This window comes from Streptomyces sp. NPDC029151 (genome assembly GCF_055564315.1).
Genome location: NZ_JBVHWQ010000003.1, coordinates 1 through 55,946, shown reverse-complemented (window position 1 = coordinate 55,946; position 55,946 = coordinate 1). Strand labels below are relative to the sequence as shown.

52 protein-coding genes (1 of these 52 running past the window's edge) are annotated in these 55,946 nt (G+C 73.8%); 19 read left to right on the top strand and 33 right to left on the bottom strand.

The features are described from left to right. The 5 genes from ACZ4VF_RS13195 to ACZ4VF_RS13175 all read left to right on the top strand — a co-directional run. Positions 1-443 carry the 3' portion of an FAD-dependent monooxygenase gene (locus tag ACZ4VF_RS13195; protein WP_467925741.1) on the top strand. 760 nt of this gene lie to the left of the window's left edge, so only the last 443 of its 1,203 coding nucleotides appear in the window; the start codon falls outside the window, past its left edge; its stop codon occupies positions 441-443. 107 nt (positions 444-550) lie between these two features. Next, positions 551-2,023: an MFS transporter gene (locus ACZ4VF_RS13190; RefSeq protein WP_467925740.1), complete on the top strand. Its 1,473-nt coding sequence runs from the start codon at positions 551-553 to the stop codon at positions 2,021-2,023. Then, positions 2,020-2,673, top strand: coding sequence for a TetR/AcrR family transcriptional regulator (locus ACZ4VF_RS13185; RefSeq protein WP_467925739.1), 654 nt, complete (start codon positions 2,020-2,022; stop codon positions 2,671-2,673). Before ACZ4VF_RS13190 ends, ACZ4VF_RS13185 begins: the two co-directional genes overlap by 4 nt. Before the next feature lie 4 nt (positions 2,674-2,677). Beyond that, on the top strand, positions 2,678-3,661 hold the full coding sequence (locus ACZ4VF_RS13180) for an aldo/keto reductase (protein ID WP_467925738.1): 984 nt from the start codon (positions 2,678-2,680) through the stop codon (positions 3,659-3,661). Positions 3,662-3,715: 54 nt separating this feature from the next. Continuing rightward, entirely contained in the window at positions 3,716-4,246 is a 531-nt protein-coding gene (locus ACZ4VF_RS13175; protein ID WP_467925736.1) for a DUF6328 family protein, read from the top strand. On the opposite strand, the gene ACZ4VF_RS13170 is transcribed toward ACZ4VF_RS13175, so the two are convergent. The 11 genes from ACZ4VF_RS13170 to ACZ4VF_RS13120 form a co-directional block, all read right to left on the bottom strand. Then, positions 4,243-4,656, bottom strand: a complete 414-nt coding sequence (locus tag ACZ4VF_RS13170) for a VOC family protein (RefSeq protein WP_467925735.1) — start codon at positions 4,654-4,656, stop codon at positions 4,243-4,245. The two genes, ACZ4VF_RS13175 and ACZ4VF_RS13170, sit on opposite strands and share 4 nt — an antisense overlap. A gap of 173 nt (positions 4,657-4,829) precedes the next feature. After that, positions 4,830-5,486, bottom strand: coding sequence for a DUF2238 domain-containing protein (locus ACZ4VF_RS13165; protein ID WP_467925733.1), 657 nt, complete (start codon positions 5,484-5,486; stop codon positions 4,830-4,832). 85 nt (positions 5,487-5,571) lie between these two features. After that, complete coding sequence (locus ACZ4VF_RS13160) at positions 5,572-6,000, bottom strand: SsgA family sporulation/cell division regulator (RefSeq protein ID WP_467925732.1); 429 nt, start codon at positions 5,998-6,000, stop codon at positions 5,572-5,574. 237 nt (positions 6,001-6,237) lie between these two features. Continuing rightward, entirely contained in the window at positions 6,238-7,209 is a 972-nt protein-coding gene (locus ACZ4VF_RS13155; protein ID WP_467925731.1) for an LLM class F420-dependent oxidoreductase, read from the bottom strand. A 50-nt stretch (positions 7,210-7,259) separates the two neighbouring features. Beyond that, complete coding sequence (locus ACZ4VF_RS13150; RefSeq protein ID WP_467925729.1) at positions 7,260-8,840, bottom strand: protein kinase domain-containing protein; 1,581 nt, start codon at positions 8,838-8,840, stop codon at positions 7,260-7,262. A 60-nt stretch (positions 8,841-8,900) separates the two neighbouring features. Next, positions 8,901-9,842, bottom strand: a complete 942-nt coding sequence (locus ACZ4VF_RS13145) for a threonine/serine dehydratase (protein ID WP_467926552.1) — start codon at positions 9,840-9,842, stop codon at positions 8,901-8,903. Positions 9,843-10,052: 210 nt separating this feature from the next. Beyond that, positions 10,053-11,078 carry a polyprenyl synthetase family protein gene (locus ACZ4VF_RS13140; protein ID WP_467925727.1) on the bottom strand — a complete coding sequence of 342 codons (1,026 nt, stop codon included), beginning with the start codon at positions 11,076-11,078 and terminating at the stop codon, positions 10,053-10,055. Further along, positions 11,075-12,115, bottom strand: a complete 1,041-nt coding sequence (locus tag ACZ4VF_RS13135; RefSeq protein ID WP_467925725.1) for a tetratricopeptide repeat protein — start codon at positions 12,113-12,115, stop codon at positions 11,075-11,077. The genes ACZ4VF_RS13140 and ACZ4VF_RS13135 overlap by 4 nt, the downstream gene beginning before the upstream one ends. A 163-nt stretch (positions 12,116-12,278) precedes the next feature. Next, positions 12,279-12,953: an AIM24 family protein gene (locus ACZ4VF_RS13130; protein ID WP_467925724.1), complete on the bottom strand. Its 675-nt coding sequence runs from the start codon at positions 12,951-12,953 to the stop codon at positions 12,279-12,281. 109 nt (positions 12,954-13,062) lie between these two features. Beyond that, positions 13,063-13,908 carry a dioxygenase family protein gene (locus ACZ4VF_RS13125; RefSeq protein WP_467925722.1) on the bottom strand — a complete coding sequence of 282 codons (846 nt, stop codon included), beginning with the start codon at positions 13,906-13,908 and terminating at the stop codon, positions 13,063-13,065. 36 nt (positions 13,909-13,944) lie between these two features. After that, a complete protein-coding gene (locus ACZ4VF_RS13120) occupies positions 13,945-14,883 on the bottom strand; it encodes a helix-turn-helix domain-containing protein (RefSeq protein ID WP_467925720.1) in 939 nt (312 codons plus the stop codon). A 127-nt stretch (positions 14,884-15,010) separates the two neighbouring features. Between ACZ4VF_RS13120 and ACZ4VF_RS13115 the strand changes: the two genes are divergently transcribed. After that, entirely contained in the window at positions 15,011-15,994 is a 984-nt protein-coding gene (locus ACZ4VF_RS13115; RefSeq protein ID WP_467925718.1) for a LysR family transcriptional regulator, read from the top strand. 123 nt (positions 15,995-16,117) lie between these two features. After that, complete coding sequence (locus ACZ4VF_RS13110; protein ID WP_467925717.1) at positions 16,118-17,485, top strand: carbohydrate-binding protein; 1,368 nt, start codon at positions 16,118-16,120, stop codon at positions 17,483-17,485. A gap of 108 nt (positions 17,486-17,593) precedes the next feature. Here ACZ4VF_RS13110 and ACZ4VF_RS13105 read toward each other — a convergent pair whose 3' ends face one another. Next, on the bottom strand, positions 17,594-18,823 hold the full coding sequence (locus tag ACZ4VF_RS13105; protein ID WP_467925715.1) for a serine hydrolase domain-containing protein: 1,230 nt from the start codon (positions 18,821-18,823) through the stop codon (positions 17,594-17,596). 309 nt (positions 18,824-19,132) lie between these two features. On the opposite strand from ACZ4VF_RS13105, the gene ACZ4VF_RS13100 reads away from it, so the two are divergent. Beyond that, entirely contained in the window at positions 19,133-20,917 is a 1,785-nt protein-coding gene (locus tag ACZ4VF_RS13100; protein WP_467925713.1) for a M4 family metallopeptidase, read from the top strand. 108 nt (positions 20,918-21,025) lie between these two features. Here the strand turns inward: ACZ4VF_RS13100 and ACZ4VF_RS13095 are convergent, their stop codons facing one another. From ACZ4VF_RS13095 to ACZ4VF_RS13080, 4 genes are all read right to left on the bottom strand, one after another. Then, positions 21,026-23,989, bottom strand: coding sequence for a helix-turn-helix transcriptional regulator (locus ACZ4VF_RS13095; RefSeq protein ID WP_467925712.1), 2,964 nt, complete (start codon positions 23,987-23,989; stop codon positions 21,026-21,028). An 82-nt stretch (positions 23,990-24,071) separates the two neighbouring features. Then, positions 24,072-24,422: a UBP-type zinc finger domain-containing protein gene (locus tag ACZ4VF_RS13090; protein WP_467925710.1), complete on the bottom strand. Its 351-nt coding sequence runs from the start codon at positions 24,420-24,422 to the stop codon at positions 24,072-24,074. After that, positions 24,419-25,870: an ATP-binding protein gene (locus ACZ4VF_RS13085; RefSeq protein ID WP_467925708.1), complete on the bottom strand. Its 1,452-nt coding sequence runs from the start codon at positions 25,868-25,870 to the stop codon at positions 24,419-24,421. Before ACZ4VF_RS13085 ends, ACZ4VF_RS13090 begins: the two co-directional genes overlap by 4 nt. Continuing rightward, entirely contained in the window at positions 25,867-27,543 is a 1,677-nt protein-coding gene (locus tag ACZ4VF_RS13080) for an NAD(P)/FAD-dependent oxidoreductase (RefSeq protein ID WP_467925707.1), read from the bottom strand. The genes ACZ4VF_RS13085 and ACZ4VF_RS13080 overlap by 4 nt, the downstream gene beginning before the upstream one ends. A 255-nt stretch (positions 27,544-27,798) precedes the next feature. Here ACZ4VF_RS13080 and ACZ4VF_RS13075 point away from each other — a divergent pair, with 255 nt between their 5' ends. Continuing rightward, on the top strand, positions 27,799-28,665 hold the full coding sequence (locus ACZ4VF_RS13075) for a universal stress protein (protein ID WP_467925705.1): 867 nt from the start codon (positions 27,799-27,801) through the stop codon (positions 28,663-28,665). A 1-nt stretch (position 28,666) separates the two neighbouring features. On the opposite strand, the gene ACZ4VF_RS13070 is transcribed toward ACZ4VF_RS13075, so the two are convergent. The 3 genes from ACZ4VF_RS13070 to ACZ4VF_RS13060 all read right to left on the bottom strand — a co-directional run bounded on the left by ACZ4VF_RS13070 (position 28,667) and on the right by ACZ4VF_RS13060 (position 31,426). Next, positions 28,667-29,941 carry a DUF4032 domain-containing protein gene (locus ACZ4VF_RS13070; protein WP_467925703.1) on the bottom strand — a complete coding sequence of 425 codons (1,275 nt, stop codon included), beginning with the start codon at positions 29,939-29,941 and terminating at the stop codon, positions 28,667-28,669. A gap of 30 nt (positions 29,942-29,971) precedes the next feature. Further along, the gene (locus tag ACZ4VF_RS13065) at positions 29,972-30,718 is read right to left on the bottom strand and encodes an MBL fold metallo-hydrolase (protein ID WP_467925702.1); all 747 of its coding nucleotides are present in this window, start codon (positions 30,716-30,718) and stop codon (positions 29,972-29,974) included. A 78-nt stretch (positions 30,719-30,796) separates the two neighbouring features. After that, positions 30,797-31,426: an alpha-ketoglutarate-dependent dioxygenase AlkB gene (locus ACZ4VF_RS13060; RefSeq protein WP_467925700.1), complete on the bottom strand. Its 630-nt coding sequence runs from the start codon at positions 31,424-31,426 to the stop codon at positions 30,797-30,799. 130 nt (positions 31,427-31,556) lie between these two features. Between ACZ4VF_RS13060 and ACZ4VF_RS13055 the strand changes: the two genes are divergently transcribed. Together ACZ4VF_RS13055 and ACZ4VF_RS13050 are read left to right on the top strand one after the other, a co-directional pair. Then, positions 31,557-32,174 carry a TetR/AcrR family transcriptional regulator gene (locus ACZ4VF_RS13055; protein ID WP_467925698.1) on the top strand — a complete coding sequence of 206 codons (618 nt, stop codon included), beginning with the start codon at positions 31,557-31,559 and terminating at the stop codon, positions 32,172-32,174. A gap of 47 nt (positions 32,175-32,221) precedes the next feature. Beyond that, positions 32,222-33,895 carry an FAD-binding dehydrogenase gene (locus ACZ4VF_RS13050; RefSeq protein ID WP_467925696.1) on the top strand — a complete coding sequence of 558 codons (1,674 nt, stop codon included), beginning with the start codon at positions 32,222-32,224 and terminating at the stop codon, positions 33,893-33,895. 2 nt (positions 33,896-33,897) lie between these two features. On the opposite strand, the gene ACZ4VF_RS13045 is transcribed toward ACZ4VF_RS13050, so the two are convergent. Next, positions 33,898-34,245 (bottom strand): DUF488 domain-containing protein, encoded by a 348-nt coding sequence (locus tag ACZ4VF_RS13045; RefSeq protein WP_467925695.1) that lies wholly within the window; start codon positions 34,243-34,245, stop codon positions 33,898-33,900. 184 nt (positions 34,246-34,429) lie between these two features. Here ACZ4VF_RS13045 and ACZ4VF_RS13040 point away from each other — a divergent pair, with 184 nt between their 5' ends. The 3 genes from ACZ4VF_RS13040 to ACZ4VF_RS13030 all read left to right on the top strand — a co-directional run bounded on the left by ACZ4VF_RS13040 (position 34,430) and on the right by ACZ4VF_RS13030 (position 37,222). Beyond that, positions 34,430-35,839 carry a M1 family metallopeptidase gene (locus ACZ4VF_RS13040; RefSeq protein ID WP_467925693.1) on the top strand — a complete coding sequence of 470 codons (1,410 nt, stop codon included), beginning with the start codon at positions 34,430-34,432 and terminating at the stop codon, positions 35,837-35,839. Positions 35,840-35,879: 40 nt separating this feature from the next. Next, on the top strand, positions 35,880-36,596 hold the full coding sequence (locus tag ACZ4VF_RS13035) for a L,D-transpeptidase family protein (protein ID WP_467925691.1): 717 nt from the start codon (positions 35,880-35,882) through the stop codon (positions 36,594-36,596). 176 nt (positions 36,597-36,772) lie between these two features. Continuing rightward, positions 36,773-37,222 (top strand): DUF6098 family protein, encoded by a 450-nt coding sequence (locus ACZ4VF_RS13030; protein WP_467925689.1) that lies wholly within the window; start codon positions 36,773-36,775, stop codon positions 37,220-37,222. A 93-nt stretch (positions 37,223-37,315) separates the two neighbouring features. On the opposite strand, the gene ACZ4VF_RS13025 is transcribed toward ACZ4VF_RS13030, so the two are convergent. Continuing rightward, entirely contained in the window at positions 37,316-37,567 is a 252-nt protein-coding gene (locus tag ACZ4VF_RS13025; protein WP_467925688.1) for a WhiB family transcriptional regulator, read from the bottom strand. Between the two features lie 280 nt (positions 37,568-37,847). Further along, positions 37,848-38,735: a LysR family transcriptional regulator ArgP gene (locus ACZ4VF_RS13020; RefSeq protein ID WP_467925686.1), complete on the bottom strand. Its 888-nt coding sequence runs from the start codon at positions 38,733-38,735 to the stop codon at positions 37,848-37,850. A 66-nt stretch (positions 38,736-38,801) separates the two neighbouring features. Between ACZ4VF_RS13020 and ACZ4VF_RS13015 the strand changes: the two genes are divergently transcribed. Both ACZ4VF_RS13015 and ACZ4VF_RS13010 read left to right on the top strand, forming a co-directional pair. Further along, a complete protein-coding gene (locus tag ACZ4VF_RS13015; RefSeq protein WP_467925684.1) occupies positions 38,802-39,416 on the top strand; it encodes a LysE/ArgO family amino acid transporter in 615 nt (204 codons plus the stop codon). 61 nt (positions 39,417-39,477) lie between these two features. Beyond that, positions 39,478-40,800 (top strand): MFS transporter, encoded by a 1,323-nt coding sequence (locus ACZ4VF_RS13010; protein ID WP_467925682.1) that lies wholly within the window; start codon positions 39,478-39,480, stop codon positions 40,798-40,800. A gap of 161 nt (positions 40,801-40,961) precedes the next feature. On the opposite strand, the gene ACZ4VF_RS13005 is transcribed toward ACZ4VF_RS13010, so the two are convergent. Beyond that, the gene (locus ACZ4VF_RS13005; RefSeq protein ID WP_356155824.1) at positions 40,962-41,420 is read right to left on the bottom strand and encodes a cyclic nucleotide-binding domain-containing protein; all 459 of its coding nucleotides are present in this window, start codon (positions 41,418-41,420) and stop codon (positions 40,962-40,964) included. Between the two features lie 276 nt (positions 41,421-41,696). Continuing rightward, positions 41,697-41,939, bottom strand: coding sequence for a hypothetical protein (locus tag ACZ4VF_RS13000; RefSeq protein WP_467925680.1), 243 nt, complete (start codon positions 41,937-41,939; stop codon positions 41,697-41,699). 123 nt (positions 41,940-42,062) lie between these two features. On the opposite strand from ACZ4VF_RS13000, the gene ACZ4VF_RS12995 reads away from it, so the two are divergent. Together ACZ4VF_RS12995 and ACZ4VF_RS12990 are read left to right on the top strand one after the other, a co-directional pair. Beyond that, complete coding sequence (locus ACZ4VF_RS12995) at positions 42,063-42,494, top strand: ATP-binding protein (RefSeq protein ID WP_467925679.1); 432 nt, start codon at positions 42,063-42,065, stop codon at positions 42,492-42,494. A gap of 233 nt (positions 42,495-42,727) precedes the next feature. Continuing rightward, entirely contained in the window at positions 42,728-43,579 is an 852-nt protein-coding gene (locus ACZ4VF_RS12990; RefSeq protein ID WP_467925677.1) for a SigB/SigF/SigG family RNA polymerase sigma factor, read from the top strand. 4 nt (positions 43,580-43,583) lie between these two features. Here the strand turns inward: ACZ4VF_RS12990 and ACZ4VF_RS12985 are convergent, their stop codons facing one another. From ACZ4VF_RS12985 to ACZ4VF_RS12965, 5 genes are all read right to left on the bottom strand, one after another. Continuing rightward, positions 43,584-45,806, bottom strand: a complete 2,223-nt coding sequence (locus ACZ4VF_RS12985) for an FUSC family protein (RefSeq protein ID WP_467926551.1) — start codon at positions 45,804-45,806, stop codon at positions 43,584-43,586. Positions 45,807-45,902: 96 nt separating this feature from the next. Continuing rightward, on the bottom strand, positions 45,903-46,112 hold the full coding sequence (locus ACZ4VF_RS12980; protein WP_467925675.1) for a DUF4287 domain-containing protein: 210 nt from the start codon (positions 46,110-46,112) through the stop codon (positions 45,903-45,905). A gap of 95 nt (positions 46,113-46,207) precedes the next feature. Continuing rightward, a complete protein-coding gene (locus ACZ4VF_RS12975) occupies positions 46,208-47,584 on the bottom strand; it encodes an NAD(P)/FAD-dependent oxidoreductase (protein ID WP_467926549.1) in 1,377 nt (458 codons plus the stop codon). A gap of 193 nt (positions 47,585-47,777) precedes the next feature. After that, positions 47,778-48,212 carry an ATP-binding protein gene (locus ACZ4VF_RS12970; protein WP_467925674.1) on the bottom strand — a complete coding sequence of 145 codons (435 nt, stop codon included), beginning with the start codon at positions 48,210-48,212 and terminating at the stop codon, positions 47,778-47,780. A 153-nt stretch (positions 48,213-48,365) separates the two neighbouring features. Continuing rightward, entirely contained in the window at positions 48,366-50,264 is a 1,899-nt protein-coding gene (locus ACZ4VF_RS12965) for an AMP-dependent synthetase/ligase (RefSeq protein WP_467925673.1), read from the bottom strand. Positions 50,265-50,412: 148 nt separating this feature from the next. Between ACZ4VF_RS12965 and ACZ4VF_RS12960 the strand changes: the two genes are divergently transcribed. Further along, on the top strand, positions 50,413-50,646 hold the full coding sequence (locus ACZ4VF_RS12960; RefSeq protein ID WP_467925671.1) for a DUF6480 family protein: 234 nt from the start codon (positions 50,413-50,415) through the stop codon (positions 50,644-50,646). Between the two features lie 9 nt (positions 50,647-50,655). Here ACZ4VF_RS12960 and ACZ4VF_RS12955 read toward each other — a convergent pair whose 3' ends face one another. The 4 genes from ACZ4VF_RS12955 to ACZ4VF_RS12940 all read right to left on the bottom strand — a co-directional run. Continuing rightward, the gene (locus tag ACZ4VF_RS12955) at positions 50,656-51,744 is read right to left on the bottom strand and encodes a glutamate--cysteine ligase 2 (RefSeq protein WP_467925669.1); all 1,089 of its coding nucleotides are present in this window, start codon (positions 51,742-51,744) and stop codon (positions 50,656-50,658) included. A gap of 92 nt (positions 51,745-51,836) precedes the next feature. Continuing rightward, a complete protein-coding gene (glgB, locus tag ACZ4VF_RS12950; RefSeq protein WP_467925667.1) occupies positions 51,837-54,035 on the bottom strand; it encodes a 1,4-alpha-glucan branching enzyme in 2,199 nt (732 codons plus the stop codon). A 3-nt stretch (positions 54,036-54,038) separates the two neighbouring features. Then, on the bottom strand, positions 54,039-55,403 hold the full coding sequence (locus ACZ4VF_RS12945; RefSeq protein ID WP_467925665.1) for a maltokinase N-terminal cap-like domain-containing protein: 1,365 nt from the start codon (positions 55,401-55,403) through the stop codon (positions 54,039-54,041). Between the two features lie 32 nt (positions 55,404-55,435). Continuing rightward, a partial coding sequence (locus ACZ4VF_RS12940; protein ID WP_467925663.1) for an alpha-glucosidase C-terminal domain-containing protein occupies positions 55,436-55,946 on the bottom strand: 511 nt, incomplete at its 5' end.

Genomic DNA, 55,946 nt, shown 5'->3' with positions numbered 1-55,946 from the left:
ACCGCACCTGGCACCACGGCAACCTGGTCCTGATCGGCGACGCGGCCCACACCACCCACTTCTCCATCGGCGCCGGCACCACCCTCGCCCTGGAGGACGCCATGTGCCTCGCCGGTGCCCTGCGCGGCCACGCCGGCCTGCCCCAGGCGCTCGCCGCCTACGAGCGCGGGCGCCGGGCCGCCCTGCTGTCCGCGCAGAGCGCGGCCCGCTACAGCGCCCAGTGGTACGAGAACCTGCCCCGCTACATCGACCTGCCCCCGCACCGGATGTTCGCCCTGCTCGGCCAGCGCCACTCGCCGCTGCTGCCGTACGTCCCGCCGCAGCTGTACTACGGCCTGGACCGGGCGGCCGGACGGCTGGAGACGCTGCGCAGGCTCAAGCGCTGGCTCGGCCCCCGCGCCGCCCGCGCCCTGCACGCCCGCTCCACCACCGGCCGGGGATAGCTCCCCCGCCCTCCACCGTTCGGGCGAAGAAACGTTGGTGAATACGCATTCACTCGATATGGTGAATGGGTATTCACCTCGTCACCGTGCCGCCCGCAGGAGCGCCGATGGACCACCCGGACCCCATACCCCCGCGGCCCCGGCTGCGCGACCGGCTCACCGTGCCGGTCCTGGCGTCGGGCGGCATCCTCATGGCGGTCATGCAGACCGTGGTCGTCCCGCTCCTGCCCGACCTGCCCCGGCTCACCGGAGCGTCGGCCGCCACCGTCTCCTGGACGGTCACCGCGACCCTGCTCTCCGGCGCCGTCCTCACCCCCGTGCTCGGCCGGGCCGGCGACATGTACGGCAAGCGCCGGGTGCTCACCGCCGCGCTCGCCCTGATGACCGTCGGCTCCGTGATGTGCGCGCTCTCCTCCGACATCGGCGTGCTCATCGCCGCCCGCGCACTCCAGGGCGCCGCCGCCTCCGTGGTCCCGCTCTCCATCAGCATCCTGCGCGACGAACTCCCGCCCGAGCGCCGCGGCTCGGCGGTCGCCCTGATGAGTTCCACCGTCGGTATCGGCGCCGCGCTCGGCCTGCCGCTCGCCGCGCTGGTCGTGCAGTACGCCGACTGGCACACCATGTTCCGGCTCACCAGCGCTCTCGGCGCGCTGGGGGTCGCGGCGACCTGGTGGGCGGTGCGGGAGTCGCCGCTGCGCGAGCCCGGCCGCTTCGACGTCGCCGGCGCGCTCGGCCTCGCCGCCGGGCTGGTCTGCCTGCTGCTGGGCGTCTCCCAGGGCGGCACCTGGGGCTGGGGCAGCGCCCGGGTCCTCGCCCTGTTCCTCGCGGCCGTCGTCGTCCTCGTCCTGTGGTGCCGGCAGCAGCTGCGCGCCGCCCGGCCGCTGGTCGACCTGCGGCTGGCCACCCGGCCACGGGTGGGCCTGTCGCATGTGGCGGCCCTGCTGACCGGATTCGCCTTCTACGCCAACTCGCTGGTCACCGCCCAGCTCGTGCAGGCGCCGAAGGCCACCGGGTACGGCCTCGGCCTGTCCATCGTCGCCACCGGGCTCTGCCTGCTGCCCGGCGGCGTCACCATGCTGCTGTTCTCCCCGCTGTCCGCCCGCATCTCGGCCGCGCGCGGCCCGCGGATCACCCTCGCGCTCGGCGCCGCCGTCATCGCCTGCGGGTACGCGCTGCGCATCGCCGACAGCCGCGACCTGTGGATGATCATCCTGGGTGCCACCGTGGTCGCGACCGGCACCACGCTCGCCTACTCCGCGCTGCCGACCCTCATCCTGCGGGCCGTACCGGCCGCCCAGACCGCCTCCGCCAACGGCGTCAACGTCCTCATGCGGACCATCGGGCAGGCCGTCTCCAGCGCGGCCGTCGCCGCCGTCCTCGTCCACCACAGCAGCCCCCTCGGCGGCGTCCCCGTGCCCACCCTGCACGGCTACCTGCTCGCCTTCGCCCTGGCCGGCACCGTCGCCCTCGCGGCCTGCGCGGCGGCCCTGTCCATCCCCGGGGACGGCCCCGCCCGCGGCACCCGGCGGGACCGCGGAGCCCCCCGGGGCACCCGCGACGAGGCGATGGAGGGAGCATGAGCACCATGACCACGCCACCCGGTCAGGCGCCCGCCCCCGCACGCCGGGACGCCGAGGCCACCAAGGCCGCCATCCTGAAGGCCGCCCGCCACCTGCTGGCCCGGCACGCGCACGCCGACATCACCCTGAAGGCCGTCGCCGAGCGCGCCGGGGTCAGCCCGCCGCTGATCCTGAAGTACTTCGGCAACAAGGACGCCCTGTTCGCCCGCGTGATGTCCTTCGACACCGACGCCGACGACCTGCTGGACGCCCCGCTGGACGACCTCGGCCGGCACATGGTCCGGCACGTCGTGTCCAGCCAGCGCGAACGGGGCGCCGACCCGCTGCTGCGCATCGCCTTCGCCCCGTTGCACGGCGACCACGGAGAGGTGCTGCGCGCCAACTTCCGCGCCCAGGTGACCGAACGCCTCGCCGCCCGCCTCACCGGCCCCGACACGGGCCTGCGCGCCGAACTCGCCGTCGCCGCCCTGGTCGGCCTCGGCGTGATGTACGGCATCGCCCGGGGCCCGCACCTGCGCGACACCGATCCCGACGCCCTCGCCGACCGCTACGGGCCCGCCGTACAGGCACAGCTCACGCCCGGCACGGGCCGGACGGTGCATCCCACGGGCCGCGACGGAGCCGACGGAGCCCTACCGGTGACAGACTGACGCCATGGACGAACGCGTAATCGGCAGGTCGGGTCAGTGGGCGTCGGTGATCGGCCTCGGCACATGGCAGCTGGGCGCCGACTGGGGCGCCGTGGACGACAAGGAGGCCCTCTCCGTCCTGGAGGCGGCGGCCGAGGCCGGGGTCACCTTCTTCGACACCGCCGACGTGTACGGCGACGGGCGCAGCGAGTCGACGATCGCCTCGTTCCTCCGCGGCCGGCCCGACCTGCACGTGCTCGTGGCCACGAAGATGGGCCGCCGGGCCGAGCAGGTCCCCGAGACCTACGTCCTGGACAACTTCCGTGCCTGGAACGACCGCTCGCGCCGCAACCTCGGCGTGGACCGGATCGACCTGGTGCAGCTGCACTGCCCGCCCACCCAGGTCTACTCCTCCGACGCGGTGTTCGACGCGCTGGACACCCTGGTCGAGGAGGAACGCGTCGCCGCGTACGGGGTGAGCGTGGAGACCTGCGCGCAGGCGCTCACCGCGATCGCCCGGCCGAACGTGGCGAGCGTGCAGATCATCCTCAACCCGTTCCGGATGAAACCCCTGCGGGAGGTGCTGCCCGCCGCCCGCGAGGCCGGTGTGGGCATCATCGCGCGGGTGCCCCTCGCCTCCGGGCTGCTGTCCGGGAAGTACACCGAGGACACCGTGTTCGCCCCCGACGACCACCGCACCTACAACCGGCACGGCGAGGCGTTCGACCAGGGCGAGACCTTCTCCGGCGTGGACTACGCCACCGGGGTCGAGGCCGCCGCCGAGTTCGCCGCGCTCGCCCCGGAGGGCTACACCCCGGCCCAGCTGGCGCTGCGCTGGATCGTCGAGCAGGACGGCGTGACCACGGTGATCCCCGGCGCCCGCAACCCGGAGCAGGCCCGCGCCAACGCCGCGGCGGCCAAGCTGCCGCCGCTGCCGCGGGAGACGTCCACCGCGATCCGCGAGCTGTACGAGCGGCGGATCAGGGACCAGGTCGAGTCCCGCTGGTAGGCGCCCGGCCACGCGCACCGTTTGAACGATCAGGCGGGCGGTTACACGCACCGCATGACGGCGGAAGCACGGCGCAGAGGGCGCGACGAGACCGAGGAGGAGCGGGCCGACCGGATGTGGGGTGAACTCATCCAGGAGGTCCGGGTGGCCCAGACAGGCGTGCAGATCCTGTTCGGCTTCCTGCTGACCGTCGTCTTCCAGCCCAAGTACGGGCGGCTCACCTCCACCGACCAGATCATCTACATCGTGACCGTGGTCCTGGGCGCCTGCGCGACCGGCGCCCTCATCGGCCCGGTCTCCCTGCACCGGCTGGTCTCCGGCCGCCGGGTCAAGCCGCAGGCGGTACGGCTGGCCTCCCGGATGACGCTGGTCGGCCTGGCCCTGCTCCTCGCGACGATGACGTCGTCGCTGCTGCTGATCCTCCGGGTGGCCACGCACGACGGCTATGTGCCCTACCTGGTGGCGGCCGTCGTCGCCTGGTACCTGGTGGGCTGGTACGGCCTGCCCCTGTGGGCCCGCCGCAGGTACTCCTCCCGGTCGGACGACCAGGCGGAACACCCGCGGCTGCCGCGCTCGTCCGGCTAGGGGCGGACGTAGGGCCGGGTCATGACCTCCATGTTGTGCCCGGAAGGATCGGCGAAGTAGACGCCGCGGCCCCCGAAGAGGCGGTTGATCCGGCCGGGTTCGGTGTGGTGCGGGTCGGCGTGGTAGGTGACGTCGAGCGCCTCCAGCCGGGCGATCACGCCGTCGAAGCCCTCCTCGGGCACGAGGAACGCGTAGTGCTGCGGCTGGATCGGCTCCGCACGCTGCTCGTAGAAGTCGAGCGTCACTCCGTTGCCGAGGTCGACGGGCAGGAACGGGCCGAAGGGGGCGGCGACCGTCAGGCCCAGTACGGCGGCGAGGAACTCCGCCGACAGCCGCCGGTCCCGGGCGAGGACGGCGGTGTGGTCCAGCCGGACCGCGGCGGCCGGGGCGTGCTGCGCGGTGGTCTGCATGGGGTGGGTGTGTCTCCGGTTCGTGAGGTCCGCGGGAAGGGACGCCCGGAGCGGGCGCCGGAGCTGGAACTCGGAGACGACGGCGGGTCTCTCGCCCGCCTCGCGCTCACGCCGAGGCCGGGAACCCTGTTCGTGTGTGGCACATGGCCGACCCGGCAGTCACCCGGGTGACCTTACTGATCACCGTGAGCGGGCGCAACGCCGGCCAGCGCGCGGTCGTGCGCCCGGCTGAGCAGCAGCAGGGACAGCACGGCCCCGATCAGGGCGCAGAACATGTCCCACTGGGTGTCCCACACATCGCCCTGGGTGGCGAGGAACGCGTCCGCGCCGTGCCCGCCGATCTCCGCCGCCAGCCACTCCAGCAGCTCGAAGCAGGCGCTGAAGGCCAGGCAGGCGCAGACCGTGAGCGGTGCCAGCCAGCGGCTGCCGCGCAACGGCGAGGTGCGGCTGAGCAGTTCGCGGACCAGAATGGCCGGGACGAAGCCCTGCATCAGGTGCCCGAAGCGGTCGTACGGATTGCGGTCCAGGCCGAAGGTGTCGCGCACCCAGTCGCCCGCCGGGACCTCGGCGTAGGTGTAGTGCCCGCCCACCGCCAGGACCAGCGCGTGCACGGCGAGCAGCCCGCACAGCAGCCCGGTCAGCGGGAAGCGCCGCCAGGCCAGCACCACCAGGGGCAGGCCCACCAGCGCCCACACCGTCTCCAGGAACCAGGTGGTGCGGTCGCGGGCACCCCACGCGGACGCGGCCAGCCCGACGGCCGCCACACCGGCGAAGAGGGCGGGCGGCACCCGGCGTGGCGCGCGGAGCGGGGCGGGATGCACTGCGGTCACGGCGGGCTCCTTGCCTGAGGGCGGTGTCGGGGTGTCGTAGGGCCCCCATCGTGGCGCCCGGCCCCGCCGTCGGGCATGAGTACGGCTACTCAGCCGTGAAGAGGATCTCCGCCAGCAGCTCGTCCACCGGGAGGCGTTCGCGCCCGGGCGGGACGACGCGGTGGGTCTCGCGCAGGAACGCGGCGATCGCCGGCGCCCAGGCGAGCACCACCGCGTGGTGCCGGCCGCCGTCCGGCCGGGTGTCCCCCAGGAACTCCAGGCGCAGCTCCCGCCACAGCCCGGCGGCCTCCGGCCGCATCCGCACGTCACCGACGCCGACCGGCCGTTCCAGACCGTCGCAGAGCATCTGCCGGTCCAGCCGCCAGCTGGCCAGCACCCGGCCGTCGTGGGTGAAGACGGCGGTGACGGCGAACGGGTCGTCGGCGTCGTAGCTCAGGTGGGCCAGCACCGGACACCGGCCGGTGCCGTGGGCCAGGAGCTGCACCACCAGGGTCTTGTGCACGAACGAGTTCACGCGGGGGCCTCCGGCAACAATCGGCGTAGGGCCCTCTAGTACCCCCGTATCGCCCAGGATGCTCACCCGGGAGACTGATTCTCGTGCGGGAGACGTAGTCGCTCATCCGCACGTCGGCGGCCGGGGGGTCCGTCTCCCGCCCGGCCGCAGCGTCTCGAAGGCGGGACGGGGCCGTCGTGGACGGCCCGGTCCGGGGCTCCGCGGTCGCGTGTGGCCCGCCCGGCGGGGCAGCCGGCGTCAGGCGAAGGCCTCCCGCAGCGCCGGCAGCAGGGTCTTCGCCGACCAGTCCAGGAACTCGGGCTGTGCGTCGCCGCCGATCTGCACCAGCGCCACCTCCCCGAACCCCGCCTCGACGTACGGTCGTACGGCCTCCACGAAGGCGTCCGGGTCGTCACCGCACGGGATGGCGGAGGCGACGTCGTCCTCGGTGACGAACTGGGTCGCGGCCTCGAAGGAGTCGGGGTGCGGCAGCTCGGCGTTCACCTTCCAGCCCAGGCCGAACCAGCGGAACTGGGAGTGGGCGCGCTTGACCGCCGTGTCCCGGTCGGGGTCGTAGCAGACCGGGAGCTGGCCGACCCGGGGCTTGCCGTTGCCGCCGTGCCGGTCGAACGCCTCCAGCAGGCCCGCCTTCGGCTCGGTCGCGATCACCAGGTCGGCGAGGTGCCCGGCGAGTTTGCACGACTGTTCGCCGGAGACGGCGATGCCGATCGGCGGCGCCTGTTCCGGCAGGTCCCACAGGCGGGCCGACTCGACGTCGAAGTGCTGCCCGTGGTGGGTGACGTGGCCGCCCTCGAACAGCGCGCGGATGATCTCCACGGCCTCTTCGAGCATCTCGTGGCGTACGTCCACCGGCGGCCAGCCGCCGCCCACGACATGCTCGTTGAGGTTTTCGCCGGCACCGAGTCCGAGCCGGAAGCGGCCCTCGGACAGCAGCTGCACGGTCGCCGCCTTCTGCGCCACGACCGCCGGGTGGTAGCGCAGGATGGGGCAGGTGACGTACGTCATCAGGGGGATCCGCGAGGTGGCCTGGGCGGCGGCGCCCAGCACGCTCCACGCGTACGAGGAGTGGCCCTGCGAGCGCAGCCAGGGGAAATAGTGGTCGGAGATCACCGAGAAGTCGAAACCGACGTCCTCGGCCCGCACCACGTGGTCCACCAGGTCCCGGGGGCCCGTCTGCTCGGTCATCATCGTGTATCCGATTTGCACCATAACCGTCGAGTCCCCGGCTCGGCGGACGGAAAACAGGTCTCGGGCCGGGGTCACTCCCGCGGCGTGCGGAACGTGTCCAGGAACGTGGTCAGCGCCAGCCGGTTCGCCTTGTCGCCCCAGGCCGTGGCGGGAGTGGTGAAGCGCAGCGAGAAGCCCCGCGTTCCGCCCAGCAGGAAGCCCCGGCCGAGCGTGTGCGTGCGCGCGTCCCCCGAGCCGGCGAGCCACTCCAGGTCGGCGGCCCGGTGACCCTGGTAGGTGGTGGCCCGGACGGTGCCGACCCGCTGGTAGCCGGGCAGCCGCGCCAGCCCGGGTTCGACGTCGTCCCGCCAGACGGCGACCGGGTCGGGGCCGACGCGCTCGCTGTAGGTGACGGCGAGGGTGGGCGAGTCGCCGCCCCGGCCGAAGGTGACGCGGTAGGCCAGGCCGGCCACCCGGGAGGTGGCCAGCCGTTTCCAGCCGCCGGGCAGCGCCACGGAGAACCCTTCGGGCGCGCTGTAGCGGCGGTAGCCGGCCGGCAGGGCGGGGGAGGGCGGGGCGCTCGGCGTGCCGGGCGGGGCGGAGGTGGGCCGGGTGGCGCCACCGGTGTGCCGGTCGGTGGGCGTGACCGCGGCGGTGGCCCGGGGCGGCGCCCCGGCCGTGTCGGTGCCGGTGAGCGCGCCGGTCGCGGCCAGCGCCGCCACGGCCGCCGTGACCAGGGCCAGCGCGGCCGCGGCGGCCAGGACACGCCGGCCGCGCAGCGGTCCGGCCGGGCGCACTCCCGTGTAGGCGCCGCGCAGCCGCGGCGCGGGGGCCGGCTGCCGGTCCGCGTCCGTCTCCTCGGCCAGCGCCCGCGCCAGCGCCTCCCGCACCACCGGCCGGGTCAGCCGCTCCCGCGGGTTCTTGCGCAACAGCCCCTGCACGGCCTGGGTGAGCGGGCCGGTGCGCAGCGGGGTGCGCAGCGGCAGCCGGTCCACCGCCTTCAGCGTGGCCTCCGGCCGGCCGCGGTCCCGGAACGGCGGCCGGCCCTCGACCGCCGTGTAGAGCACCGCGCCCAGCGCCCACAGGTCGGCGGCCGGTCCGATGCGCTCGTCGCGGGCCTGCTCGGGGGAGGCGTACGACGGTGCGGTGAGCCGGGGGACCAGGGTCGCGCCCGCCAGGCCGAACCCCGTGACGACGACCGGGCCGCCGTCGCGTACGAAGACCTGCCCGGGGCTCAGTTCGCCGTGGGTGATGCCCTCGTCGTGCGCGGCCTGCAGCACGTCCAGCAGCTCCAGGCCGAGCCGGGCCGCCCGCACCGGGTGGAACGAGCCCTCCCGGGCGAGGAGTTCGCCGAGGGGTGTGCCGTCGATCCACTCGGTCACCGTCCACAGCGTGCCCGCCTCCACCACGGCGTCGACGACCGCGGCGACCTGGCCCGGACGCAGCAGCCGCATGGTCTCCGACGTGCGCACGACCCGGGCGGTGACCCGGCGCGCGGTGTCCTCGGCGGCGGGGTCCGGCAGGGCGGTCTGCGCCACCAGGCGGGGCTGGTGCGCCGTCACGTCCTCGGCGTACCACCACAGGCGGTTCGTCTCGCGGGCGAAGACCTCCAGGAGCCGGTACCGTCCGGCGACCAACTCGTGTGCGGAGACGTGCGCCTTGCCCATGGTCATCCCTCGCTGCAACCCCTGCCTCGTCTTTCCCAGGGGTACGCGGGGCGTGCGGGGGAGCGTTCAAAGAATCCCGAAGCGGTCGGCCCAGCCGGCCAGTTCCCGGGGTGTGGTGTTGCCCCCGCACACCACGAGCCCCAGCCGGACGCCGTCCCCGGCCCGCTCGACCACCTGCCGGGCCGCCGGCAGCAGACAGCCCGCGGCCGGCTCGGCCCACACCTTGGCGTGCTCGGCGAGGTCCAGGCACCCCCGCACCGCGTCCCGGTCCGACACCACCAGCACCTCCTCCACGAGGGCCGACACCCGGTCGTACGTCAGCTGCGAGACCGAGGGCGCGCTGAGCGTGGTCACCAGGGACGACAGGGGTACCGGAACCGGGCCGCCGGCCTTGAGCGCGCCGGACATCGCCTCCGCGCCCTCGGTCTCCACGCCCCACACGCGCACCCCCGGACGCCGGGCGCGCAGGGCCGCCGCGACACCGGCGATCAGACCGCCGCCGCCCACGCTGACCACGACGTCCGTCAGTTCCCCGGCGTCCTCGGCCAGCTCCAGCCCCACCGTGCCCTGTCCGGCGATCACCACCGGGTCGTCGAAGGGGTGGACCAGGGTCAGTCCCTCGTCCCGCAACCGGTTCACCAGCCGGAACGCGCTGTCCATGCCGTCGGTCAGCCGCACCGACGCCCCGGCGTCCTCGGCGAGCGCGATGGAGCGCGCGGGCGCGGTGCGCGGCATGACCACGGTCGCCTTCACATCGAGGGCCGCGGCCATCACCGCGAGCGCGATCCCGTGGTTGCCGCCGCTGACCGCGACCACGCCGGCCGCCCGCTCGGCCCCGCTCAGCGACAGCAGCTTCGCCGTCGCCCCGCGCGCCTTGAACGAGCCGGTGCGCTGGAGCAGTTCCAGCTTGGCGGTGACCGGGACGCCGAGCAGCGCGCCCAGACCGGGGCTCGGCACCGTCGGCGTCCGGACGACGTGTCCGGCGATCCGCTGTGCGGCGGTTTCGATGTCGGAGACGTCAGAGACGTCAGAGACGTCAGAGACATCAGAGACATCAGAGACATCAGAGACGTCGGAGACGTTCGAGCCGTCCGAGAACTCTGAGAAGTCTGAGATTCCGGTCACGGTGCCTCACCCTTCCGGCGCGGGTCGGGAACCGCGCCGCTCGCACCTTGGATCGCCGGGACCCGCCAGGTCAACGCCGCCCACGGGGTACGGCTACAGCGCGCGGCCCACCAGCGACTCCAGCAGGTCCGCCAGCTCCCCGGCGGCCCCGGTGGCCAGGGGCGCGGTGGTGAGCAGCTCCCGCGCGGCGGCCGTGTGGACCCGGGCCTCGGCCAGGGTCGCGGTACGGCCTCCCACCGCCTCGATCAGCGCGGCGGCCTCCTCGGCGTGCTCCGCCGAGCCGAGCAGCCCCGGCAGCCGCCGGGCCGCGGGGGAGCCGAGCGCCGCCAGCACCGGGAACGTCTTCTTCCGCTCCCTCAGGTCGCCGCCCACCGGCTTGCCGGTGACGGCCGGATCGCCCCAGATGCCGAGCACGTCGTCCACCAGCTGGAAGGCGACCCCGAGGTGCCGTCCGGCCCGGTCCAGCACGGCGGCCGTCTCCCGGGACGCCCCGCCGAGCGTGGCACCGAGCGCGACGGCACAGCCCAGCAGCGCACCGGTCTTGCCCTCCGCCATCGCCCGGTACTCCTCGGGCGTCACCCGTTGCGGGCCCGTCCAGGGCCGGGTCGCGAACAGCAGGTCGTCGGCCTGCCCGCGCACCAGGTCGGCGAGGGCCGCGGAGAGCAGCCGCACCGCGCCGGGTCCCTCCGGCGCGGCGGCGAGGGTGTCCACCGCCAGCGCGAACAGCGCGTCCCCGGCCAGCACGGCCGGACCCGTGCCGTACGCGCGCCAGGCGGCGGGGCGGCCGCGCCGCGTCGCGTCGGCGTCCATGATGTCGTCGTGCACCAGCGAGAAGGCGTGCACCAGCTCCACGGCGACCGCCGCCGGGATCCCGGCCCGGGCGTCGGCGCCCGCCGCCTCGGCGCCGAGGACCGCGAGGGCCTGCCGTACCCCCTTGCCTCCCGGTGCGCCGGCGGGCGCCCCGCCGACCTCGCACCAGCCGAAGGAGTACGCGGCCATCTCGGCCGTCCAGGGATGCAGCCGCCCCACCGCCGCCCGCAGCTCCGGCCGGACCAGCTCCCGGCACCGGGCGAGGACGTGCCCGGCGGACTCCCGCACCGGCGAGACGGGCGCCGTCACCGTACGGCCTCCGCTTCGAGGGCGAACTCCCGCTGGGCCCGGGCCACCATCTCCCGCGCGTGCCGCAGACCGCTGCGCTCCAGGGTGCGGGCCAGGTCCGCGAGTTCGGCCGCGGTCTCGGCGCGGTCGCGGCCGAGCCGGGCGAGGGACTTGGCGAGGCCCAGCCGGGAGAGCGCCTCGCCGCGCGGTTCGCTCATCGTCCGGAACTCGGTCAGCGCCAGCTCGTAGCGGTCGCGGGCCTCGGCGTACCGGCCCGCCCGGTACAGGACGTTGCCCTGCATCTTGTGGTTGTAGGCGAGCGCGCTGGAGAGGTTCATCTCCCGGCAGATGGCCTCCGCCTCGGCCAGCAGCTCCAGCGCCCGGCCGGTGGCGCCGTCGCGTACCGAGAGGACGTCCGCGAGCCCGCGCAGCGCCCAGGCGTGCCCGCGCCGGTCGTCGGCCCGCTCGGCTATCTCCGCGGCCTCCTGGAACAGGGCGTGGGCCCGGTCGTGGTCGCCGGTGTTGCGGTGCATCTGGGCGATGCCCTCCAGGGCCCACACGGTGTGCCGGGCCTCACCCCGCTTGCGGGCCTCGGCCAGCAGCTGCTCGTGCAGCCGGCCGACCGCCGCGTAGTCGCCCTGGATGCGGCCTGTCTCCGCGAGGCCGGCCAGCGAGTAGCCGCGGACGACGACGTCCCCGCCGCGCTCGCCGAGTTCGGCCGCGAGTTTCAGCAGCCGCCAGGCCAGCGGGAACGCCCCGCGCTGCCGGGCCAGGGTGCCCCCGCTCCACAGCGCCCAGGCCATGGCGGCGGTGTCGCCGGCCTCGCGGGCGGCGCGGTAGCTCGCCTTCCAGGCCCGGTCGGCGTCCTCGACATGGCCGAGCCGCCGGTGCGCCTCGGCGACGGCGAGCCCGCAGCGCGCCGCCTCACCGGGGCGTCCGGCCCGCTCGGCCTCGCGCAGCCGCTCGGTGCCCTCGGAGAGGACGTCGACCAGTGAGGAGTTCACGGAGAGAGTGGTCAGGGCGCCCTGGTACTCCGGGGCGAAAGCCTTGCCGTACATGTGTACCCTTCTATACACGCTGCGTATACATAAAGCGTATACATGGTGTGTATAGCGTCTCGGAAAGGTGCCCCGGCCCGGGGGCCGGGGCTCGGTCTGTCGTCGATCAAGACGCGGGTACGGCGGCCGGGGTTGCCCGGCCGCCCGGATCACCTGTGAAGGTTCAGTGCTGCTCCTTCTGGGGCGTCACCTCGCTGGGGCGCACCACCACGTAGCCCTCGCCCTGGAGCATCAGCTGCACGGCCTCACCGGAGCCTCCGCGCAGCATCGAGCCGATGGACTGCGAGCGGTGCAGCGAGGTCTGCAGGTGCGCGGTCCAGCCGACCACCGCGTCCGTGTCGACGTACACCGGCGCCTGCGCCGACACCGGGATGACCAGCGGGTTGCCGTCACAGACCAGACCGAGCCGGCCCTGCCCGCCGAAGACGCTGTTGAACAGGCCGCCGCCGGCGATGCCGGAGCCCTTCACCGTCTTGATCTCGTACGACAGCGAGGCGTCGAAACACAGCACGTTGCGGCCGTTGACGGTGAACTGGTCACCGGCCTCCACCTCCACGATGAAGCAGTTCTGCGCCTCGTGCGCGAACCAGGCCTCGCCCTGCCCGCGCACCGCCATGAGGGGCAGTCCCTCACCGGTGACCGCCCGTTTGAGCATGCCGCCGACGCCCTGCCCCTTGCGCTCGAACCTCAGGTCGCCGCGGTAGGCGACCATCGCGCCCTGCCGGGCGTACATCTCGCCGTTCACCGCGTACTTGATGCACTTGGCGTTCTCGACGGACATCCCCGGCGCGACGGCCGGCTGCACCACGTGCTGACTGGAAAAAAGATCACCCTTCATGCGGGGCATGGTGTCCCGGAAGGCGGCATTCCGCCAAGATCACGGATCGACGGGGTCCCTCCGCGACCGGTCCTTCCGGGACGGCCCTTCCTGACGGCCCCCTCCGCCGTCAGGCGGCCTGCCACAGTGCCGGTACCGCCGGCGGTTCCCAGCCCCGCTGGGACGTGTGCGGCTGCAGGCAGACGTAGGCGCGCGCCGCGTACGTGACCCAGTCGCCCGTCCGGTACGCCGTCCCCGGGGCCCAGGTGTTCTCCGGCGAGGAGGGGCCGGGACCCGGGCCGGGGTCCTGCGGGACGTCGAGGACGAAGTCGAACGCCGCCTCCCGGCCGCCGCCCCCGTCGCGCACCGTCATCAGCAGGCGGGGGTCGAAGATCGTGTCGGTGTTGTTGCGCGGCTCGTTCGGGAAGTACAGCTGCGTGGTCAGGACCGGACGGTGCGGCGCCTGCACCTTGACGTGGAGGTGGCGGGTCCGGCCCGGGTACAGGCCCGGCACGATCGTCGTCAGCGCGAAGGAGCCGCGCGAGTCGGTGAACTGGTGCCCCCGCAGCCGGAAACCCGTGTTGTCGTACGCGCCGTCGGTGTCGGCCTGCCAGAAGTCCAGCAGGACGCCGGACAGGGGGAGGCAGGCCCGCCCGAAGACGTAGCCGGTCACGGTGAGCCGGGTGCCCGGCAGGCCCGGCTCCAGCAGACTCGTGCGCTCCGGCGAGTTCGGTTTGAAGTAGGGGCCCTCGATCTGCTCCGGAGTGGGGTCGTCGCCGTCGTCGCACGGCGGGGTGAGCCCGGGCGCCGTGCCGCCCGCGACGAACGTGCGGGCGAGCGCCGGGCCGCCTATCAGGGCGACGGGCACCGCCGCGGTGGCCGCGAGTGCCGCGCGCAGCACCGTCTTGCGGTGGACGAGCCGCCCGGACCTCGGCTCCTCCTGCGCCCCGGCGCCGTCCCTGCCTGCTCCGTCCATGTCTCCTCCTCGTGGGGGGTGGGATGCGGAACGAAACTAGGGGCGCGCGGACGGGACTTCGATGGACTGGTCGTGGCGGCTGTGGTGTTTTCGGAAGTCACCGGGGCTGCTGCCGGTCTCCCGCCGGAAGAACCGGCTGAAGTAGGCGGGGTCGGCGAACCCGGTGCGGGCGGCGACCTGGCGTACCGACAGCCGGGTGTGGGCGAGCAGTTGCTGTGCCTGGTACACCCGGGCCTCGATCAGCAGCCGTCCCGGCGGCCGGCCGGTGGCGGCCCGGACCGCCTGGGTGAGGTAGCCGGGTGTCACGCCGAGCCGGCCCGCGCACTCCCGTACGGTCCACCCGGCGGCCTCCGGGCGGGCGATCAGCCGCGTGAACTCCTCGGACACGGCCGCCGGCCGGCCCAGCACCCGTGGGTCGCGGCCGGCCTCGCCGTGCCGTGGCAGCCGGGCGGCGCGTACGACGAGCACGTGGAGCAGCGAGCGCAGGACGCTCTCGTGCCCCGGGGCGCGCTGCCGGTGCTCCGCGACGAGTTCGGCCATCAACCGCCCCACGGACCGGTCGTGTTCGGCGTCCAGCGCGAACCAGCCCCGTTCCCCGAGCCGCCGCAGCACCTCGCGGTCGCCGGGGTGGTCGACCAGGAAGTCGTCGGTGAACAGCGCCAGCGTCCCCTCCGGGCCCTGGCCGCCTTCCCAGTGGTGCACCTGCCCGGGCAGGACCACGGCCAGGTGCGGGGGGCGGACCGGCCACCGCGTCAGGTCGACGACGTGCGTGCCGGAACCGGCGCTGACGTGGATGACCTCGTAGAACGTGTGCCGGTGCGGCCGGTCCCAGCGGGACAGCGGCCCCACCGCCTCGAAGGACCCCGCGGCGAACGGCGGGTCCCCGGGCCCGGCCACCTCCAGCCGGTGCAGGGGTACGTCCCCGGCAGCGGTCGGCAGGCCGGGCGTTCCCGGCGGGACGGTCGTGCCGCGCATCGTTCGTGCTCCCCTCCTCCAGGCGAGCCGGACGGGCTCGCCGCTTCTCGCGGGTAGGGATCACATACCGCACTCTGGTCTGGACCAACCTCTTGCCCCACGCCCTCCGGCGCCGCAAGCTCCCCTCATGGAGCTTGAGTTGCGGCATCTCAGGACCCTTCGCACCATCGCGGAGGCAGGCAGTCTGACCAGGGCGGCGACGGTGCTCGGGCTCGCGCAGCCCGCACTGAGCGCACAGCTCAGGCGCATCGAGCGGGCCCTGGGCGGTGCCCTCTTCGAACGGGGGCGGCAGGGGGTGCGGGCCACCGCACTCGGTGATCTGGTCCTGGAACGCACCCGGATCGTGCTCCCCGCCGTCAGCGAACTGCAGCAGGAGGCGGCCGCGTTCGCCCGCGGACGCCGGGAGGGGGAGCGGCTGCGGCTCGGCGGCACCCACGGGCCGTTGCTCGGCGCGCTGGTGGACCGGCTCGCCGACGCAGCCCCCGGCACCAGCCTGTCCACCCGCGCCTCCTGGTCGGAACGGGAACTGGCCGGTCTGCTCGCCGAGGGGCGCCTGGACTTCGCCCTCGCCGGCACCTGCGGCTCCGCGTCCCCGCCCGACGCCACCCGCCTGGTCTGGGAGGAGATCGCCGTCGACCCGGTCTTCGTCATGCTCGCCGATGCCCATCCGCTCGCCCGGGGACGGGAGATCGACCTGGCCGCGCTCGCGGACGAGGCGTGGGCCTGCGTCCCGGGCGACGGCTGCTTCGGCGACTGCTTCACCGCGGCCTGCGCCCGGGCCGGCTTCACCCCCCGCCGCATGTACGAGACGGACACCGCCTCCTGCGTCCACCTGGTGCAGGTCGGCCGGGCCGTGGGCCTGTGCCGAGCCACCTTCCCGTCGACGCCCGGCCTCACCACCCGTCCGCTCGCCGGCACCCCGCTGGTCTGGCGGCACCTGCTGGGCTGGCGCCCGGCCGGCCAGCGACCGGGCACCGCGGCCACGGTGCTCGCGCAGAGCCGCAAGGCGCACGAGGACGCGGCGGCGCGCAGCGACGGTTACACCCGCTGGCTCGCGCACCGCGGGGAACCGGCGGCCGCCGCGCACCGCCGAACCGGGCGCGCCTCCTGACGGCGCGCGGTGGGACCGCGCGCCTGCCATAACACCGGGGCAGGGGGTCGGCCGACGTCTTACGGACCGGGGCGGGTGCTCCGTACGGTTCCGGCACTCCACCGAATCCGAGGAGACCTCCCCATGCTCCAACGACACCTCAGAGCCGCGTGCGCCGCCGCCGCGGCGGCGGGTGCCCTGCTCGTGGCCGGGCTCAGCGGCTCCGCGAGCGCCCTGCCGTCCCACCCCCCGGCCGCCCCCACGGCGGCCGAGACGCTCCGCACCGACGCGGCTCCGCCGGCCCTCCTGCGGGCCCTGCAACGGGACCTGGGCCTGAACCGGCAGCAGGCCGAACGCCGCCTGGCCAACGAGGCGGAGGCGGGCGCCACCTCCGGCCGGCTGCGGGCCGCGCTGGGCGCGCACTACGCGGGCGCCTGGGTGCGCGGCGCGGAGTCGGACACCCTGACCGTCGCGACCACGGACCCGGCCGACGTGCCGGCGATCCGGGCCCGGGGTGCCGCCGCGCGCGTGGTCGACCACTCCCTGGCCGCGCTCGACGCGGCCAAGGCACGCCTGGACCGGGCCGCCGCCCGGCACGCCACCACCGACACCCCGGTCTGGTACGTCGACGTCCCGTCCAACGCGCTGGTGGTGCGGGCGGTGCGCACGGACGCCGCACGCTCCCTGCTGGCATCGGCCCACGTCGACGCCTCCCTCGTCCGCACGGTGAAGTCGGCCGAGCACCCCCGCCCGCTCTACGACCTGCGCGGCGGCGACGCGTACTACATCGACAACAGCACCCGCTGCTCGATCGGCTTCCCGGTGACCCGCGGCTCCCAGCAGGGCTTCGCCACGGCCGGCCACTGCGGCCGGGCCGGCAGCACCACCACCGGCGCCAACCGGGTCGCGCAGGGCACCTTCCAGGCGTCCGTCTTCCCCGGCAACGACATGGCGTGGGTGGCCGCGAACGGCAACTGGACGGCGACGCCGTACGTCAACGGTTCCAGCGCTCAGGTCACCGGTTCCACCCAGGCGACGGTGGGCTCCTCCGTGTGCCGCTCCGGTTCGACGACGGGATGGCACTGCGGGACGGTGCAGCAGCTCAACAGCAGCGTCACCTACCAGGAGGGCACGGTCACCGGGGTCACCCGCACCTCGGTGTGCGCCGAACCGGGCGACTCGGGCGGCTCGTTCATCTCCGGCAGCCAGGCACAGGGCGTCACCTCCGGCGGCACGGGCAACTGCACGAGCGGCGGCACGACGTACTTCCAGCCGGTCAACCCGATCCTCCAGTCGTACGGCCTGACGCTGAAGACCACCGCGACCGGTCCCGGCGACCCGGGCGACCCCGGTGACCCGGGCGACCCGGGCGGCACCTGGGCGGCCGGCACCGTCTACCAGGCGGGCGCCACGGTGACCTACGGCGGTGTCACCTACCGCTGTCTGCAGACCCACCAGGCCCAGCAGGGCTGGGAGCCGCCGAACACCCCCGCGCTGTGGCAGCGGCAGTGAGCGGCTGACCCCGGGGGGACCGCCGTCCGCCTGGACGCCCTGGACGCCCCGTCCGCGGCGTCGGGGGGCGTCCGGAGAGTCCGGGCGGACGGCACCGTCACGCGGTGGTCAGCCCCCGGCCGCCTTCCGCTTGCCGCAGAACGCCGATTCCAGGGCACCGGCCAGGGTGTCCAGCACCTTGCCGTTGTTCGACGTGTTGGCCACGGCCGTGAGACTCCGCCCGCCGTCCTTCGTGCTGAACGCGTACGTGTAGTAGCCCTGCACCGCCCCGGTGTGCCCGTACACCGACACCCCGCACGTCAGGTCACGGCGCCGCAGCCCGAGCCCGTACGCCGTCGTGCTGCTCACCTGGGTGAACCGCTCCATCTCCGCCAGCCGCGCCGCGGACATCAGCTTCCCCTTCAGCAGGGCGCTGTAGAAGACGTCGAGGTCGTGCGCGCTGGAGATGACCGCTCCCGCGCTCTGTGCCCACGACACCGTCTGCGCGGTCGCGTCGACCAGCGGCGCGCCCGCCGTGTCCGGCGTCAGGTACCCGCGGGTGTACCGGCCGGGGATCGCGGTGTCCGGATGGACGTAGAAGGTGTCGTTCAGCTTCAGCGGGGCGATGACGCGGTTCCGGTACGCCGTTCCCACCGGCTGCCCGGTGAGCTTCTCGATGAGCAGCCCGGCGACGACGAAGTTGGTGTTGGAGTAGGAGTAGGCGGCGCCCGGGGCGTTGGTGCGCGGCTTCCTCAGGGACAGGGCGACCAGCTGACGGTAGGTGAAGACCTTCCTCCGGACCGCCTCGAAGCCGGAGACGCTGCTGGCGAACATGTCGTTGCTGTAGTCGTACAGCCCGCTGCGGTGGCTCAGCAGGTGCCGGACCGTGATCCGGTCGTCCGGCAGCAGCCCCGGCAGGTACCGGTTGACCGGCGCGTCGAGCGAGAGGCGGTGCTCGTCGACGAGCTGCAGCAGCACGACCGTCGAGAAGGACTTGGTGACGCTGCCGATCCGGAACCGGTCGTCGGTGCTGATGGCCCGCCCGGTGGCGCGGTCGGCGACACCGCGCGTGACCCGGTAGGTCCGGCCGTGGTCGTCGATCCGGGCCAGCGCGCCCGGCGCGCCCTGTGCCACCGCCGACTCCAGCACCGCGGCCAGTCCCGCGGTGTCGGGCGCCGGCAGCGCCGCGGTGACGGGCGCCGGCGGCGCCGCGGTGACGGGCGCCGGCGGTGCCGCTGCCGCCCGGCTGCCCGGCTCCTCGGCGTCCGGTCCTCCGGTCGCCGCCCGCGCCGGCACCGCGAGCAGTGACAGCGCGACCGCTCCGAGAACCGCTCCCCGCCCCACCGTTGCTGAGACCATCCCGTACCCTCTCCCTCGGTTCGGTTTCTGATGCGATATCGGTCACATTCCGCCCTGGGAACCTAGGGGATGAGGTCGACGTCTCCACAGCCGACACACAGTTGGTCATCTCGCGATCACTCTGTGGCGTCCATTTGTAAAGGATTGCCATAGAAGTTCGCGAAATGGATCATTCCGGCTTTACGTGTCCATGAATGATCCGCAAGGGTGGGCGCTCGGGGCGGATCAGCCCCCTTGGCGCCCAACGGCGCCATGCCTCAAGGCGGTTGGGGATCCCTGCCGCCTTCGAACGAAGGAACCCTGATCAGATTGCGTAGACCGCACATACGCACCGTGGCGGTCGCCGTCGCGGTGACGACGGCTGCCACGGGCCTGGCCGGTACGGCCTTCGCGGCTCCCTCCACCGGGGTGGAGCGGTCCGCCGCCTCCGCCGCGTCGAACGCCACGGCGGTGGTGGAGGCGGCGCGCACCGCGGCCTTCTCGCACGCCTCGGCGACCGGCGTCTCCCAGGGCGACGAACTGCACGCCCAGGACGTCCTGATCGACCCCGAGGGCGCTCGTCACGTCCGTTTCGTCCGCACCCACAACGACCTTCCGGTGCTCGGTGGCGACCTCATCGTCCACCTCGACCACGGTCTTCGTTACACGGGCGTGACCCGCGCGGCCGACCACACGGTCAAGCCCGCCGCCGAGGCCAAGCTGACCGCCGGCCAGGCCGCCGCCAAGGCCGCCAAGGCGGCCAAGGGCGACGCCGGCAGCGCCCAGCTCGTGGTGGACGCCCGCGACGGCGTCTCCGCGCTCGCCTACCAGGTCACCGTCACCGACAAGGACAGCGCCCGCACGGTCGTCGTGGACGCGGTCACCGGCAAGGTGCGCAGCAACACGCCGACCCGGGACGAGTTCCTGTCGCCGAAGCTGCTCGACACCCTGCGCGAGCGCGGCGAGACCCTCGACCCGGCCACCGGCTCCGGTTCCGGCGCCGACGTCGCCGGCCTGGTCGGCTCCCGCAGCACCGGCGCCGCGGCCTACCCGTCGGCCGCCAAGGGCACCGGCAAGACCCTCTTCGTGGGCACCGTCGGTCTCACCACCACGCAGACCTCGCGCGGCCACTACCAGCTCAAGGACCCGAACCGGTACGGCACCGAGACGCGGGACGCCAAGGGCTCGTACACGGAGAAGTTCAGCGCCGGTTCCAAGCTGACCAACACCACCAACGTGTGGGGCAACGGCAAGACCACCAGCCGGGTCAGCGCCGCGGCGGACGCCCAGTACGGCATCACGAAGACGCTCGACTTCTACAAGAGCACCTTCAAGCGCAAGGGCATCGCGAACAACAGCAAGCCCGCGCAGGCGATGGTCCACTGGGGCAAGAAGATCGCCAACGCCTTCTGGGACCCGACCTGCAACTGCATGCTGTACGGCGACGGCGACGGCGACATGTTCAAGAAGCCGCTCGTGGTCCTCGACGTCACCGGTCACGAGCTGACCCACGGCGTGGTGGAGGCGACCGCCAACCTGCAGCCGACCTTCGTCGACTCCGACGGCAACCAGTACGGCGAGCCCGGCTCGCTGAACGAGTCGCTCGCGGACATCTTCGGCTCGAACGTCGAGTTCTACGCCAAGAACACGAAGGACACCCCCGACTACCTGGTCGGCGAGAAGCTGGGCCTCGCGCAGAAGTTCCTGCGCCGCCTGGACCACCCCTCGCTCGACAAGCTCGAGGGCACCATCGACTACTGGTCGCCGGCCACCTACGACACCGAGGTGCACGCCGGTTCCGGTGTCTCGTCCCACGCCTACTACCTCCTCGCCGAGGGCAGCGGCAAGAAGACGATCAACGGCGTGAACTACAACTCGCCGACGTACCACAACATCGCGGTCAAGGGCATCGGCCGCACCAAGGCGACGGCCATCTACTACCGTGCGCTGACCCGCTACATGGTCTCCTCGACCGACTTCCACCAGGCGCGCGTCGCGACGCTGAAGGCGGCCAAGGACCTGTACGGCGCGAACAGCACCGAGTACAAGACGGTGGACAAGTCGTGGGCCGCGGTCAACGTCACCGCCGCCAACACGCCGAGCGCCCGTCACTGACGCACTCGGACCACACCGGCACCACCGGATGCCCCGCCCCGCGCGGGGCATCCGCGTGTTCAGGGACGTCTGGGGTGTCCGGCGAGTGTCCGGCGGCCCCCGGCCGGGTCACCCCGTCCCGGCCGGCTCCGGAGCGATCAGACCCCGGCGGTAGGCCACCGCCACCGCCTCCGTACGGCTCGCCGCGCCCAGCTTCGCGAGGATGTTGGACACGTGCACGCTGGCCGTCTTGCCGGTGATGAACAGCTCCTCGCCGATCTGCCGGTTGCTGCGGCCCCGCGCCAGGAGCCGCAGGACGTCCCGCTCCCGCGCGGTCAGCGGGACATGACCGGCGGCCGGGGCCCCGGCCCCCAGCCGGCCCCGGCGGACCAGCGCGTCGACGTCCTCCGACAGCGGCGCCGCACCCAGTCCGGCCGCCGTCTCCCCGGCCAGCCGCGCCTGTTCCGCCGCCTCCGCCCGCCGCTCCACCGCCAGCAGCGCCCGCGCGTACCGCAGCCGGCAGCGCGCCTGCTCGTACCCGTCGCCGTAGCCGAACGCGGCGACCGTCTTCTCCCAGGCCGCCGGATCCGGTCCGGACACGACCGTCGTCCACTCCGCCTCCGCCCGGGCCAGCCAGGCCTGTCCCTCCGGGCCCTGCGCGAGGCCTTCCTCGTCCCGCCCGGCTCCCTCGCGCGCCACCTCCACCAGCTCGGCCGCCGTCTCCGCCCAGCGGGCGAGCTCCGCGTCGGCGCCGCCCCCGCGCCGCAGCTCCGTCACCCGGTCGGCGACCGCCGCCAGGCAGAGCGCGGCCAGCCGCACCGCGACGCCCGGCCGCCGTCCCGTCACATCACCGAGGGCGGTGACCGTCTCCCGCATCCGTGCGACGGCGCCCTCCGCGTCGCCGTCCCGCGCGGCGGCGTCGGTGAGCACGATCCCGGCGACCAGCGTCCCCATCCAGTCGAACGGCCCCTCCAGCAGGGCCCGGGCCCGCTCCACCGCGCCGCGCTCACCCCGGGCCAGCGCCACGTACAGCGCGGGGCTCGTCGCGAAGGCGCCTCCCGGCGCGGGCAGTCCGGGCGTGGCCTCGGCCGCCAGGCGCAGGCACTCGTCCCACCGGCCCAGGGTGTACAGCACCAGCAGCTGGAGGTAGCGCAGCTCCAACGGGTACACCGAGGACAGCAGACCGGCCCGGCGGGCCCGCTCCAGACCGTCGGCCAGCAGGGGCAGGCACTCCGCCAGGTCCCCGGACTCGACGGTGCCGAGCGCCAGGTTGAACAGCGCACGCGTCTCCACCGGCGCGTTCCCGGCGGCGCGGGCCAGCTCCAGGGCCCGCCGCAGCGTCTCCCGGCCCTGCGGGGAGCGCCGCCCACCGCCCTCGACCACCGCCAGGGAGATCAGCAGATCGGCCTGGGCGCCCCGCACACCCAGCTCCTCGGCGACCCGCAGGGCCTGCCGGCCGATCCGCAGCGCGGTCTCGTCCTCGCCGATCTGGCGGGCCGCCGCGACATGCGTGGCCGCCGCCCACACCCACGTCCGCGACGGCGGCTCGGCGGGGATCATCGCCAGCGCCTCGCTGCTGTAGCGGAACGCCGCCGTCAGACTGTCCACCGTCATCAGGTTCCCGGCCAGCGTGTAGCGGACCCGGGCGGCCAGCTCGCCGTCGGTGTCCTCGCCGACCCCGGCGAGCGCCGTCCGGGTCAGCGCGACCGCCCGGTGGAAGGCGCCGGCATGGGCCGCGGCGGCCGAGGCGCGCAGGGTCAGCGTGACCCGGTCGAGGCCCTCCCCGGCGGGCCGGACCGACGCGGGCACCGACGGCCACAGGTCCAGGACGGTCTCCAGGTGCCGCAGTTCCTCGGCGGGCGCGCCGAGCCGCCGCGCGTGGTCGGCCGCCTCCAGACAGGCCGCGAGCGCCGCGGGAAGATCGTGGCTCTCCCGGGAGTGGTGGGCGCGCTCCGCCGCCGTCTGCGGGGCCCCGCCGTCCGCCGCGAGCAGCCGGGCGTAGGCGCCGTGCAGCCGGGACCGCTCGCCGGGCAGCAGGTCGGCGTAGACCGCCTCCCGGGTGAGGGCGTGCCGGAAGGCGTACGTGCCGTCGTCCTGGGCGAGCAGCAGCTGGTGCCCGACGGCCTCCCTGAGCGCGGTCTCCAGCTCCTCCTCGGGCAGCCCGGCCGCCTCGCGCAGCAGCCCGTGCCGCACCCGCCGTCCGGCCACGGCCGCGGTCCGCAGCACCTGCTGGGCGGTCTCGGACAGCTGTTCCACCCGGATGAGCAGCAGGTCGGCGAGGCCGCTGGGCACCCCGTCCGCTTCCGCGGCGGACGCCGCGAGCAGCTCCTGCGCGTAGAACGCGTTGCCCTCGGCCCGGGCCACGATCCCGCGCACGACGGCGTCGGGCAGCGGACGGTCCTCCAGGGCCCGCACCAGCCGGGCGACCTCCGGATCGGGCAGCGGCCGCAGCTCCAGCCGCTCCACGGCGGGCAGCCGGACCAGTTCGGCGAGCAGGGGACGCAGCGGGTGGCGGCGGTGCAGGTCGTCGGTGCGGTAGGAGGCGAGGATCGCGAGCCGCCGGTCCCGGGCGCCGCCCGGCCGGTGCGGCAGGCCCCTGCTGAGCAGGAAGCGCAGCAGGTCCCGGGAGGACTGATCGGCCCAGTGCAGGTCCTCCAGGACGAGCAGCAGCGGGGCCACCTCCGCCAGCCCGGCCAGCAGCCCGGCGACGTCCTCGAAGAGCCGCAGCCGCTCGTCGGGCCCGCCGCCCGCGTCCGGGCCGGCGCCCAGCAGCCGGTCCGCCGCGGGATGCGCGGCCATGACGGCCGTGAACCGCTCGTCGGCGGCGAGCGTGCCCAGGATCTCGGTGAACGGCAGGTACGGCAGACCGACGTCCCCGAGGTCCACGCAGTGCCCGGTGACCACGGTGGCCCCGGCCCGCGCAGCCCGCCCGGCGGCCTCGTCCAGCAGCCGGGTCTTGCCGACCCCGGCGTCCCCGGCGAGCAGCACCGCTCCCGCGGCTCCGCCCCGGGCACGCTCCAGCACGCCCGTGAGCCGGGCCAGTTCCTCGTCCCGGCCGATCAGCGGGGCTGTGGTGAAGGCGGTCTGCGACACGCCCTCATCCTGCCACGCGGCACCGCCGGCACCCACGGTACCGACGACGCCTCGGCGCCGAGCGGGGGTCTCCGCCGCGGCCTCAACGCAGCGTCTGCGCCCAGTTCTCCGGCACCCGGCCCGCGGGACCCGGCGCCGGCTGGTCGGCGGGACGGCTGCCCGGCGGGGCGAGTTCGGGGCCGGAGGTGAACAACTCGTCGGTGGCGTAGTTCCAGAACCAGCCCTCGCCCGGCTCGAAACTCTGGATCACCGGGTGCCCGGTGGCCCGGTAGTGGGCGGTGGCGTGCTTGGCGGGGGAGTCGTCGCAGCAGCCGATGTGCCCGCACCGCGCGCACCGGCGCAGGTGGAACCACCAGCCGCCCGCCTCCTCGCACTCCACGCAGCCCGTGCCGCTGGGCGGGACGCTGGGGTCGATTCCGTCGACGTCGTTCATACCGGCTCCTCGTCGGGCGTCTGTGCGGTCAGGGGCAGCAGCACCTGGAAACGGGTGTCGCCGGGCACCGACTCGACCCGCAGGGCCCCGTGGTGCTTGTTGACGACGATCCGCCAGGAGATGTCCAGGCCGAGGCCGGTGCCCTCGCCGACCGGCTTGGTCGTGAAGAACGGGTCGAAGATCCGGTCCCTGATCTCCGGCGGCACGCCCGGACCGGTGTCCCGGAACTCGACCAGCAGCCGCTCGTGGTGGAGCGCCGTCCGCACGGTCAGCGTGCCCTGGCCGCCCGTGCCGTTCATGGCCGAGACGGCGTTGTCCACCAGGTTGGTCCACACCTGGTTCAGCTCGGCCGGGTAGGCGGGCACCGGGGGGAGCGTGCGGTCGTACTCCTTGACGACCTCGATGCCCGGGCCGATCTTCCCCGAGAGCATCAGCAGCGTGCTGTCGAGGAGTTCGTGCACGTCCACCTCCCGGTACGGCGCCCGGTCCAGCTGGGAGTACTGCTTGGCGGCGTCGACCAGGTGCGAGATGCGGGTGGTGGAGTCCTCGATCTCGCTCATCAACAGCTCGGTCTCGATGGTGTAGTTGAGCCAGCCGACCGCGTTCGGCAGGATCTCCTCGTCCACCGCCGCCGCGACCCCCTCCAGCCAGTCCACGTCGAGTCCGGCCTGCACGAAGGTGGGCGCCAGCTGCCAGCCGTGGTCGATGCCGTGGTCCTCCAGCCAGTCGGTGAGCGTGTCCTCCCGGTCGCTGGCCTCCAGCGGGCTGAGCACCGGGGCCTTGGCCACCCGTTCCGCGGTGCGCTCCTGGATCTCGACCAGGCTCGCCAGCACGTCGCGGGAGAAGGGTCCTTCGGCGATCAGGCCGAGCTTGCGCCGCATCTTCGCGACCCGCTCCCGCAGGGTCGAGGTGGCCCGGACCGCGGCCGCCGCGGGGTTGTTCAGCTCGTGCGTGAGCCCCGCCGACAACGAGCCGAGCGCCAGCAGCCGTTCCCGCTGGCCGATCATCGCCTGGGTGTTCTTCGTGCCGAAGAACAGCCCCTCCAGCAGGTGCACGGCCATCGGGAACCACTCCTGCATGACGTCCGCGAAGATGTCGGCCGGCAGCACGAAGAACCGTGTCGGCACCGTGACCCGCATGGAGTTGTTGTAGACCTGCCGCACCCGGTCGCCCAGGTAGGCCTGCATCGCGCCCGCGTACACCCCGGGCTGCGAGGTCCGGGTGACCTCCACGTCGTCGCCGCCGACGCGGCGGGACAGCACGACCGTGCCCTCGATCATCACGAAGAAGCAGGTGGCCGCATCGCCCTCGGTGTACACCGGGCCGGGTGGGAACAGCTCCACCCGTCCCTGGGCGCAGAGCCGGCCCAGCTGCTCGGCGCTCAGCTTCTCGAAGAGGAACAGCGAGCCGATCTCCTGCGGGCTGCACGCCACGACCTGCCCGCTCATGACTGCTCCAGGTACCGGTGGACGAGCATCACGGCCATGGCTCCCTCTCCGACGGCGGACGCGACCCGCTTGGCGGACTCGGCACGCGCGTCGCCCGCCACGAACACCCCGGGGATGCTGGTCTCCAGGTGGTACGGTGCCCGGTCCAGCTCCCAGCCGGCCGGCGGCCGCCCGTCGGCGGTCAGGTCGGGCCCGGCCAGGATGAAACCCCGCCCGTCGCGCAGCACGCTGTCGCCGAGCCAGTCCGTCAGCGGGGCGGCGCCGATGAACACGAACATCCACTGCGCGTCGACCTGTTCGGTCTCCCCGGTCACCGCGTCCCGCAGCGTCAGCCGCTCCAGACGGTCCGAGCCGTGCGCCCGCTCCACGACCGTGTGGCAGCGCACCGCGATGTTCGGGGCCTCGTCGATCTGCTGGATCAGGTAGTGCGACATCGACGCCGACAGGTCGGGGCCCCGCACCAGCAGCGTCACCGACTTCGCGCCCCGGGACAGGTACATCGCCGCCTGGCCCGCCGAGTTGGCACCGCCGACGATGTACACGTCCTGGCCCTGGCAGGAGGCGGCCTCGGTCAGCGCCGAGCCGTAGAACACCCCGCACCCGGTCAGGTCGGAGCAGCCGGCGGCCTCCAGCTGCCGGTACTGCACGCCGGTCGCGAGGATGACGCTGTGCGCGGCGATCGCCGAGCCGTCCGCGAACCGTACGACCCGTGCGGCGCCGTTGACCTCCAGCCCCGTCACCTCGCGGGCGGTCAGGATCTCGGCGCCGAACTTGGCCGCCTGCCGGCGCGCCCGGTCGGTGAGCTGGGCGCCGGAGACGCCGTCGGGGAAGCCGAGGTAGTTCTCGATCCGTGAGCTCTGCCCCGCCTGTCCGCCGGTGGCCGACCGCTCCACCAGCACGGTCCGCAGGCCCTCGGAGGCCCCGTACACGGCCGCGCCGAGCCCGGCCGGTCCGCCGCCGATCACGATCAGGTCGTAGAAGTCGGCCGTCGGCGTCGTCGCCAGCCCCACGTGCGCGGCCAGCTCGGGGGCCTCCGGCTCGACCAGGACCGTGCACTCCGGGGTGATCACCAGCGGCAGCCGCTGTCCGTCCTGTCCGGCCGCCGCCAGCAGCCGCTGCCCCTCCGGCTCCTCCACCGAGTACCAGCGGTAGGGCACCTGGTTGCGGGCCAGGAACTCGCGGACGTCGGAGGAGCGCGCCGACCAGCGGTGTCCCACGACCTTGGTGCTGGGCACCGGCTTGTAGGCGCTGGTGCGCCAGGCCTGGAGCAGGTCGTCGACGACCGGGTAGAGCTTCTCCTCCGGCGGGTCCCAGGGCTTGAGCAGGTAGTGGTCCAGGTCGACCACGTTGATCGCGTCGATCGCCGCGTTGGTGTCCGCGTACGCGGTCAGCAGCACTCGCCGCGCCCCCGGATACACGTCGAGGGCCTGCTCCAGGAACTCGATGCCGTTCATCTGCGGCATGCGGTAGTCCGCGAGGATCACGGCGACCAGGTCACCGCGCAGCTTCAGTTCGCGCAGCGCGTCCAGGGCGGACTCGCCGGACTCCGCGCGCACGATCCGGTACGACTCGCCGTAGCGCCGCCTGAGGTCGCGGGCGACGGCACGGGAGACCCCCGGGTCGTCGTCCACGGTCAGGATGACGGTCCGCGCGGTGTCGGCGGCCTGTGCCATACGTCTCCCCACCCGAGTGCCGGATCCACCGGATCGGTGTCGTGGGGACCACCGCACCGGTACCAGGCCATCGTATGTTCGCCTCCGCGGGTTCCGCTTGCCTGCGGGAGCCCACCGCTTGCCCCACGGCGACCAGCGGGCGCGCCTCCGGCCCGGGGAGCCGGCGGAGCACGGTGGAGGAGAGATCATCGTGACCGGTGCCCGTCGGCGGGCACCAGCACCCTGAGGACCCGGCGACGACGAGGAGGCCCGCGGATGACACGCCCGATCACGGCAGGGGTGGACGGTACGGAGGAGAGTCTGGCGGCGCTGGACTGGGCGGCCCGGGAGGCCGTACGCCGGCGGCTGCCGCTGCGCGTGGTGCACGCCTGGCGGTACGCCGAGGCGCTCGCCGCAGCCGACCGGGACACCCAGCACAGGTGGGTGTCGGAGGGGGTCGCGGAGGCCGTGCGGACCGTGTCCGGGCGGCACCCGGGGCTGACGGTGACCACGGACGTGGTCGAGGGCGCCGCCGCGCACGCGCTGGCCGAGGCGGCGGCCGGGGCGGAGATGCTGGTGCTCGGCTCGCGCGGCCACGGGCCCGTCGTCGGCTTCCTGCTGGGCTCGGTCGGCCAGCAGGTCATCGCGGAGGCGGCCCGGCCGGTGGTCTCGGTGCGCGCCGAGGACCGGGCCCCGGCGGAGGCGGCCGGCCGGGACGTGGTGGTCGGCCAGCACGGCGGCCCGGAGGACAGCGCGGCGGCGCTGCGGTTCGCGTTCGAGACGGCGGCGGCCCGCGGCGCTGCCGTCCGCGCGGTCCGGGCCTGGACACTGCCCCCGGTCTTCGCCTACAGCCCCGGTTCGCTCAAGCTGCTCGACGACGCCGGCGGCCTCGAACCGTACGAGAGGCAGGCGCTGGCCGAGGCCCTCCGGCCGTGGCGGGAGCGGTTCCCGGAGGTGCCCGTCGCCGAGCACGTGGAGATGGGCAGCGCCGGCCAGGTGCTGCTGTCGACGGCCGGCCGGGCCCAGCTGATGGTGGTCGGGCGCCGGGCGCGCCGTACGGCGGTCGGCGCCCGGATCGGATCGGTCGCGCACGGGGTGCTGCACCACGCCGACTGCCCGGTGGCCGTGGTCCCGCACGAGTGAGCTACTCCTCCTCAGCCGGCTCCAGCGTGGTCCGGGCCTTGGGCAGCACCTTCTCGACGTAGTCCTCGACGGCGGTGTCGAGGCCTATGTCGTGCTGGGCGCGCTCGGACAGGTACCAGCGGTGCTCGAGGAGTTCGTGGTAGATCTCGGCCGGGTCCATGGAGCCGCGCAGCTCCGGCGGCACCGCCCGCACGGTCGGCCGGAACACCTCCCGCACCCAGCGGTGGGCGAGCACCTCGGGCCGGGCGGCATGGGGGTCCCGCCTGGCCGAGCGGAGCCGCGAGCCCGGAGGAGCGTCGCCGGGGGCGTAGTCGTCCTGGCCGGCCATCCAGCTCTCCAGGTCGTTCAGCAACCGCCGGGCCTGGTTCTCCTCGGCGTCCAGACCCGTCAGCCGGAGCAGCTGGCGCTGGTGGTGGCCGGCGTCGACCACCTTCGGCACGAAGGTGACCGTGTCCCCGTTCGAGGAGTGCTCGATCTGCATCTCGGCGACGTCGAACCCGAGGTCGTTCAGGCGGCGGATCCGGCGCTCGATGTAGTGGTACTTGCCCGCCGGGTACACCGAGGTGCGGGTCAGCTCCTGCCACAGCCCCTGGTAGCGGGTGCAGATCTCGTGGCCGAACGCGACCGGGTCGACGGACGGGTGCAGCGCGCCGGACGCCTCCAGGTCCAGCAGCTCGCCGCTGATGTTGACGCGGGCGAGCTCCAGGTCGTAGTCCCGCTGCCCGGGGCTGAGCCGCGGGTGCAGGTCGCCGGTCTCCGCGTCGACCAGATAGGCCGCGTAGGCGCCCGCGTCCCGCCGGAACAGGGTGTTGGACAGCGAGCAGTCGCCCCAGGCGAACCCGGCCAGGTGGAGCCGGACCAGCAGCACGGCGAGGGCGTCCATCAGCCGGTGCATCGTCGCCGGGCGCATCGTCGTCTCGAACATCGACCGGTACGGCATCGAGCCGCGCAGGTGACGGGTGACGAGGACCGGCTCCAGCGGCGCGCCGGAGGGGTCGGTGCGGCCGGTGACCACGGCGAGCGGGTCGACCGCGGGGATCCCGAGCCGGTCCAGGTCGCGCAGCAGCTCGTACTCGCGCAGCGCGGGCCGCTCGGCCAGCTCCTTGACGGCGATCACCTCGTCGCCGGCGTGCGCGTAGCGCACCACGTGCCGGGAGATGCCGCGGGGGAGCGGCACGAGGTGGTGCTCGGGCCACTCCTCCAGCGGGGTGTCCCAGGGCAGGGCGAGCAGGAGTGCGGGGTGTTCCGGGTTCGTGGCGCTGATCTGCAAGGCCATGACGGAACCCTACGGCCCCGCCCGGGTGTTCTAGGAGGCCCGCTCCCGGGCCTGCTCGGCCGCGGCCCGCACCGGGCCGCGGTGGACCGGCCCGTGTCCGGGCAGCAGGGTGTCGCCGTCGAGCGCGCCGATCAGGTCCAGCGAGGCCACGACCCGGGCGCGCTCGTGGTGGAAGAAGTCGGGCAGGATCTGCGGGCCCCGGACACGCGACGTCGCGTGCCCGCTGACCAGGGCGTCGCCGGAGATGACGATGCCCGTCCCGGGGAGGTGGTAGACGCAGTGGCCGTCGGTGTGGCCGGGGGTGTGCACGGGCACGGGACGGCCCGGCAGGTCCAGCGGACCCTCGTTCGGGAACGGCTCGGGCGCGGTGACGGGGTTGTGGTCGGTGCCGCCGGCCCGGATCACGTGCACCGCCCACGGCAGGACGCCCGGCCGCCACAGGTTGCGGACCACGTCGCCGATGTCGGCCTGCTGCAGGAACTCCCGCCGGGCGTGGGGCACCTCGGCCGGGTGCAGGTACACGGGGGTGCCGTAGCCGGCGCGCAGGTACTCGGCCGAGCCCAGGTGGTCGTTGTGCGCGTGGGTGATCAGCACGGCGGCGACCGCCTCGGGTGAACTGCCCACCTCGGCGAGGGACTCCAGGACTCCCCGGCGGTCTCCCGGATACCCGGTGTCGACCAGGGTGACGGCGTCGCCGTCCTTCAGGATCACCCAGTTGACGTGGTTGCCGTGCACCAGATAGGTGCCGTCGGCGACTTGGTGTACCTCTGCCCGCATGATCTCCCCGACCCCTGTGCGGCTGACCGTCGGGGACAGCCAACCAGATGTGCCGGTGCCCCGCACCGCCGGGTCGCGTCAGCGCACGCCCTGCGGGCGGAACTGGATGCTGATGCGCGGTCCCGCGGCCCGGCTCGTCTTCGGGACGCAGTGCTCCCAGGTGCGCTGGCAGGATCCGCCCATCACGATGAGGTCGCCGTGGCCGAGCGGGCGCCGGACCGCCGTGCCGCCTCCGCCGGCGGGGCGCAGCAGCAGGTCGCGGGGCTCGCCGACGGAGAGGATCGCGACCATCGTGTCCTCCCGGGAGCCCCGGCCGATCCGGTCCCCGTGCCAGGCGACGCTGTCCCGGCCGTCGCGGTAGTAGCACAGCCCGGCGGTGGTGAACGGCTCCCCCAGTTCGCCGGCGTAGTGCCGGGACAGGGCGGCGCGGGCCTCGTCGAGGACCGGGTGGGGGAGCGGGTCCCCGGCCCGGTAGTAGGCGAGCAGGCGCGGGACGGTCACCACGTTGTCGTACATCTTGCGCTGCTCGGCCCGCCACGGGACCTCGGCCGCGAGGTGTTCGAACAGGGCGTCGGCCCCGCTCAGCCAGCCCGGGAGCACGTCGATCCAGGCGCCCGAGCCCAGCTCGGTCCGCCGCAGGCCGTCGAGCGGGCCGAGTCGCAGCTGGTCGGTCTGGTCGAACAGGGAGCCCTGGAGGTGCGTGGACATGGGTCCAGGGTACTCCTGAATCGAAAACGTGTTCCCTTTGATCACGGGGTGCGCGGCGGGGTTCCGCGGAGCCTTTCGATACGCCGGTGTATCGGATACATTCGCGTATCGAACCGACCGGAGGGCAGTCATGGACACGGCCAAGCGCGTCACCCGTCGCCGGGTCCGCACCCGCGCCCGGCTGCTCGACGCCGCGTTCACGGTGTTCGCGGCCAAGGGCTTCGGGCGGGTCTCCATCGAGGAGGTCTGCGAGGCGGCCGGCTTCAGCCGGGGCGCCTTCTACTCCAACTTCGCCACCCTGGACGAGCTGTTCTTCGCCCTCTACCAGGAGCGCGCCGACCTCATCGCCGGCCAGGTCGCCGACGCCCTCGCCCAGGACGGGCCCGACCTGGACGTGCCCGCCTCCGTGGACCGGGTCACCGAGGTGCTGCTGCTCGACGTCGACTGGCTGCTGGTGAAGACCGACTTCCTGGTGCACGCCGCCCGGGACCCGGCCGTCGCCCGGGCCCTCCTCGACCACCGCGCACGTCTGCGCCGGGCCGTCGCCGACCGGCTCTCCCGGGCCCGCGGCCACACCGAACTGCCCGCCGTGCTCGGCGACGCGGACGCCGCCGCGCACGCCGTGGTCGCCGCGTACGACGGGGTCACCACCCAACTGCTGCTGGACCGGGACGTGGAGGCCGCCCGGGCCTGGCTCAGGCAACTGCTCACGGCGCTGCTCACGGACGGCGGCCGCACCTCCGCCTGAGCACCGGCACGGCCCCCTCCCCGCACCCTCAGGAAGGACACCCCGCCATGGACGCGGACGTCATCGTCGTAGGAGCCGGACTCGCCGGCCTCGTCGCGGCGCACGAGCTCACCAGCCGGGGCCGCAGGGTCGCCCTGGTCGACCAGGAGAACGCCGCCAACCTCGGCGGCCAGGCGTTCTGGTCCTTCGGCGGCCTCTTCCTCGTCGACTCGCCCGAGCAGCGGCGCCTCGGCATCAAGGACTCCTTCGCCCTCGCCTGGAGCGACTGGCAGGGCAGCGCCCGGTTCGACCGGCTCGCCGACGAGGACTCCTGGGCGGTCCGCTGGGCCCGCGCCTACGTCGAGTGGGCCGCCGGCGAGAAGCGGTCCTGGCTCCAGGGCCACGGCATCGAGCTGCTGCCCACCGTCGGCTGGGCCGAGCGCGGCGACCTGCGCGCGGACGGCCACGGCAACTCCGTGCCCCGCTTCCACGTCGCCTGGGGCACCGGCACCGGCGTGGTCGAACCGTTCGTCCGGTACGCCCGGCAGGCCGCCCGGGACGGGCTGCTGACCTTCCACCACCGCCACCGGGTGGACGAGCTGGTGATCGAGGACGGCGCGGCACGCGGCGTACGCGGCACCGTGCTCGCCCCCGACGACTCCCCGCGCGGTGTCGCCTCCAGCCGCGACCGCGCCGGCGACTTCGAACTCACCGCGCGGGCCGTCGTCGTCACCACCGGCGGTATCGGCGCCGACCACGACATCGTCCGCCGCCACTGGCCCGAGCGGCTGGGCACGCCCCCCGCCGAGATGGTCACCGGTGTCCCCGCCTACGTCGACGGCCGCATGCTCGACATCAGCGCCGGGGCCGGCGTGCGCCTCGTCAACCGCGACCGCATGTGGCACTACACCGAGGGCCTGCAGAACTGGGACCCGATATGGCCCGGCCACGGGATCCGCGTCCTGCCGGGCCCGTCCTCCATCTGGCTCGACGCCCTCGGCCGCCGCCTGCCCGACCCCTGCCTGCCGGGTTACGACACCCTCGGCACCCTGAAGTACCTGCGCACCACGGAGGACATCGCCGGGTACGACCACTCCTGGTTCATCCTCACCCGGAAGATCATCGAGAAGGAGTTCGCGCTCTCCGGCTCCGAACAGAACCCCGACATCACCGCCAGGGACCGGGGGGCCGTGCTGCGCGACCGGCTGCTCGGCAAGGGCGCCCCCGGCCCGGTGCAGGCCTTCCTCGACCACGGCGCCGACTTCGTCACCGCCGGCACCCTGGAGCAGCTGGTCGAGAAGATGAACGCCCTGACCGGCAAGCCGCTGCTGGATCCGGCCGAGGTGCGCCGCCAGATCGAGGCCCGCGACCTGCAGATCGCCAACCCCTACAGCAAGGACGCCCAGGTGCAGGGCATCCGCAACGCCCGCCGCTACATCGGCGACCGCCTCGGCCGCGTCGCCGCCCCGCACCGCATCCTCGACCCGTCCGCGGGCCCCCTGATAGGGGTCCGGCTGCACGTGCTGACCCGCAAGACCCTCGGCGGCATCCAGACCGACCTGGACTCCCGCGCCCTCGGCACCGACGGCACTCCCGTCGAGGGGCTGTACGCGGCCGGCGAGGTCGCCGGGTTCGGCGGCGGCGGGGTCCACGGCTACAACGCCCTGGAGGGCACCTTCCTCGGCGGCTGCCTGTTCTCGGGGCGGGCCGCGGGCCGGCACGCGGCCCGGCACACCGGCTGACCTCAGTCCCGCAGCAGCTCCGCGAGGACGTGCGCGTGGCTCTCCTCCGTCTTCTTCGAGGCCGTGAGGAGGGTCACCGGGCCGTTCCGGACCGACTTCCTGAGCCGGTCCAGCAGCTCGGCGGCCTGCGGGGCCTGAAGCTCCTGCTCGTACCGGCTCCTGAACTCCTCGTAGGCGCCGCCGCCGTGGTACCACGTGCGCAGCTCGCTCGACGGGGTCAGTTCCTTCGGCCACTCGTCCACCCGGGCCGCGTCCTTGGCGAGGCCGCGCGGCCACAGCCGGTCGACCAGCACCCGCAGGCCGTCGTCGGGCTCGGGCGGTTCGTAGACGCGGCGCACACGTACGCTCACGGTGGGGCCCCTCTCGGGTCGTGGACGGTCCCGCGAGCGTACTGCGCCGGCCCGCGCCCGCCCGGCGGCAACGCGGCACGACGCGACCGGACCACACGACTTGACCGGAACAAGGGGGAGAACGGGCCCGTGCGGCGCCTAGTCTGACGGCCAGTCGATCACCGGCCGGCCCCAAGGAGCGCACGTGACGCCACCCCGCAGACAGCCCGCGCGACGCCGTACCGCCACCTACGCCACCGTCCCCGTCGCCGTGGCGGCGCTCCTCGGCGCCGCCGGACCCACCGCGCCGGCCACCACCGGCGCGCCCGGCGCGGGCGACCCCTACTTCCCGCTCAGCGGCAACGGCGGCTACGACGTCCGCCAATACGACCTGACGCTGGACTACGACACCGGCTCCCGCCACCTGGACGGCACCGCCGTGCTCACCGCCCGTGCCACGCGGAACCTCACCCGCTTCGACCTCGACCTGAAGGGCCTGACGGTCACCGCCGTCACCGTCGACCGTGCGAAGGCGGCCTTCCGGCGCGACGGTCAGGAACTCGTCGTCACCCCGCGCCACGGCCTGCGCCGGGGGCGGGAGTTCCGCGTCACCGTCGGCTACCACGGCACCCCGAAACCGGTCACCGACCCCGACGGCGCGGCGGACGGCTGGATCCCCACCGACGACGGCGCCTTCGTCGCGGGCGAGCCGCAGGGCGCCATGACCTGGTTCCCGGCCAACGGGCACCCCCGGGACAAGGCGTCGTACGACTTCACGATCACCGTGCCGAAGGGGCGCACCGCCGTCGCCAACGGCGTCCTGCTCGGCGAACGCACCGCCCGCGGACGGACCACCTTCCGCTGGCGCGAGACCCAGCCGATGGCCGCCTACCTCGCCACCGCCACCATCGGGACGTTCCGGGTCGAGCGGTACACCACCCGCGACGGCCTCCAGGTGTACAACGCCGTGGACGCCCGCGAGGCGCGCGCCGCCGCACCCGTCCTGAAGAAGCTGCCCTCCGTCCTGGAGTGGGAGAGCACGCTGTTCGGGCCGTACCCGTTCCGGGCCGCCGGCTCGGTCGTCGACCACGCCCCGGACGTCGGCTACGCCCTGGAGACCCAGACCCGGCCGGTCTACGACTCCGCCCCCGACCTCGACACCCTCGTCCACGAGAACGCCCACCAGTGGTTCGGCGACTCCGTCTCCCTCACCGCCTGGAAGGACATCTGGCTCAACGAGGGCTTCGCCACCTACGCCGAGTGGCTCTACGCCGAGCAGCACGGCGGCCAGAGCGCCCAGAAGAGCTTCGACGCCCTCTACGCCCGGCCCGCGAGCGACGCGTTGTGGGCCTACCCGCCCGGCGACCCCGGCAGCGGCCAGCGCATCTTCGGCACGCCCGTCTACGCCCGGGGCGCCATGGCCCTGCACGAGCTGCGCCGGGCCGTCGGCGACCGGGACTTCGTGCGGATCCTGCGCGCCTGGGCGACCGGGCACCGCGGCGGGCACGGAACGACCGCACAGTTCGTGAGGCTTGCCGAGAAGGAGTCGGGGAAGCAGCTGAAAGGGCTGTTCCACACCTGGCTGTACACGCAGGGCAAGCCGAACAGCCCCTGACCCCTGACGAGTTCACACGACCGTACGCCACGATCGGCCCATGATCCGACGCAGAACCGCTGTAGCCCTCCTCGTCTCCCCGCCGCTGCTCACCGGCTGCGGCGGCGGAGCCGAGGCGACCGGGCGCCGGCCCCCGACGCCCGCCTCCGGCGCCGCCGCACCGCCGGTCCCGCACGGCATACCCGGGCTGGGACGCCGGCGGTCCGCGGCGATACCCGAGCGCTGCTCGCAGGCCGTCGTCGTCACGGGACGCGGCGAGGACTCCCCGCTCTGCACGGTGGTCCTGCACCAGCGCACCGCCACCGGCTGGCGGGCGGGGCCCGCCTGGCCCGCCCACAACGCGCTGCGCGGCTGGAGCGCCCACCACATGATCGGCGACCTGCGCTCCCCGCTCGGCGTCTACACCCTCTCCGACGCCGGCGGCCTGCTCCCCGACCCGGGCAGCAGGCTCCCGTACCACCGCTCCGGCGGGTTCCACTCGCCCGGCACCGGCTTCGAGGGCGAGCCGCTGGAAGGCTCCTTCGACTACGTCATCGCCATCGACTACAACCGCAGGCCCGGCACCTCGCCGCTGGACTGGACCCGGCCACTGGGCCCGGAGCGCGGCGGCGGCGTGTGGCTCCACGTCGACCACGGCGGGCCCACCCACGGCTGCGTCAGCGTCGCCAAGGCGCACATGAAGGACCTCCTGCGCACCCTGGACCCCGGCAGGCACCCGGTGGTCGTCATGGGCGACGCCGACTGGCTCGCGCACTGAGCCGCCTGGGCTCCGAACCCGTGCGCGCACCGGCTGCCCGCCGTGCCCCCGTCCGGCGACGAGCCCTGAGCGTCCTGAGCGCCCGAGGAGTCCGGAGAGCGGACCACGGGATCCGGTTTCCGGCGCGCGCCGGGGGTACTCCGGTCGCGCGAAGCGCAGCAGAGGGAGGTCATGTCATGAGCGCACCGGAGGATCTGCCGGTCGTCACGACGCTCGCGGAGGCGGCCCGCCTGGTCGGACGGCGGCGCGGCCTGTACGTGCGCTGGTCCAAGGGACCGGGCGCCGACCTCCAGAAGGTCTCCAGCATCGACGAGCTGACCGGCGTCCCCATGCCGGGGCTGTCCGCCAATCCGCTCGACGTGGAGGACTGGTGGCAGGACCGGTCGGTCGAGCTGTGGGTGGCGCGCCGGCTCTACGACTACGCGCACCTGCCGCACGACAAGGGCTCCGGGGTCCGTCCCTGGGTCCTTCGGGGCCGGGAGACCGGCCGGGGTCCCGACAACGAGCCGCTGGTGGTCGACGTCGAGCCGCTGTGCTGGATCGCCGACGACGTGATCGACGCGGCCAGGAAGGAAGTGGCCCGGCAGGAGCGGGAGTGGGGAACGCTGCGCCGCGGCGGCCGCTGAGTGTGCGGGGCGCCGGGCACCCTGAGTGGCGCCGGGCCGCTGGGTGGGGGGAGCTGAGCCCGCGCGGTGCTCAGCCCCCCCACCGTCCGGGGGTCAGCCCGAGCGCGGCCGGGAGCGGGCGCGCCGCCGCAGTGTCCGGCGTTCCAGCTCCGTCGTACCGCCCCAGATGCCGATGCTCTGGTCCGTGTCCAGCGCCCACTCCAGGCACTGGTCCCGTACCGGGCAGCCCCGGCACACCGCCTTGGCCTGCTCGCTCTGCACCTGTGCCGGCCCGGTCGTGCCGATCGGAAAGAACAGATCGGGGTCCTCGTGACGGCACGCGGCATGGTCGCGCCAGTTCTCCATCGGAGTCTCCTGCTCGGATCGGAAGTCGTCCGTGCCCTGTCGAAACGCGTTCCGCTTGCGTTCAGGACGCGTTGTCCGGGTTCGGGTCACCGGTCGGGACGGCGTGAAACGGAAGAAGCGGTGGAGAATCGGCCGGCATGCGCGGGACCCCGCCCTCCCAACAGGTCGGCGGGTGCGCCACGGAGAGCTTCGTGTCGCTCAACTCGTCCCGGAATAGGGGCAGTTCAATCGGGCAGCGATTCCGTCCGGTGACCGGCGCGCCGAGCGGCGGTTCTTCGGTTCAGTCGCGCAGCGCCCGCTGCGCCGTCGCCGCCACCGCGTCCGCCAGGGCCGCCAGTGCGGGGGAGTCCAGTTTCCACTGCTGCCAGTGAAGCGTGACGTCCATCCACGCGCCGGGCGCGAGCACGACCAGCCGCCCCCGGTCCAGCAGGGGACCGGCCTGCACCTCCGGGACCATGCCCCAGCCCAGTCCGGCGGCGACGGTGTCCAGGAACCCCTCCGACGTGGGCACGTGGTGCCGGAACGGGCCGGCGGATCCGCAGCCCAGCCGGCGTGCGAAGGCGTCCTGGAAGTCGTCCTTGCGGTCGAAGACCACCACCGGAGCCCGGGACAGCGCCTCCAGCAGGGGCCGCCCGTCCACCTGGGCCGCGGCGAACCCGGGCGCGGCCACCGGCAGGTACCGCATCCGGCCGAGGGCACGGATCGTGCAGCCCGGAACGGGGTCGGGGGAGGAGGTCACGGCCGCCATCACCAGGCCCTCGCGCAGCAGTGCCGCCGTGTGGTCCTCGTCCTCCCGGTGCAGTTCGAAGCAGAGGCCCGGGACCAGGGCGAGCGCCGGCAGGAACCAGGTCGCCAGCGAGTCCGCGTTCACCGCGACCGAGACCCGCGTCGGCTCCCCGTCGCCGCTCAGCCCCAGCTCACCCCAGGCGTCCCGCTCCAGCCGGGCGAGCTGCCGGGCGTACCGGACCAGCACCGCGCCGGACTCCGTCGGCCGCACCGGCTTGGTGCGCTGGAGCAGTACCCGGCCGGTGCGCTGTTCGAGCGCCTTGACCCGCTGGCTGACCGCGGACGGCGTCACGTGCAGCGCGGCGGCGGCCGCGTCGAAGGTGCCCTCGTCCACGACGGCGAGCAGCGTCCGGACCTGTTCCATTGGCAGCTCTGACATCACGAGCACTAAGGGTACGTAAAAATCTTTAGCTGTACTTGAGATGAGCCCTCTTCTAGCGTCGGCGGCATGAACCACGCCCTGACCGCCGCGGCCGCCGGATTCGGCACCGGCCTCTCCTTGATCGTCGCCATCGGTGCCCAGAACGCCTTCGTCCTCAGGCAGGGGGTGCGCCGGGACGCGGTGCTCGCGGTCGTCGGCATCTGCGCCCTGTCCGACGCGGTGCTCATCACGCTGGGTGTCGCCGGGGTCGGCGCCGTGGTGGTGGCCTGGCCGGGCGCGCTCCGCGCGGTCGGGATCGTCGGGGGCGCCTTCCTCCTCTGCTACGGCGTCCTGGCCGCCCGCCGGGTGACCGGGCCCGGCGCCGGGCTGCGCGCGGAGGGCGAGGTGACCGGGTCGCGCCGGCGGGCGGTGCTCACCTGCCTGGCGATGACCTGGCTGAACCCGCACGTCTACCTGGACACCGTGTTCCTGGTCGGCTCCCTGGCCGCCGACCGGGGCCCGCTGCGCTGGAGCTTCGGGCTCGGCGCCGCGCTCGCCAGCCTGTGCTGGTTCGCCGCGCTCGGTTTCGGCGCCCGGCTGCTCGGCCGCCATCTGGCCCGTCCGGGCGCCTGGCGCGTGCTGGACGGTCTGGTCGCCCTCACCATGGTCGCCCTGGGCGCGACCCTGATCGCCGGCTCCTGAGCCAGGACCCGTTCGGTGTGCACGGGTGCTCCTGGAATAGTTAGGCTCTCAAACCGAAAAGATGTATCGAGCAACCAGGACATCCGTGGACGCGACCGAGAGCAGCAGCACCGAAACCGCCACCGACGCGCCGGCGGCCGAGGACCCCCGGCGGCGCGGCTGGCGCCGCTGGGCGATGGACACCCGCCCGCTGCGCATCCCCGCCTACCGGCGCCTGTGGTCGTCGACCATCGTCACCGCCGTCGGCAGCCAGCTCACCGCCGTCGCCGTGCCCAAGCAGATCTACGACATCACGCACTCCTCGGCCTGGGTCGGCTACGCGAGCCTCGCCGGGCTGCTGCCGATGGTGGCCTTCGCGCTGTGGGGCGGGGCGGTCGCCGACACCGTGGACCGGCGCAAGCTGCTGCTGGTCACCAACAGCGGTATCGCGGTCACCTCGCTGCTGTTCTGGGCCCAGGCCGTCACCGGTATGGACTCGGTCGTCGTCCTCATGGTGCTGCTCGCGCTGCAGCAGGCGTTCTTCGGGCTCAACGCACCCGCCCGGACCGCCTCCATAGCGCGGTTGGTCCCCGCCGAGCAGCTGCCGGCCGCCAACGCCCTGGGGTCGACGGTGATGCAGACCGGCCTGGTGGCAGGGCCGCTGCTGGCCGGTGCGCTCATCCCGGTCATCGGGCTGCCCGAGCTGTACCTGATCGACGCGCTGGCGCTGTGCGTGACGGTGTGGGCCGTCTTCCGGCTGCCCGCGCTGCCGCCGCTCGGCGAGGCAGCGCGCCGGGCCGGGCTGCGCGAGATAGCGGCGGGCTTCCGGTACATCTCCCGGCACGAGGTGCTGCTGCTGTCCTTCCTCGCCGACATCGTCGCCATGGTGTTCGGCATGCCCCGCGCCCTCTTCCCCGAGCTGGCCGCGGACACGTACGGCTCCTGGGGCGAGGGCCTGGCGCTCGGTGTGCTGTTCGCGGGCATCCCGGTGGGCGCGGTGCTCGGAGGCCTGTTCTCCGGTGCGTTCTCGCGGGCCCGCCGGCACGGCTGGATGGTGATCGGCGCGGTCGTCGGCTGGGGGGCGGCCGTCGCCGGGTTCGGACTGAGCGGGAACCTGTGGGTCGCCCTGGCCTTCCTCGCCGCGGCCGGCGTCGCCGACATGGTCTCGATGGTCTTCCGCGGCGCCATCCTGCTGTCGGCCGCGACCGACGACATGCGCGGCCGGATGCAGGGGGTCTTCACGGTGGTCGTCGCGGGCGGCCCGCGCCTGGCCGACGTGCTGCACGGCACCGCCGGCTCGGTGTTCGGCCCGCGGGCAGCGGTCGCGGGCGGCGGCGCCCTGGTCGTCGTGGTGATGCTGGCCCTGGCCGCCGCAGTCCCCGCCCTGCGCCGCTACCGGATCTGAGGTCCCGGCCCAGGGGGCCCGTGCCCGGGCCGGGTCCGCGACGCCGGCACGACGGCTCGCCGCGTCGCCGGGTCACCCACCCGGTACGCCCGGCACGCCGCCGGTCCTCCGCCTGGCCACGCACCGCACCGGACACCGCGGCCGGATCCGCACGAGAACCCCTAGAGCGGGCCGCTGCGCCGCCGCATCGTGTACTGCTCCATCAGTTTTCCGCGGGTCGTCTCCAGGCGGTGGGCGAGGACCTCGGCCACCGTCCGCACCAGTGAGAGCCCGAGCAGCGGGTCCTCCACGCACAGCCCGAGCACCGACGGCCCGTCGAACTCGTAGGCCCGTACGTTGCTGAAGGCCACCGCGCCGAAGTCCCACTCGTACGGCGGGAAGAGCCAGGACCAGCCGAGCATGTCGCCCGCGCCGAGCGTGGCCACGGTGACCCGCTGCCGGGAGGTGACCTGGGTGTCGAGGTGGACCGCGCCCGAGCGGATCACCCAGAACCGGTCAGCGGTGCCGCCCGCCTCGAAGATGCGGGTGTCCTCCGGGAAGGAGACCTCCTTGGCCAGCTCCATCAGGCGCTCGCGCTGCGCCTGGGGGAGGGCGGTGAGCAGTTTGATCGCTTTGGTCATGGCGCATGGCTCCTCGCCGGCGGCGGTTGCGGTTCGGGTGCTGTGCTCTCCAGCCCATTTCAGCCGCTGTGACCGCCCGGAGCACGTCGAGGCGGGCGGATCTCCGCCCGCGTGTCGCGCTCGGGGCAGCAAAAAGCCCTGGCTGGACGGGGGAAACCAGCCAGGGCCGTATGCGGTGACGCGGGGAGGGGGGAAGGACGGTTCCGCGCCGCTCCGGCATCACGTATGGATGAACGATAAATCATCTGCCGTACGTCTGGGCAACCAGAAACCGGGTCAAGTGACCTGTTTCACTCCTTCCGTCCGCTCCGGGCTCCGGCCCGGGCTCACGATCTCGTCCAGCACCCGCAGCACCACCTCGAACGCCCGGGCCCGGTCCGCCGCCTCCCGGGCGCCTTCCGGGTCCGTCGCCGTCAGGCTCAGAGCCCGTTCCCGCCAGGCCCGCTCCTCCTCGGCCGCACGCTCCCGGCCGCGCCGGATCCTCCGCAACAACTCGTCAGCGTCCACGACATCGGTCATGCCCGTCGGATACCCGGCCGGTCCGCCGTGATGACACCGGCACGGTGGGTGTTTGGCAGCGCCCGAAAGGGTCAGCCGGACAGGGAGAACCCCGCAATCCGGGCACCGCTCAGGGAGGAAGGGATGCTCGAACAACACCGGACCCGCTCCGCCACGACCCTGCCGGAAGCATGCCGCCGGCCACCCACCCGGCCGGCCGAGGCCCGCAGAACGGTCGAACGGGTCATGAACGAACGGTGCCGGGCCCGCGCCCTGCCGTGCCCGGCCGAAGCCGTTCAGGACGCCCTGCTGGTGACCTCGGAACTCACCACCAACGCGCTGCTCCACGGCGGCGGCATCACCGGATTCGACGTCGACGTCGACTCCGGGGGTGTCCGCGTCTCGGTCAGCGACCGCAGCGACGAACTCCCCGTGGCCCACCGGCCCGCCGACGAGCGCGGCGCCCGGCCCGGCGGCCGGGGCTGGCCCATCGTCTGCCGGCTGGCCCGGGACGTCCGGGTGGCCGAGCTGCCCTGCGGAGGCAAGCGCATCACGGCCGTCGTACCGTGGCGCTGAAGCGGTTTTCGAAGTTCCGCTCAGCGGCGTTTGCCCGTCGGGCCGAGGGGCAGACGGAATTTCGTGCTTCGGACCGGAGGCGCGCGCCCAGCGGGGAAACACCGCTGCCTCGGCCCCCCTCCCGGCGGGCCACGGCAGCTCACCCGCGGCCAACCCTGACACCACCGTTCGGGCCCAGACCCGGAACCGATGTTCCGGCCGTGCCCTGAAACCACGTTCAGGAGCGATTCCGCATGCTGACCGACATGTCGACAAGCCGTCCCGGCACGCCCGCCACCGCCGCCGCGGCGCCCACCCGGCGGAACCACGACGACGCCCCCGACACCGCGGAGCTGTTCGTCCGGCTGGCGGAGCTGGAGGACGGTCCCGAGCGGGACGCCGTACGCGACGAACTCGTCACCGCCTGGCTGCCCATGGCCCACCGGATCGCCGGCCGCTTCCGCGACCGCGGCGAGTCCGTCGAGGACCTGCGCCAGGTGGCCGCGCTCGGTCTGGTCAAGGCCATCGACCGCTTCGACCCCTCCCGAGGGGCCTTCGAGAGCTATGCCGTGCCGACCATCACCGGAGAGGTCAAGCGGCACTTCCGCGACCGGATGTGGGCCCTCAGGGTGCCGCGCCGGGTGCAGGAACTGCGCAACCGGGTCCGCGTGGCCCGGCGGGAACTCACCCAGAACCCCGGCAGCCCCGAACCCACCGCCGCCGACATCGCCGCCCACACCGGGCTCAGCGAGGAGGAGGTGACGGCCGGCCTGGAGGCGCTGGAGAGCTTCAGCACGCTCTCCCTGGACGCCGAACTCTCCGCCGGGGACGACGGCTACAGCCTCGCCGACACCCTCGGTGCCACCGACACCTCCTTCGACGTCGTCGTCGACCGCGAGGCCGCCAAGGAAGGACTGCGCCGGCTGCCCGAGCGCGAGCGGGCCATCCTCTACATGCGCTTCTTCGAGGACATGACGCAGAGCCGCATCGCCGACCGGCTCGGCATCTCCCAGATGCACGTCTCCCGGCTGATCAGCCGCAGCTGCGCGCGGGTCCGCGACGAGGTGCTCGGCAGCCGCCGCCCCGGCTCCGCCGACCCCAGGTGAACGGTCATCCGCGCGGTTGCGCCGGCCCGCCGGCGACGCCCAGCGGCCGGGCCAGGCCGGAGACGGCTTCGTCGAGCCGCTGCAGATGACGCAGCACCCGGTCGGTCACGCGGCCGTAGCGCGGGGTGCGCAGGGTTCCCGGCTCCAGCATCGACGCGATGCTGGGGCCGGTTTCGATCTCCGTGGCAGACCGCGGATCCGTGACGTGCGCGGCGATCGCCTCGATGTTGTGCACGATCCGCCCGCACGCCCCGCGCAGCCGCGGATCCGCCGCGATCGACGGATGCGTCGGCAGCAGCTCGGCCGTGGCCGCGAGGGACCGCCCGTGGTACGCGCAGGTCTCCAGCAGCGCCACCACGTACCGGGCCGTGTCCCGGCGCGAGCGCAGCGGTGTGATCGGATGGGTCAGCGGCTGAGTCGCCGCGCGCAGGTCCGCCAGCGCCTGGTCCAGCTCGCGCGCCTGCTCCACCAGGTCGCCGCCCGCGCCGCCGCTCAGCTGGTCGACGGCGCCCCGCGTCACCTCCGCGAGCCGGTCGAGGACCGCCACGAGGAGGTCGTTGGTCCGGCGGTCGGTGTGGATCGGCAGCACGACGGCCGCCGCGAACACCCCGCAGGCCGCGCCGAGCGCCGTCTCCTCGATCCGCAGCACCAGCACCGACAGGCTGTAGGTGTTCAGCAGGGTGTACAGCAGCCCGAGCATGGCCGTCACGAAGAACGACATCAGCGTGTACGACAGGGGAGCGGTGTAGAACATCGCGAAGATGAGCAGCAGCACCAGCGCGAACGCCGTCCACGTGTGGTGCCCGACCAGCGCGGCCAGCCCGATGCCGGCCACCACCCCCAGCACCGTGCCCAGCAGCCGCCGGTAGCCCTTCACCAGGATCTCGCCGGTGGAGGCGGTGTTCAGGAAAACGATCCAGCAGGTCAGCACCGCCCAGTACCAGCGCTGGCTGGACAGCAGCTCGCCGCCGGCGATGGCCAGCGAGGAGCCGACGGCGACCTGGACGGCGGCCCGGGTGGTGGGGCGCTGCAGGCCGGCCGGCTCCGGCTCCTCCGGCTCGTGCTCCTCGCTGCTCTCGATCGCGGCGTCCTCCGCGTCCAGCTCCTCCCGTGAGCGGGCGGTCGCCGGGGTGTCGTCGGAGTCGTCCTGCGGCCCCTCCAGGGCGACCCGCAGGCCGAGCGAGGCCCGGGCTGCCTCGCCGAGGCCCCGGAAGACGTCCTGCACGGCCGGGGAGGCCGGGGGCAGGTTCTCCTCCTCGCGGTAGCCGAGGAGCCGGTTGCGCACCTGGGCGAGCGCGGTGCCCGACGCCTCCCCGGCGGGCCGCAGCATCAGCAGCCGCAGCGCCCCCAGATCGCGGCGCAGCGCGTCCGCCGCCTCGTCCCGCACCGGCAGCTCCACCCCGGAGGGCAGCGGTGCGCCGGGCAGGTGCAGGGTGAGGGTGTCCGTGCGCCGGGCGGTGCGCGCGGTGAGCAGCAGCAGGCCGAGCCGCTCGGCGGCGATCTCGGCGTCCGCGACGCGGCGCTGGAGCAGCCGGGCCACCGCCGGGTCCAGGACGCCGTCCTCCAGCCGGCCCTGGATCATCAGCGCCGCCTCGTGCAGCCGCGCGGTGCCTTCGCGCAGGTCCTCCAGCACCTTCTCGGCGTCCTCGGGGCCGGCGTCCAGCAACTCGGCCTGCGTGGCGAGCAGCTGGGCGAGCCGGGCGCGGAAGGCCCGCCGGAGCCGGTCCAGCGTGCCCGCCGGGGTCTGCGGCAGCAGCGCGAACCGGGCGGTGGCGCTGCACGCGAACGCCACGCAGATCACGCCGTACAGCGCGGGCAGCGCGGACGGGGCCGCGCCCACGAACAGCGACAGGAAGTAGACCTGGAAGCCGATCAGCCCCAGCGCCGTACCGCGGTCGCCGAACCGGCGGCCGTAGACGGCGCAAGTGATGAGGACGACGAAGAACAGGTCGCCGACGACCACCCGCTGGTTGAGCAGCGTGCCCAGCGACACCGAGGCCAGCGCCACCGGCAGGCCGAGCGCGAGGGTGACGGCCTGCGGGCCGCGCTGCTTCTCCCGGATGGCGAAGGTGGCGACCATCGCCGCCATGGCCCCGGCCACCAGCTGGGACACCGGGACGCGCAGCGTGGCCAGGACGGCGAGGGTCAGCGCGATCGCGACGACCGTGCGCAGCCCCGCGGCGAGCCGGAGCAGCCCGGGATCCGACGCCGCGAGCCGGTCCCACATCCGTACCCGTCCCGACCGTCCCGCTGTGCTCACGCCGCCGTGCTCTCTCCCGTGCCGGAAATCGATCTCCGACCCAGCATCGCACGAGGGCCCGGACTACCGGCCCCCGGCCAGGGTGGCGGCCACCAGCGCGTTCGCGTGTCCGTGGCCGAGCCCGTGCTCGGACTTGAGCCAGGCCACGAGTTCCATGTGCTTCGTCAGCGGCGAGGAGCGGATCAGCTCCTGCCACTCGCCGACCGGGCGGCCGTACTTCTTCTCGATCGACGGGAAGTAGCTCGCCGGGCCCTTCACGGCCTTCTCGGTCATATCGGGTGTCCCTCCGTGTGATGTCTGCCGGTCACAGGAGAAGACCGCCGATCGGGTGCGGAATGATCGGCGGCCTCCCGGTGATCCGCGTCACATCACGAGGGAGTGGCGTCCGCGCCCTCCACCCGGGCCCGTACCTGTTCCGGCGTCAGGTACGCGTCCGTGAACTCGAAGTCCTTCAGCCGGGCCGGCTTGCGGGCCTGGAAGCCGGTGCGGACGAAATCGTCGCCCGCGACCGCGTTCAGCAGCCAGTTGGTCATCACCCGGGCCTTGGCGACATTGGTGCGCAGCGCCGACCAGTGGTAGCCGCGCGCCACCGCCTGCGCGGGCACCCCGCGCAGCTCGACCCCCAGCGGCTTGGACACCGCGTCCTTGCCGCCGAGGTCGACGACGAGTCCCAGGTCCTTGTGCACGTACGGCTGCATCGGCTGCCCCCGCAGCGCCGCGATGACGTTCTCGGCGACCTTCCTGCCCTGCCGCATGGCGTGCTGCGCGGTGGGCGGGCAGACCGCGCCGTCCTGGCCCTTGGCCAGGTCCGGCACGGCCGCCGAGTCGCCGAGCGCGAACACCCCGTCCTCGCCCGGCAGGCACATCTCCGGGGTGACGGCCAGCCGGCCCTTGACGGTCTCCGCGCCGAGCGTGGCGATCAGCGGGCTGGCGACCACACCGGCCGTCCAGATCAGGGTGTGCGTCGGCACCACCCGGCCGTCGGTGAAGGTGACCTCCTCCGGGCCCGCCTTGTCGATCGACACCCCCAACGAGACCTCGATGCCCCGCCGCTTCAGGATCTCCTGCGCGCTGCGGCCGAGCCTGTCGCCCAGCTCCGGCATGAGCTTGGGCGCGATGTCGATCAGATGCCACTTGATCAGGCTCGGGTCCAGCCGCGGGTAGCGCTGCACGGCCGCGTGCGTCAGCCGCTGCAGGCAGGCCGCCGTCTCGGTGCCCGCGTAGCCGCCGCCGACCACCACGAACTGCAGCCGCGCCGCCCGCTCGGCCGGGTCGTCGCTGGCGTCCGCCAGGTCGAGCTGCGAGATGACGTGGTCGCGGATGTAGGCGGCCTCGGCCAGGGTCTTCATCCCGAAGGCGTGTTCGGTCAGGCCCGGGATGTCGAAGGTGCGGGTCACGCTGCCGGGTGCCAGCACGATGTAGTCGTAGGGCTCGTTGACGATCTTGTCGGTGATGGTGCGGATGACGCACACCTTCGCCTTCAGGTCGACGCCGATCGCGCCGCCCGGGATGATCCGCGTGCGGTACCTCCTGCTGCGGCGCAGCGACAGGGCGATCGACTGCGGCGTGAGCACGCCGGAGGCGACCTGGGGCAGCAGCGGCAGATAGAGCTGATAGGCGAACGGCGTCACCAGCGTGACGTCGGCCTCGTCCGGGGCGAGTTTCCGCTCCAGGCGGCGGACGCACTCCACTCCGGCGAAACCGGCGCCCACCACGAGGATCCTGGGTCGTGTCACGGTGTCCATCCCTTTCTGCGGCTCCAGGCTGTCCGACTCCACGCCGTTCGCCTGCCCCGGATCGCTGTGCCGACTCCGATCCCACCGCGCCGCCGGCCGTTGTGCCAGCCGGGTACGGCAGGCAGACGAACACGCGGTGACCGGCGGGCGCCCGCGCTCGCGCGCACCGGCCGGCCACCACTCGTCCGTTCGTCCCACATGCTCACCAGGGCAGGAACGCGTGGATGTCCTTGCCGCGGTCGTGCACGACGACGCTGACCTGGGTGCACAGCGTGTGCACCAGATGCCAGCCGATACCGCCTCCGCCCGTCCGCGGGTGGAACGGCCGCGGCTCCGGCCTGGTCGTGCTCGTGTCCCGCATCGTCACGTGCACCCCGTCGAAGGTGCGGCGCAACCGCAGGTCGAACGGGCCAGGCGCGTACTGGATCGCGTTCGCGGCCAGCTCGGTCACGACCAGCAGGATGTCGTCCCAGTACTCGTGCGCCCCCGGCGGTGCGTCCCGGGCGAGCGCGCAGAGGTACTCCTCCGCGGCGAGCCGCGCCCCCGTGACGTTGCGCAGCTCCCCGGGGAAGGAGAACGTACGCTCGTACCTCTCCTCCGAGGGCGGTGTGTCGTCCCAGCGCGGCTCCGTCACCATCTCGCATTCCCCGGGTCCCGGCCGGCGAGGTACCGGTGCGGTCCCCGCGACCAGGACGGTCGTCGTTGCTGATCTCTCTCGCTGCGTGCGGGTTCCCCCAGCGGCGCAGGCTATCCGTCCCCCCTCGGTCCGGCTGTCCGTCACGGCGCTTCCTCAGCGGAAGACATCGTCCGGTTCGTCCCACTCGGCCGGTTCCTGCACCACCGGACGCGACCGGGACCGCGCCTGGTACATCGCCTCGATCTCGGCCGCGTAGTGCCGCACGACGGCGTCCCGGCGCAGCTTCAGAGACGGGGTGAGCAGCCCGTTGTCCGGGGCGAACGGTTCCTGGAGGACACGGTAGACCCGGATGGACTCGGCGCGGGACACCGCGCTGTTGGCGGAGGCCACCGCCCGCGCGATCTCCTCCCGCAGCGCGTTCTCCTCCCGGGTCTCCCGGGCCCGGGCGTCGCCCGGCAGGGCCAGGGCGCCCCGCCAGTGGGCGAGGAACTCCGGGTCCAGGGTGAGCAGGGCGCCGACGCAGGGCCGGTCGTCGCCGAGCACCACCGCCTGGTGGACGAGCGGGTGCATGCGCAGCCGCTGCTCCAGCAGGGCCGGCGCCACGCTCTTGCCGCCGCTGGTGACGATGATGTCCTTCTTGCGTCCGGTGATCGTCAGATAGCCGTCGGCGTCCAGCCGCCCGATGTCCCCGGTGGCCAGCCAGCCGCCGCGCAGCGCGGCCCGGGTCGCCCGCTCGTCGCTGACGTAGCCCTGGAACACCGACGGCCCGCGCACCAGGATCTCCCCGTCGTCGGCCACCCGGACCTCGGTGCCCGGCAGCGGCAGCCCCACGGTCCCGGACTTCTCCCGGCCCAGCGGCTGCATGGTGATCCCGCCGGAGGCCTCGGTGAGTCCGTAGCCGTCGTGCACGAACACGCCGATGCCCTCGTAGAACAGGCACAGTTCGCGGTTCAGCGCACTGCCGCCGGAGGTGCCGCGCACCACCCGCCCGCCGAGCGCGGCCCGCAGCCTGCGGTACACCGTCCGCTCGTACAGGGCGTGCTGCAGCCTCAGTTCGAGCCCGGGGCCCGGTCCGGTGCCCAGCCGGCGGCGCTCCTCGGCCGCGGCGAACTCCCGCGCGGTCTGCGCGGCCCGCTCGAACAGCACACCCCGGCCCGTCTGTTGGGCGGTGCGCAGGAAGGTCTTGTAGAGCCGCTCGAACACCGACGGCACGCCGTACAGGTAGGTCGGACGGAACGTGGTCAGGGCCGAGGCCAGTGCCGTCTCGGTCAGCTCCGGCTCGTGCGCCATCAGCACTCCGCCGCGCACACACATCAGCATGATCATGATGCCGTAGACGTGGGAGAACGGCAGGAAGGCCAGGACGGACGGCTGTTCCCCCGCCGGTGCCGCCGTGTGCGCCCAGCCGGCCAGCAGGGTGTCGCACGGGTAGGCCAGGTTCCCGTGGCTGAGCGCGCAGCCCATCGGCCGGCCGGAGGTGCCGGAGGTGTAGACGACGGCCGCGGTGGCGTCCGGCAGCACGATCCGCCGCAGCGACTCCACGGTGGTGGGGGAGACCACCGCGCCCCGCTCCACGAGGTCGTACAGCGCGCCCGCGTCGAGCTGCCAGACGTGCCGCAGCCGCGGCAGCCGGGTGCACACCGTGCCGACGGTCATGACGCCCTGCTCGTCCTCCACGGCCACGGCCACACAGCCGGCGTCCCGCAGGATCCACTCGACCTGCTCGCGCGAGGAGGCCGGATGGATCGGCACGACCTCGGCGCCCACGGCCCACAGCGCGAGGGCGAGCACCGTCCACTCGTAGCGGGTCCGGGCCATCACGGCGACCCGGTGGCCGGGCGAGATCCCGGCGGCGACCAGGCCCTTGGCCAGGTCGACCACCTCGTCCCGCAGCTCGACCGCCGTCACCTCCTCCCACCCGGCCGCGGGCGGACGGGCCCGGCGCGCCAGCACCGGCAGCGCCGGATCGCGCTCGGCCCGCTGGAAGACGCTGTCGGCGAGGCCGCCGGTGAGCGGCGGGAGAACGGCTGGAGCGAGGGCGACGTCCCGCATGCGCTGCTCCTGGGGTACGGAGGGCCACTCCGCCGATCGGCTCGGTGTCGGCGGTGCTCGAATGTAGCCCAGGCGGCCGCGTTCGGTGACGGGAACGGAGAATCGTGATCGGCTGATGATGTGGCCGTGTCCTGGGGACTCGGGGGGCATGAGCTATGTGAACCCCGATCCGGAACCCGAGCGTACGACCGGCCTGGAACCAGGCGGGGGAGTGCCGCCCGGCGAGACCCCGCCCGCCGAGAGCAGCCTGCCCGAGGCCGGGCCCCGTGAGCCGCACGTCCAGCGCAGGGGCTGGGCCAAGGCACCGATGACCCTCATCCTGCTGCTGGTCGTGCTGATCGCGGCCTTCTTCCTGGTGTACGCCCTGGTCCTGATCCTCTGACCGGCCCGCTCAGGCCTGCGTGCGCCGCACGCACTCGGTGACGACGTCGCGCAGGCTGCCGGTGCGCTCCAGCAGCCCGCGCTGCTCCCGCGCGCCGTTGCCCGTCCGCAGCAGTTCCCCGACGGTCCGCTCGGCGCGGGCCGCGTCACCGCTCTCGTCGAGCGCCTCCCCGACGTACTCCAGCAGGGAGCGCAGCACCCGCGGGGCGGGCTGGGGCCGCAGGGTGACCGGGTCGAGGAGGTCTCCCTCCAGTCCGAACCGGGCGGCCTGCCAGTCGGCCAGCCGCAGCAGGCTGACGCCCGGGTCGGGCACCGGACGGCCCGCCCGCCACTCCCGGGCGGTCGTCTCCACCAGGGCCCGGCAGAGCGTGGCGATCAGCAGGGCGCTCTCCGCGGACAGGCAGACGTCCGACACCCGGATCTCCACCGTCGGGTAGTTCGCCGACAGCCGCGCGTCGAAGTAGGCCATCGCCTCGTCCAGGATGACGCCGGTGGCCACCATGTCGGCCACCCGCCGGTGGTACCGCTCCGCGGACCCGAACGGCTCGGTCGGCCCGGCCGACGGCCACCGGTTCCACACCCGGCTGCGGTAGCTGGCGTAGCCGCTGTCCCTGCCCTGCCAGAACGGGGAGTTCCCGCTGATCGCCCGCAGCACCGGCAGCCAGGGAGCGATCCGGTCGAGGACCGCGACGCCCTCCTCGTCGGACTCCACTGCTACATGCACATGACAGCCGCACACCAGTTGGTCCCAGGTGGGTATCCCGAACCGCTCGGCGAGCCACTGGTAGCGCTCGTTCACGCTGAGGGCGGGGCTGGTCGGCAGGGGCGAGCTGGCCAGCGCCGCGACCCCGCAGCCGATCTGCCCGGCGTGCCGGGCCGCCTCCTTGCGGCAGCGGACGATCTCGTCGCCGAGGGCCGCCATGTCCGACTGCGGATGCGTGGCGAACTCCAGCATCTGCCCGAACAGTTCCTTCTCGAACACGTCCTGTTCGGGATCGTCCTGGGCGGCATGGGCGAGGACGGCCGCCGCCAGCGCCTTCGGGTCGCCGGTGTCCGGATCGACCAGAAGGAGTTCTTCCTCCACTCCGACGGTGCGCACCTGGTGCCGCCCTTCTGTCCGTGCCGCTCGGGGCAGTCGTGGGTCTGTACGACCCCGACTGCCCCCGGCACGGCCGCCGACACCTGCGGCTTTCAGCTCTCCGGCACGAGCCAGACGGTGGCGAGCGGCGGCAGGGTGAGCCGCAGGGCCCCCTCCTCCGGCTTGACCGGCCCCTCGGTGCGCACGCCCCCGCCGCCGTAACGGACGTCGTCGGTGTTCAGCTCCTCGCGCCAGGCGGCGGGCCCCTCCGGCACCCACAGCCGGTAGTCGTGCCGGACGACGGGGGAGAAGTTGGACACGGCCAGCAGCGGGCCACCGTCGGCGGCGAACCGCAGGAACGCCAGGACGTTGTCGTCCGCCGCGTCGCACAGCACCCACCGGAAACCACCCGGGTCGGTGTCCCGCTGCCACAGCGCCGGGGTCGCCCGGTAGACCGTGTTCAGCTGCCGCACCAGCTCCTGCACGCCCCGGTGGTCGCCGGCCGAGTGGTAGTCGTCGCCGAGCAGCCACCACTCCGGGCCGTGCGTGTGGGACCACTCCGCCCCCTGGGCGAACTCCTGCCCCATGAACAGCAGCTGCTTGCCGGGGTGCGCCCACATGAAGCCGAGGTAGGCCCGGTGGTTGGCCCGCCGCTGCCACCAGTCGCCGGGCATCTTCGACACCAGCGCCTGCTTGCCGTGCACCACCTCGTCGTGGGAGATCGGCAGGACGTAGTTCTCGCTGTAGGCGTACACCATCGAGAAGGTCATCTCGTTGTGGTGGTACTTGCGGTGCACCGGCTCCTTCTGGATGTACTCCAGCGAGTCGTGCATCCAGCCCATGTTCCACTTCAGCCCGAACCCGAGCCCGCCGCTGTCCGTCGGCCGGGTCACCCCGTCCCAGGCGGTGGACTCCTCGGCGATGGTCACCACGCCCGGGCAGCGCCGGTACACCGTGGCGTTCATCTCCTGCAGGAAGGCCACCGCGTCCAGGTCCTCCCGGCCGCCGAACACGTTCGGCTCCCACTGTCCGGAGTCCCGCGAGTAGTCCAGGTAGAGCATCGAGGCGACCGCGTCCACCCGCAGCCCGTCGATGTGGAACTCCTCGCACCAGTACACCGCGTTGGCGACGAGGAAGTTGCGCACCTCGGTCCGGCCGTAGTCGAACTCGTACGTCCCCCAGTCCGGATGCTCCGCCCGCAGGGCGTTCCCGGGCTCGTACAGCGGGTCCCCGTCGAACCGGGCCAGCGCCCAGTCGTCCTTGGGGAAGTGCGCCGGCACCCAGTCCATGATCACACCGAGGCCGGCCCGGTGGCAGGCGTCCACGAAGTACCGGAAGTCGTCCGGCGACCCGAGCCGGGGCGTCGGCGCGTAGTAGGAGGTGACCTGGTACCCCCACGAACCGCTGAAGGGATACCCGGCCACCGGCATCAGCTCCACGTGCGTGAAGCCCATCCCCTTCACGTACGCCGGCAGCTCCTCCGCCAGCTCGCGGTAGGTCGCCCCCGGCCGCCAGGACGGCAGGTGCACCTCGTACACGGAGAACGGCGCCTGGTGCACGGGGGTGTCACCCCGGTGCGCCATCCACTGCGCGTCCCCCCAGGTGTACCGCGAGGCCGTCACGACCGACGCCGTGTCCGGCGGCACCTCCGTGCACCGGGCCATCGGGTCGGCCTTCAGGAACCGGTGGCCGTACCGGGAGGTGATCTCGAACTTGTACCGGGTGCCCTCGCCGATCCCGGGCAGGAACAGCTCCCACACCCCGGACGCGCCGAGCGAGCGCATCGGGTACTGGGTGCCGTCCCAGAAGGTGAAGTCCCCGGCCACCCGCACCCCCTGGGCGTTGGGCGCCCACACGGTGAAGCGGGTGCCGGCCACTCCCTCGTGGACCATCGGCTCGGCCCCGAGCGCCCGCCACAGCTGCTCGTGCCGGCCCTCCCGGATCAGATGCAGGTCCAGCTCGCCGAGGGCGGGCAGGAACCGGTACGGGTCGTGCACATCCTGCTCGGTGTCGTCGTACGCCACCAGCAGGGTGTACGACGGGATCTCCGCGCCCGGCAGCACGCCGGCGAAGAGACCGTCGCCCTCCGAGCGCAGCTCGGTGCGCGTCCCGTCGATCACGACGCTCACCGCGCGGGCGTTCGGGCGCAGCGCCCGGAAGAGCGTGCCGCCCTTCACCGGGTGGGCGCCCAGCAGGGCGTGCGGGTCATGGTGCGCGCCGGCCAGCAGCCGGCCGCGGTCGGCGGGGTCCAGGGTCACGGCCGCGGGCGGCGTGGGGCCCGCGGCCTCGGGGCGCGTGGTGCGCAGTGCCATGGGTCAGCCTCCCCACACCGCGAGCCGCTTGATCGCCGCCATCGGAACCGGAAGCCAGTCCGGCCGGTGTCTCGCCTCGTACAGCACCTCGTAGACCGCCCTGTCCGTCTCGTGCGCGCGCAGCAGCGCGTGCTTCTTGCGTGGGTCCCAGCCGGCGCGGGCCGCGTAGCCCGCACAGAACGCCTCCCGGCAGCGGCGCGCCCACTCGGGTCGCCAGGGGCGGCGCTGCCGGGCCGCGTAGTCGAAGGAGCGCAGCATCCCGGCGACGTCCCGCACCGGGGACTGCGGGGCGCACCGCTCGGCGAGCGGACGGGACGGCTCGCCCTCGAAGTCGATCACGAACCAGTCGCGGCCCGCCCGCAGCACCTGTCCCAGGTGCAGATCGCCGTGGATGCGCTGGGCGGGCGGCCCGGTGTCGCACGTGGCGAGCGCCCCGAACGCGGCCCGCAGCCCGGGAACGAAGGGCAGCAGTCCGGGTACGGCGTGCGCGGCGGCGTCCAGCCGGGCGCACATCGCCTCGGCGGTACGGCCGTTCTCGCCCGGCCCGGCCGGCGGGAAGGCCTCGGCCAGCGCCAGGTGCACCTCGGCCATGGCCCGGCCCAGCGCGCGGGCCTCGGCGGTGAAGTGGTCGCCCGCGGCGAGCGCGCGCAGCGCCAGCGTCCAGCCGTCGGTGGCGTCCGGCAGGAACGGCTGCAGCACCCCGAGCGTCGCCGGGCGGGGGGCGGCCGTGCTGAACCAGGCCACCGGCGCCGGCACCCGGGCGCAGCCCTGCGCGGCCAGCGCCGCCGGCACCTCCAGGTCCGGATTGACACCCGGCTGGATCCGGCGGAACAGCTTCAGGATGTACGCGTCGCCGTACACGATCGAGGAGTTGGACTGCTCGGCGTCCAGCAGCCGCGGCGGCAGCCCGCCGGGCACGAGGGCGCCGGGATCCGCCTCGAAGCGCAGCGGGCCCGCCGCGCCGGGGTGCCGCAGCCGCTCCAGCAGCAGATGCGCCGACCGCGGGTCGTGCAGTGCGTCGTACACCGCGAGCCCGGCCAGCGGACCCTCCACGGCGCGCCCGATGAACGCCCGCTCCAGGCGCGGCGCGAGGTGCGGGCGCAGCCCCAGCAGCAGCTGGTAGCAGTCCCCGGACGGGGCGGTGCCGCCGGGGGTGGGCACCGGCACGTGCGAGGCGTGGACCAGCAGGTGCAGACACCCCGGGAACAGCTCCGTCACGGACAGCACCGTCAGATCGGTGACGGGCCGGTCCTTGCCCGCGAACCAGCGTTGCCTCGGCAGCCAGTCACGCAGCAGCCCGCCCAGCGAGGCGAGGGGCCCGTCGAGGCCGGCCGCGGTACGCGGTCGGGGAGTGATGGTCTTCGGCATGGTGACGCGTCCTTTCCTCGGCGCCGGGCGGGTCAGCGGCGGCGGCCGATGCGGGATGCGACTCGGGTGAGCCGGAACCAGTAGAAGCCGTGCCCCTGCAGGGTGAGCAGGTACGGCAGTTCACCGATGGCGGGGAAGCGGACCCCGCCGATCAGCTCGACCGGGTGCCGTCCGTCGTAGGCCCTGAGGTCGAGTTCGGTGGGCTGGGCGAACCGGGAGAAGTTGTTGACGCACAGCACGAGGTCGTCGCCGTACTCGCGCAGGAACGCGAGCACCGCCGGGTTGGAGGAGGTCAGTTCCGTGAACGAGCCCAGTCCGAAGGCCGGGTTCTGCTTGCGGATCTCGATCATGCGGCGGGTCCAGTGCAGCAGGCTGGACGGGGAGGACATGGACGCTTCCACGTTGGTGACCTGGTAGCCGTAGACCGGGTCCATGATCGTGGGGAGGTAGAGGCGTCCCGGGTCGCACGTGGAGAAGCCGGCGTTGCGGTCGGGCGTCCACTGCATGGGGGTGCGGACGGCGTCGCGGTCGCCGAGCCAGATG

Coding starts and splice junctions, on each gene's coding strand:
- ACZ4VF_RS13130 (WP_467925724.1), bottom strand. CDS start 12,953: ATGAAGGGTGATCTTTTTTCCAGTCAGCACGTGGTGCAGCCGGCCGTC.
- ACZ4VF_RS13110 (WP_467925717.1), top strand. CDS start 16,118: ATGCTCCAACGACACCTCAGAGCCGCGTGCGCCGCCGCCGCGGCGGCG.
- ACZ4VF_RS13155 (WP_467925731.1), bottom strand. CDS start 7,209: ATGGTGCAAATCGGATACACGATGATGACCGAGCAGACGGGCCCCCGG.
- ACZ4VF_RS12945 (WP_467925665.1), bottom strand. CDS start 55,403: ATGCCGAAGACCATCACTCCCCGACCGCGTACCGCGGCCGGCCTCGAC.
- ACZ4VF_RS13105 (WP_467925715.1), bottom strand. CDS start 18,823: ATGGTCTCAGCAACGGTGGGGCGGGGAGCGGTTCTCGGAGCGGTCGCG.
- ACZ4VF_RS13125 (WP_467925722.1), bottom strand. CDS start 13,908: ATGGACGGAGCAGGCAGGGACGGCGCCGGGGCGCAGGAGGAGCCGAGG.
- ACZ4VF_RS13150 (WP_467925729.1), bottom strand. CDS start 8,840: ATGACCATGGGCAAGGCGCACGTCTCCGCACACGAGTTGGTCGCCGGA.
- ACZ4VF_RS13090 (WP_467925710.1), bottom strand. CDS start 24,422: ATGAACGACGTCGACGGAATCGACCCCAGCGTCCCGCCCAGCGGCACG.
- ACZ4VF_RS12975 (WP_467926549.1), bottom strand. CDS start 47,584: ATGGACACCGTGACACGACCCAGGATCCTCGTGGTGGGCGCCGGTTTC.
- ACZ4VF_RS12960 (WP_467925671.1), top strand. CDS start 50,413: ATGAGCTATGTGAACCCCGATCCGGAACCCGAGCGTACGACCGGCCTG.
- ACZ4VF_RS13010 (WP_467925682.1), top strand. CDS start 39,478: ATGTATCGAGCAACCAGGACATCCGTGGACGCGACCGAGAGCAGCAGC.
- ACZ4VF_RS13120 (WP_467925720.1), bottom strand. CDS start 14,883: ATGCGCGGCACGACCGTCCCGCCGGGAACGCCCGGCCTGCCGACCGCT.
- ACZ4VF_RS12990 (WP_467925677.1), top strand. CDS start 42,728: ATGCTGACCGACATGTCGACAAGCCGTCCCGGCACGCCCGCCACCGCC.
- glgB (WP_467925667.1), bottom strand. CDS start 54,035: ATGGCACTGCGCACCACGCGCCCCGAGGCCGCGGGCCCCACGCCGCCC.
- ACZ4VF_RS13175 (WP_467925736.1), top strand. CDS start 3,716: ATGACGGCGGAAGCACGGCGCAGAGGGCGCGACGAGACCGAGGAGGAG.
- ACZ4VF_RS13015 (WP_467925684.1), top strand. CDS start 38,802: ATGAACCACGCCCTGACCGCCGCGGCCGCCGGATTCGGCACCGGCCTC.
- ACZ4VF_RS13050 (WP_467925696.1), top strand. CDS start 32,222: ATGGACGCGGACGTCATCGTCGTAGGAGCCGGACTCGCCGGCCTCGTC.
- ACZ4VF_RS13060 (WP_467925700.1), bottom strand. CDS start 31,426: ATGTCCACGCACCTCCAGGGCTCCCTGTTCGACCAGACCGACCAGCTG.
- ACZ4VF_RS12970 (WP_467925674.1), bottom strand. CDS start 48,212: ATGGTGACGGAGCCGCGCTGGGACGACACACCGCCCTCGGAGGAGAGG.
- ACZ4VF_RS13085 (WP_467925708.1), bottom strand. CDS start 25,870: ATGAGCGGGCAGGTCGTGGCGTGCAGCCCGCAGGAGATCGGCTCGCTG.
- ACZ4VF_RS13030 (WP_467925689.1), top strand. CDS start 36,773: ATGAGCGCACCGGAGGATCTGCCGGTCGTCACGACGCTCGCGGAGGCG.
- ACZ4VF_RS13170 (WP_467925735.1), bottom strand. CDS start 4,656: ATGCAGACCACCGCGCAGCACGCCCCGGCCGCCGCGGTCCGGCTGGAC.
- ACZ4VF_RS13075 (WP_467925705.1), top strand. CDS start 27,799: ATGACACGCCCGATCACGGCAGGGGTGGACGGTACGGAGGAGAGTCTG.
- ACZ4VF_RS13055 (WP_467925698.1), top strand. CDS start 31,557: ATGGACACGGCCAAGCGCGTCACCCGTCGCCGGGTCCGCACCCGCGCC.
- ACZ4VF_RS12980 (WP_467925675.1), bottom strand. CDS start 46,112: ATGACCGAGAAGGCCGTGAAGGGCCCGGCGAGCTACTTCCCGTCGATC.
- ACZ4VF_RS13080 (WP_467925707.1), bottom strand. CDS start 27,543: ATGGCACAGGCCGCCGACACCGCGCGGACCGTCATCCTGACCGTGGAC.
- ACZ4VF_RS13025 (WP_467925688.1), bottom strand. CDS start 37,567: ATGGAGAACTGGCGCGACCATGCCGCGTGCCGTCACGAGGACCCCGAT.
- ACZ4VF_RS13065 (WP_467925702.1), bottom strand. CDS start 30,718: ATGCGGGCAGAGGTACACCAAGTCGCCGACGGCACCTATCTGGTGCAC.
- ACZ4VF_RS13005 (WP_356155824.1), bottom strand. CDS start 41,420: ATGACCAAAGCGATCAAACTGCTCACCGCCCTCCCCCAGGCGCAGCGC.
- ACZ4VF_RS13115 (WP_467925718.1), top strand. CDS start 15,011: ATGGAGCTTGAGTTGCGGCATCTCAGGACCCTTCGCACCATCGCGGAG.
- ACZ4VF_RS13185 (WP_467925739.1), top strand. CDS start 2,020: ATGAGCACCATGACCACGCCACCCGGTCAGGCGCCCGCCCCCGCACGC.
- ACZ4VF_RS13180 (WP_467925738.1), top strand. CDS start 2,678: ATGGACGAACGCGTAATCGGCAGGTCGGGTCAGTGGGCGTCGGTGATC.
- ACZ4VF_RS13190 (WP_467925740.1), top strand. CDS start 551: ATGGACCACCCGGACCCCATACCCCCGCGGCCCCGGCTGCGCGACCGG.
- ACZ4VF_RS13000 (WP_467925680.1), bottom strand. CDS start 41,939: ATGACCGATGTCGTGGACGCTGACGAGTTGTTGCGGAGGATCCGGCGC.
- ACZ4VF_RS12965 (WP_467925673.1), bottom strand. CDS start 50,264: ATGCGGGACGTCGCCCTCGCTCCAGCCGTTCTCCCGCCGCTCACCGGC.
- ACZ4VF_RS12995 (WP_467925679.1), top strand. CDS start 42,063: ATGCTCGAACAACACCGGACCCGCTCCGCCACGACCCTGCCGGAAGCA.
- ACZ4VF_RS12985 (WP_467926551.1), bottom strand. CDS start 45,806: ATGTGGGACCGGCTCGCGGCGTCGGATCCCGGGCTGCTCCGGCTCGCC.
- ACZ4VF_RS13070 (WP_467925703.1), bottom strand. CDS start 29,941: ATGGCCTTGCAGATCAGCGCCACGAACCCGGAACACCCCGCACTCCTG.
- ACZ4VF_RS13135 (WP_467925725.1), bottom strand. CDS start 12,115: ATGTACGGCAAGGCTTTCGCCCCGGAGTACCAGGGCGCCCTGACCACT.
- ACZ4VF_RS13035 (WP_467925691.1), top strand. CDS start 35,880: ATGATCCGACGCAGAACCGCTGTAGCCCTCCTCGTCTCCCCGCCGCTG.